Here is a 57,208-nt window from a genome sequence, read left to right as displayed (position 1 = left end):
GCAGAGCGAAGCTGTCGCGGGCCATCCGCCTGACCCGCTCCTCGTCGACCGTGTGGCCGAGCCCCGGCTGGGTGAGCGGGATGGCCACCACTCCCCCCGACGCGCCGACCGGCGGCTCGACGATCTGGGCGTTCCTCGGCGGTTCGGTCACGTCGCTCGGGAGGGTGCAGCCCGGCAGGGCGGCCACGGCGACGGTGGCCGCGCGGGCGAGGCCGGTGCCCCGGCCGTCGGCGCAGGTGATGTCCCAGCCGGCCCGGCGGGCGCGGTCGTGGGCGGTCTTCACGGCGGCCAGCGAGCCGAACAACGACGGCCGGAGCATGAGGGCCCGCCCGGCCCGCGCGGCGACGGCCTCGTCGAGCTCGGCCAGCGAGCGGGCCTCGACGACGACCGGGATGCTCAGCCGCGACTGGAGCTCGGCGCTCAGATCGAGGTCGTCGCAGGGCCGCTCGATGCCCGACAGGTCGTAGCCGGCCAGCGATTCGAGCTGGCCGATCTCCGTGTAGGCCCGCCGCGCGTCGACCGTGATCGCCAGCGCCGGGTAGGCGGCCCGGATCGCGCGCAGCGGCTCGACGTCCCACCCCGGGTGGATCTCCACGGTGACGTGGGCGTATCCGGCTCCGACGAACCGGTTGACGCCGTCGACCGCCGACTGCAGCGACCGTACGGCGGGCAGCCGGACGGTGGCCATGAGGGAGGTGCGGGTGCCGCCGAGCGCGTGGGCCAGCGGCACGCCCGTCATCCTGGTCGCCAGGTCCCAGCAGGCCATGTCGGCCGCGGTGCCCAGCTCGGGCAGGTCGTGGGGGGTCTCCCAGTCGACCCCGATGAGGATCTGGGCGAGGGTCTCCTCAAGAGTGCCCCACACCTTGGGATCGGGGTGGACGACCTCGCCCCACCCGGCCATCCCGCCATGGTCGGTGAGCTTGACCAGGATGCTCTCCGGTCGCCTGCCGTAGGGCAGGACCAGCCGGAACACATCGACCTCACGGACACGCGGCACGGACGGCTCCCCCTCCTGTTCTTGAGGCGTCTCGCTCTCAGACCTCCATGGTGACACGCCGGGACAGCAACGCCCCCGCCAACGCCATCGCCACGAGCAGGGCGAAGCAGACAGCATATGCCCCGGTCGAGGTGAGGATCGCCCCCGTGACGGCCACCGCGACCACGGTCACGCCCGACTCGCCGACGCTGAGCGAGGCGCTGTTCTTGCCCTCCTCGCCGGGCTTGGACAACTCCAGGACCAGCACCGACAGCGTCGGATAGATCATCCCGATGCCGAGCCCGCAGACCACCCAGCCGATGAACGCGACCCAGATCGGGACGGCGGGCAGGATCGCCAAGGCGGTCACCGAGATCCCGGCGACGACCAGCAGGTGGCCGCCCCAGAGCCGCAGCACGCGCCCGCCCGGGTACTTGCCCTGCAGCCACGAGCCGGCCGACCAGGCCAGCGCGCCGCCGGTGAGCGCGATGCCCGCCTCGGTCAGCGTCAGGCCGCGCTCCCTGACCAGCATCAGCGGCACGAGCACCTCGGCGGCGAAGAACGCGGCCATGCTCAGCCCGCGCAGCGCGACCACGGTCGGCAGGCCGCGGGCCGCCCGCAGGGTCCCGCCCGGGACCAGCATCGGCAGCGCGACCAGCAGCACCGCCAGGCCGGCCGCCATCAGCACGTAGTTGGACTCGCCCGACCCGTACTGGAGGACCGCCGCGCCCACGGCCGCACCGCCGCCCCAGGCGAGCCGCGCGGCGAAGGGGCCGGTGTCGGCCCGCTCCTCGTCGTCGGCGTAGGGCTCCCGGGAGGCCAGCCCGCGCCAGAAGATCGCCACGGCCGGGAGCGCGATCACCGCGACGCCCAGGAAGACGGCCCGCCAGGTCCACGTCTCGGTGACGGTGCCGGTGATGGCCGGCCCGACCACCGAGGGCAGCACCCAGGCGGCGGCCAGCAACGAGAAGACCTTCGGGTGCATCGCGCCCGGGTAGACCCGCGCCACCAGGACGTAGATCGCCACGTTGAACAAACCGCCGCCCAGGCCCTGGAGCAGCCGCCCCGCGATGAAGACCTCCATCGTGGGGGCCAGCCCGGCGATCACCAGGCCGGTCACGAACATGCCGAGGCCGGTCCAGAGCGGCTTGTCGGGACCGGAGACGTCGCCCCACCGGCCGCCGGCGACCGTGCCGACGAGGGCCGCGGCGACCGCGCCGCTGAAGGCGAGGCTGTAGAGGCCGAAGCCCTGCAGCTCCTTGCCGATCTCGGGCATGGCGGTCGCGACCGCCAGGTATTCGAACGCGACCAGGACCATGAGGGCGGTGATACCGGTGCTCAGGGCGCGGTAGCGCGACGAGAAGACCGCCGGCGGCGGTGAGGTGGATGTCATGAGGGAAGCCATGTTTCGGACATTACGAAAGGAGAGCGTAGCGGGCATCGGGCCATGGCCCGAGGAGGGCGTGGGACCTTGGTCCGATGCCCTGGGGCCCGTCGGTGGGCCCCTCACGTGGGCTTCGCATGTCGATCGTCCTCCGTGTCCGATGGTCCTAGGTCTTCGGGTCCGCCGTCGCGGCGCGAGGGCGGGAGCGGGTGGCCGGCGCCGGATGCGGCGGGATGCGGAGGCGGCGGGCGGGGCCGGGGTGGGCGGAGCCGTAACGGAAAGGGCGGGATCGGCCCGCGCCGACTTCAGCTGGTCTGTCTGCCCTCGCCGAGGTTGCGTTCGGCCCAGGCGGTGATGTCGCGGCGTTCGATCGCCGCCGCCATGAGGTCGGGGAAGGCGTCAGGGGTGCAGGCGAAGGCCGGGACGCCCATCGCCGCCAGGGCCGCGGCGTTCTCGTGGTCGTAGAACGGGGCGCCCTCGTCGGACAGGGCCAGCAGGACGATCACCTGGACGCCCGCCGCCGTCATCGCCGCCACGCGCTTCAGCATCTCGGCGCGGACGCCGCCCTCGTAGAGGTCGCTGATCAGGATGAAGATCGAGTTGGCGGGGCGGGTGATGAGGCCCTGGGAGTAGGCGATGGCGCGGTTGATGTCGGTGCCGCCGCCGAGCTGGGTGCCGAACAGCAGCTCGACCGGGTCGTGGAGCTGGTCGGTGAGGTCGACGACGGCGGTGTCGAAGACGACCAGGGACGTCTTCAGCGACCGCATCGAGGCCAGCACGGCCCCGAAGACGCTCGAATAGACCACCGAGGCGGCCATCGAGCCGCTCTGGTCGATGCAGAGCACGACCTCGCGCTGCACCGACTGCTGCTTGCGGGCGTAGCCGACCAGGCGCGACGGCACGACCGTGTTGCGCTCGGGGAGGTAGTTCTTGAGATTCGCCCGGATGGTCCGGTCCCAGTCGATGTCGGCCGGGCGTCTGGGGCGATTGGTGCGGGCGGCCCGGTTCAGCGCGCCGGTCACCGCCGCCCGGGTGCGGTGCTGGAGCTTCCGCTCCAGCTCGTGGACGACCTTCCGGACCACCACCCGGGCCGACTCGCGGGCCTGCTCGGGCATCACCCGGTTCAGCGACAGCAGGGTGCCGACCAGGTGGACGTCGGGCTCCACGGCCTCGAGCATCTCCGGCTCCAGCAGGAGACGGCTCAGGTCGAGGCGGTCGATGGCGTCCTTCTGCATGACCTGGACGACCGTCGACGGGAAGTAGGTGCGGATGTCGCCCAGCCAGCGGGACACCCGGGGCGCCGAACCGCCCAGCCCGGCCGAGCGGGAGGCCGGCCCGCCGTCGCCGTCGAGGTCGTAGAGGGCGGCCAGGGCGGCGTCCATGCCGGCGTCGGCGCCCGACAGGTCGCCCAGGCCGCCGCCGGGCGCGTTCGCGGCCTCGCCGCCCAGGACCAGCCGCCAGCGGCGGGCCCGCTCGTCGTCGTGCACGTCCATCAGCCGCTCCCCAGGATGCCCATGACGGTGCGCACGGCCGGGGCGGCGCGCTCGTCGTCGTATTCGATGTCGTTCTCGGTGGCCGAGCCCGAGCGGACGCGGCCCGCGATCGAGCGCCGCTCGGGCGGCGCGAAAGAGCCGAAGGTCCGCCGCAGCAGCGGCAGGACCTCCACGAACGCGTCGCCGCGCAGACCCACGAGCCAGTCGTCGACCATGGCCAGCAGGCGGGGGTCGTGGATGAGCAGGAGCCCGCCGCCGGACAGGAACCCCTCGATCCACGCCGCCGCCCGCGCGGGCGGATGGGCCGGCGACACGGCCCGCGACATGCGCGCGTCGGCGTCGCCCAGCCGGTCGGCGTCGAACAGGATCCGGACGATCCGGCCCTCGACGACGCCGGGCAGGCCGGTCCGGTCGGCGAGCGCCCGCAGCGCCCCCAGCCAGCGCTCGCGGCCCTCGTCGAGCAGCGCGGACGCGCTGGTCACGGCGTCGATGTGGGCCACCATACCGCGCGCGTTGTCGTCGTCGAGCCCCGACACGGCGGCCGACAACCCGGCGCAGATCCGGGCCAGCAGCGACGTGGCGATCACGGCCAGCCCCTCGGCCGGGGTGCCCCGGACGTCGCCGTAGCGCTGGGCCCTGACCAGGGCGGGCAGCGCGGCCATGAGGTGGCGGATGTCGGTGTCGACGGCGGCCCGGTCGCCGATCGCGGCCAGCACTGCCGGCAGCGACCCCGGCAGGTCGGCGAGCAGCGCCCGCTCGACCAGACCGGTGAGGTCGGCCAGCGCCGCGCCCTCACGGGCGGCCACTTCGGCGATCTTCGCGGTCGCGGCGGCCGGGACGGTCACCCCGAGCGGCGCGGCCTCGATGAGCGAGATGTCGAACTCGGGCCGCCACTGGAGCGCCCAGGCCTCTTTGAAGGTGCCCTTGCCACGCGTCTGGCGGGGCTCGCCCCATGGGACGTTGAGCAGCCGGAGCCGGTGCAGCAGGCGGCTGCGGTCGAGGTCGAGCGGCTTGCGCAGGTCGAGTTCGAGTTCGCGGTCGAGCGCCTCGGGCTTGAGCCGGAGCCGCCGCTGCTCCTCGCGCAGGTGGCGCTGCAGCGGGACCATCGGCGTCGAGTCGGGGACGTGGCCGAGCCGCTCCCCCACGACCATGCGCCGCTGGATCAGCTCGACGGGCAGCTCGTCGCCCTCGCACAACACGGCCCGCGCCGCCTCGGTGACCTCGGCCAGCCCGGCCAGGGGCCGGTTGCGGATGACCGCCAGGCTCTGCGCCAGCCGCACCGACTCGATGACGTGGGCGGACGAGACCGGCAGCCCCTCCTCGCGCAGCACTCCGGCGGCGGCGGCCAGCCACCGCTCGACCGGGCGGTCGGGGGTGGCGAACAGGTGGGCGTACCAGCCCGGCGAGGAGACGCCCGCGCCGTAGCCGCTCCAGTGGGCGAGCCGGCCGTGGGTCCACGGCACCCACGTCATCTCGGCCTTGACCTTCGGCAGGCCCTTGAGGATCCGGTCGTCGGCGGCGGCCGGGCCGATCACGGTCAGGGCGGGGACGTGCCACGCGCCGCACACGACCGCGATGTTCGTGAAGCCCTCTTTGACCGCGACCCGGACGGTCCGGCGCATGTAGGCCTCCCGCCGGGCCTCCCGCTCGTCGGGGGTGTAGCCCTCGCGGACGGCGGCCATGGCCTCGGCGATGACCTCGAAGGGGGTGTCGCCGCGGTGCTCGACGGCGTCCTCCCACCAGCGCTCGGGGTCGTCGTAACCGGCGGCGGCGGCGAGCGAGGCGATGGGGTCGACGCGGACGACCTGGGCCGGGGTCACGTCGTCGCCGTCTGGACCGGCCTCGTCCTTCTCCGCCGGCTTCTCCGCCAGCGAATGCGCCGCCGGGAGGTCGCAGAAGCGGGCCGGAATGCCGGTCTCCGCCGCGTACGTCAGCGCCTGCCACTCGGGTGAGAACGTCGCGAACGGCCAGAAGGCCGCCTTGGCCGGGTCGCCCGGCACGTGGGCCAGCAGCGCCACCGGCGGTTCCATGCCGGGATCGGCGGCCAGGCCGACGAGGCCGTCGGCCTCCGGCGGGCCCTCGATCAGCACGATGTCGGGTTTCAGGCGGGCCAGTTCGGCCACCACGGCGCGCGCGGAACCGGGGCCGTGGTGGCGGACGCCCAGCAGGGTGATGGTCATCGCTCAGCCGGCGTCCCGGCAGGCGCGGTAGAAGTCACGCCACTCCTCGCGTTCCCGGACGACCGTCTCCAGGTATTCGTGCCAGACCACCCGGTCGGACACCGGATCCTGGACGACCGCCCCGACGATCCCGGCCGCGACGTCGGAGGGCCGCAGCACTCCGTCGCCGAAGTGGGCGGCCAGGGCGATCCCGCTGGTCAGGACCGAGATCGCCTCGGCGGTCGACAGGGTGCCGCTGGGCGACTTGACCTTGGTGCGGCCGTCGGAGGTCACTCCCGAGCGCAGCTCGCGGAAGACCGTGACGACCCGCCGGATCTCCTCCAGGCCCGCCGGGGTCTCCGGCAGTTCGAGCGACCGGCCGAGCTGGGCGACCCGGCGGGAGACGATCTCCACCTCCTCCTCGGCCGAGGCCGGGACGGGCAGCACCACCGTGTTGAACCGGCGGCGCAGCGCGCTCGACAACTCGTTGACGCCGCGGTCGCGGTCGTTGGCGGTGGCGATCACGTTGAAGCCCTTGGCCGCCTGGACCTCCTCGTTGAGCTCGGGGATCGGCAGCGTCTTCTCCGACAGCACGGTGATCAGCGCGTCCTGCACGTCGGAGGGCATGCGGGTCAGCTCCTCGACCCGGGCCAGCCGGCCCTCGGACATGGCCCGCATCACGGGGCTCGGGGTCAGCGCCTCGCGTGAGGGACCCTCGGCGAGCAGGCGGGCGTAGTTCCAGCCGTAGCGGACGGCCTCTTCGGCGGTTCCGGCGGTGCCCTGGACCAGCAGGGTCGAGTCGCCGGAGACGGCGGCGGCCAGGTGTTCCGACAACCACGTCTTGGCGGTGCCGGGCACGCCGAGCAGCAGCAGCGCCCGGTCGGTGGCAAGGGTGGCGACGGCGACCTCGACGATGCGGCGCGGGCCGATGTACTTGGGGGTGATCAGCCCGCCGGGGTGGCTCGCGTCGCCCAGGATGTAGGTGGTCACCGCCCACGGCGACAACCGCCAGCCCGGCGGGCGGGGCCGGTCGTCGTGCTTGGCCAGGACGGCCAGTTCGTCGGCGTACTGGTCTTCCGCGTGGGGCCGCAGGACGGTGGGGGTCGTCACGAGAACTCCTTGATCATGTCGGAACGGAAGCGGAGCAGGGCGGCGGCGGTCCGCAGTTCGCCGATGTCGGGCAGCTGGTCGAGGTCGTAGGTGCCGGTCGGGTCGAGCCGTTCGCCCGCCAGCCGGGCCAGCTCGCCCGCGTTCCACGGCTGGCTGGAGGCGATGTCGGCGACCCGCTGGAGCACGGCCGCCGCGAGCGGGCCGCTCCACGGACCGGGCACCCCGCCGAGCATCATGATGAGCTGCCCGTCGACGTTGCCGGCCCGGACGATCTCGGCCGCCCGCCACGACCGTTCGTCGGGCGGCAGCACGGCCAGCAGGTCGGTCAGCGGTTCGACGTCGAACAGGGCGCGGGCCCAGACGGGGTCGTCCTGGAGGATCGCGGCCCGGATCCAGCCCATGTGGATCTCCCGGGCCCAGTCGCCGATCGTCATGCGGACGAGCTCGGCGGGTTCGGCGCCGAGGTGGCCGGGCCAGAACCGGAGCGGGGTGTGCGCGACGACCTGCTGCAGCCACCAGCTGCGCGGCCCGGTGCCCGCCGGCGGCCGGGACCGGACGCCGTCGCGCTCCATGACGGAGTCGCAGGCCGTCGGCGCGACCGCGGTGAGCCGGGCGCCGTCGCGGGTGAGCAGCGCCGCGGCCCGCACGGCCATGCGCTGCCCGAGCCGCGAGTCGGGCAGCTTGGTGAGCAGGTCGGCGGCGGCCTGCCGGACCTCGCGGCGGCGGTCGTCGAGCGCCTTCTCCAGGAAGGGCTCGTCGGCCATGGTCAGCCCGTCGGCCAGGACCGCCACGAAGACGGCCCGGTCGTCGGGGTTCTCCTTCGGCCAGGTGACCTCCAGGAGGTCTCTGGCCTCGTCGGGTGAGGCCGCGCGCAACGCGGCCAGGAACGCCTGCCGGTCGCCGCGGGTGCCGAACTCCCACGGGCCGTGGTCGAGACCCGCCTGGGCCGGGGCCCCGCCCGAGCTCTCTTGGAGGAGGTAGCCCCAGTCGGGGTTGAGCCCGGCGAGCCAGCGCCCCCGGGCCCCCGCCACGACGGCGAGGTCGGCCCGGATCGACCGGTCGCGCGCCCCCGCCGCGAGCAGCTGCGGCAGCAGCCGCGCCGGGACGCGCGACGACCGGCGGGCGGCCAGCCCCAGCCATTCGGGCAGCACCCGGGCGAACTCACCGCCCAGCAGCCGGGCCAGCCGGTCGGCGGCCTGGGCGGAGACCGGCGGCGCGTCGTCGGCGGGCGCCTCGGCCAGTGGGATCGCGCCGCCCGGCTGCTCCCCCGCCCGGCGGGCGACCACCTGCGCGGCGGCCTGCTCCAGCAGGTCGAAGGGGGTGCCGAGGCCCCGGCGTTCGGTCCCGACGAGGGCGGTGGAGACCAGCTCGTTCCACCCGGTGCGCCGATCGAGCCTCACAGGACCACCACCTCGTCGTTCTCGTCCCACGTGGTGAGGGGACGCAGGCCGTCAGGAGTCCATTCCACGGCGACCGTCACCGGACGGCCGCCCGAGACCGCGACCAGCTTCCACGGATCGCCCGCCGACGGGTGCAGCCGCAGCCCCTGGCCCGAGTCGCCCAGCAGACGCCACTCTCCGCCGTCGCGCCCGACCCGGGCGCCGGTGATCATTAGCGGCCACGACTCGGTCCACGGGTCGCGGGTCAGCACGTCGGCGATCACCCGCGGCACGCCCTCGACGGTCACCCCCGAGGCGGGCGCCCTGGCGGGCACGGCCGCGCCGTAGCGGTCGGCGATCAGGGCGCGCAGCGGCGCCGCACCCGGATAGTAGGAGACGTCGGCGTCGACCCGCGTGCCGAGCACCAGGGAGGCGTCGAGCGGCTGACCGGGCGGCGCGAACGACAACACCAGGGCCACCCGGCCGGTCGCCCGGCCGTGGAGCCAGACCCGCCGCGACAGCAGCCGGTCGCGTTCCTCGTCGCGCAGGGCGATGACCTGCCACTCGTCGCGGATCGGCGGCAGGGCGAGCACGGTCTCCTTGGCGACCTGGTAGCCGACCCGCTGGCGCACCGTCTCGCGCAGGTCGCCGGGCAGCTCGGCGGCCCGGCGGTGGGCCACGGCCAGCAGGTGGACCATGGCGTATTCGCCGAGCAGCCGGCCCGGCCAGTTCTCGTCGCGGAAGACGCGGGTGAGGCCCGAGAAGGTGCCGGCCAGGCCGGGCGCCTGGGCGTCGACGAGCCGCTTGGCCAGGTCGCTCCACTCGGCCAGCCCCGTCTGGCGCGCGTCGGACAGCCCGCTCGCGACCTGGTCGGACAACCAGCGCTCAAGCTCGGCCAGCCCGGCCGTGACCCGCTCTTCGCGCTGCCGGGCCCGCCCCTCGTCGGGCTTGGCCGCCGAGGGCTCGGCCTTCTTCTCCGCCGCCTTCTCGGCCCGCGCGGCCCGCTGGGCGAACCACTCGGCCGCCCAGGGGGCCATCTCGGCAGCGGGCGGCACCCCGTCGGCCGACCACAGCAGGAGCAGGCCCAAAGCGTGTTTGCAGGGGAACTTCCGGCTGGGGCAGCTGCACCGGTAGGCGGGCTCGGACAGGTCGACGCACGCCTGGTAGGGCTTCGACCCGGACCCGGCGCACTCGCCCCACAGCGCCGATCCGAGCACCCCCGTGGCGGACCACTTCCTGGGCGCGCTCACCCCTCCGGCCGCCTTCTGCGAGGCGGCGTCGGGCGCGAGCGCCAGCACCTGGTCACGACTCCAACGTTCGGTCACGCGCCGCACCCTAGCCGCGCCGGGCGACAAAACGCGCAAGATCGTGAAGAGGGCTCCGGGTTCTGTCGGGGTGACGTGCCATACTCGCAGCGTGGTGGGCCGAAAGACACAAACCGGGCTTGTCGGGCGGGGGTCCCAGCTCGACCGGTTGTCCCGTGTGCTCGACGCCGCGACCGGGCGGATGGCCGGGGTGGCGCTCGTCGGCGGCGACGCCGGCATCGGGAAGACGCGGATCGTGTGCGAGTTGTGCGAGATCGCGCGGGAGCGCGGTTTCACCGTCCTGGTCGGGCAGTGCGCCGAGCTGGGCAACGCGCTGCCCTATCTGCCGCTCGCCGACGCGCTGCGCAGCGCCGACCTCCGGTCGGCCCTGGAGTCGCGGCCCGTGCTCCGGCGGCTGCTGCCGGGGGCCGACCCCGACGGGTCCGACGCGCTCACCGGGGCGCTGGCGCAGCAGCGGCTCTTCGGGGCGACGTTGAGCCTGCTGGGCGAGCTGGCCGACGAGCGGCCGGTGCTCATGGTGTTCGAAGACCTCCACTGGGCCGATCACTCGACACGTGACCTGCTGGTCTTCCTCACGCGCATGCTCCAGCGCGAGCGGGTGGTCCTGGTCGGCACCTACCGGACCGACGACCTGCACCGCCGACATCCGCTGCGCCCGGTGCTCGCCGAGCTGCAGCGGCTGCCGCTGGTCGTGCCGGTCGAGCTGCCGCCGCTCGACGACGAGGCGATGGCGACCCACCTGACCGCCCTGGGCGGCGGGAACGCGGGCCTGATCGGCGGGGTCGTCGGGCGGGCCGGGGGCAATCCCTTCTTCGCCGAGGAGCTGCTCCAGGCGGCCGCGAGTGGCGAGCGGCTGCCCGCGACGCTGGCCGACCTGCTGATGGCCCGGGTCGAGGGGTTGTCCGACACGGCCCAGCAGGTGCTCCGGGTGGCGGCCGTGGCCGGGCGGCGGGTCGACCACGACATGCTGCGCGCGGCGGCCGGGCTGGCCGACCGGCCGCTCGAAGAGGCGCTGCGCGAGATCGTCTCGCGCGGGCTGCTGACCGTCGACCAGCACATCGGCTACGACTTCCGCCACGCCCTCCTCCAGGAGGCCGTCTACGACGACCTGCTGCCGGGCGAGCGCACCCGCCTGCACATGACGTTCGCGTCGCTGCTGGCCGAGTCGGGGGGCCGGGCGGCCGAGCTGGCCCACCACTATTCGGCCGCCCACGACGTGCGGGGCGCGCTGATCACGTCGCTGGAGGCGGGGGTGCGGGCCACCCAGATGGGCGCCCCGGCCGAGGCCAACCGGCATTTCGACCGGGCGCTGGAGGTGTGGGAGCAGGTTCCCGGCGCCGAGGCGATCACCGGCACGACCCGGGCGCGGCTGATCCTCGACAGCGCCGCGGCGGCGGCCGACAGCGGCGACAACCACCGGGCCATCGCCCATCTGCGGCGGCTGCGCCAGCTCGTCACCGAGCCGCAGCTGGTGGCCGAGACGAACGAGCGGCTGGCCTGGTACCAGGCCGACGGCGACGACTTCCACGGCATGGCCGAGGCGGCCGAGGCGGCGGTGAACGCCGTCGACGACGGTCCCGAGACGCCGATGCTGGCCCGCGCCCTGGCGACCCACGCCCGCACGTTGTGGATCGTCGAGCGGGTGACCGACGCGCAGGAGGCCGCCGCCCGCGCGCTGGAGGTGGCCCGGCGCACCGGTTCGATCGAGGCCGAGTCGGCGGCGCTGGTGTCGCTGGGCATCCAGCAGGAGTCGCTCGGCGATCCCGACATGGCCGAGGAGCTGCTGTCGATGGCGGCGGCCAAGACGTCGGGTTCGTTGTCGATGGACCTGCGGGCCCTGTTCAGCCTGGCCCGGCTGCAATACGAGCGGGGCGACCTCGACGCGGCGGCGGAGTCGGCCGAGACGGGGTTGCAGGTGGCCCGCGACAACGGCCTGATGTGGAGCACGTTCGGCACCGACCTGCGGTTCCTGCGCTACCTGATCTCCTACGCGGCCGGCGACTGGGACGCCGCGGAGAAGAGGGCCGCCATGTTCGGCGTCCGGGTCGGCACCCCTCCCGAGGCGCTGCTCTCGTCGTTCGCGCTGTTCGTCGAGGTCGGCCGGGGGCGCGCGGTGGCGGCCGAGCGGCTGCGCTGGCTGGAGCCGTTCTGGGGCGCCGACGACCTGGTGACCTACATGACCCGCGGCATGGCCGCCGAGCTCGCCCTGTGGCGCGGCGACCCGAAGGAGGCGCTCGGCCACGTCGACGCGGTCGTGGCGGTGCAGCAGCCCTACGACTCGGGCCTGATCCGCGTCTCCGCGATCGGCCTGGCCGCCCTCGCCGACCTGCCGCCCGGCGATCCCGACCGGGCGCGCGGCACCGAGTTCGTCGAGCGGGCCCGCTACGCCGCCACCCACGGTCCCACCGGCCCGTGGAACACCCTCGGCCCCGAAGGCCAGGGGTGGGCGGCCCGCGCCGAGGCCGAATGGCACCGCCTGTCGGGCACCGCCACCCCCGAGGTGTGGGAGCGGGCGCTGGCCGCGTTCGACGGCGGCTTCCCCTACGAACAGGCCCGCATCCGCTGGCGGCTGGCCGAGACCCTCCTTGAGAGCGGCGACCGCGACCGGGCCCGCGCCGAGTGGGAGCGGGCCGTCGAGGTGGCCGACCACCTGGGCGCCGCCCCCCTGCGCCACGCCCTCGACCTGCTCGGCCGCCGGGCCCGCTTCACCGTCCCGGGCTCGACCGAACCCGTCCGGGCGAGCGTGCTCGACAGCCTGACCGGCCGCGAACGCGAGGTCCTCGCCCAGGTGGCGGCGGGCCGCTCCAACCGCGAGATCGGCGAACGCCTGTTCATCAGCCAGAAGACGGCGAGCGTCCACGTCTCCAACATCCTGGCCAAACTGGGCGCCGCCACCCGCACCCAGGCCGCCGCCATCGCCCACCAGGAGGGCGTGACACCCCCCGACTGACCGCACCGCCGTCATGGGCGCGGGCGCCGCGCCACCGGCCACGGGGAAGATCGATACGCTCGGCAGGCAACTGCCACTGAGGGAGCCGACATGCAGAAGCCGCCGCTGGCCGAGGAACTCGGGCTGGAGCCCCACCCCGAAGGTGGCTGGTTCAGGGAGACCTGGCGGTCACCCGTGATGTTCTCCCCCGACGGCTATGACGGCCCGAGGCACAGCGCGACCGCCATCTACTTCCTCCTCGAACCCGGCGAGGAGTCGGCCTGGCACGTCGTCGCCTCCGCCGAGTTGTGGTTCTGGCACCGCGGCGGCCCGCTGGCCCTCACCTTCGGCGGCGACGGCGACCACCCCGAAGCGGGCGAAACCGTCATCCTGGGCCCCGACGTCGAGCAGGGCCACCGGCCCCAGGTGCTGATCCCGCCGGGCGTCTGGCAGGCGGCCCGGCCGGCGGGCGACGAGGGCGTGCTGGTCAGCTGCGTCGTCTCCCCCGGCTTCGAGTTCACCGACTTCAAGCTGGCCGAGTAGCACACCCGCCCCGGGCGGCACGCGCGATGGCCGCCCGGGGCGTAAGAACGTCGCCGAGCATGATCATCATGCGGGCGGGCTGATCGTCAGTCGACGACGCAGGTGCGGTAGCCGCGACTCACCGACGTGATGACGCCGTTGACGCCGACGACCTCCAGACGCCAATCGGCCGAGTCGCCCATGGTCGAACCGACCACCTTGTGCACAGGTGCGCGGCCGCCCGTCGGGGAGGTGATCATGACGGTCTTCCACGGCTCACGCACCCACACGGCGTCCTCGGTGAAGCGGGACCAGGCATAGGTGAGCAGTCCGGAGGTGTTGCTCTCGACGTAGCCCTCCAGCTGGTATTTGAACGGCGTCCAAGGGTTGCACGTGCCGGCGGTGCGGGTCAGGGAGGCGAAGTCGGCGCCGATGCGGTGGTCGCCCCCGCACCTCGTGGAGTACTCCTGCCAATACGCCAGGTCGGCGTGTGTCTCGGGGCCGACGATCCGCAACGAGATCAAGTCGTTCCACGATGGACTGGCGACCGGCAGCCGATGGAAGGGAGTGCTCACGGTCCTGGTGCCCGGTTCGGTGAAGACCACCTCGTGCACTCCCTCGGCGCCCCGCAGGTCCGCGCCGTCGAAGGTGATCCACCGGTAGCGCACGGTCTGCGCGATCGGTGAGGTGATCTGCGCGGTGGCCGTGTGCACGACACTGGCACCGCACGGGCCGAGGTGGTAGGCCGCCGGCTGGATCTCCGGCGTGTGCGGGATGGGCTCGTCGCAGGCCAGGGTGTACGCGATCGTCGCCGTCCTCCCGATGCCGAGCAGACGGACGGTCGCGGATTTCGGCCCGAACCCCCAGTAGTGCGTTTTCGTGGTGGTCACGGTCCTGGATCCGGCCTCGGTGAAGTCCACCCGCTCAATACGGCCGGTGCCCCACTGGTAGTAGACGGGGCGGGGGCCGTCGGCCGTGATCGTGGCGCTCAGGGTGATCTGCGCGGGCTCCGGGTAGCAGGAGCCGGTGTGCGAGGACGGCTGTGCTCCTACGGCCGCCACCGTGGCGTTCGGAAGCGGGGTTTCCGCGTGGGCGGGAGGCGCGCCGGCCGCCAGCACGGCCGTCAGCGACACCAGGACACTCCATAACCGCATGTCTCGTCCTTCCAGAAGGGATCGAGATCATCTTGAGGAGGCCGGCTTGCGGCCGAATGGTGGATGAGTTGGAGCAGTTCTCTAATTTGGGCCGCCGGCACTCGCCGGCGCGTCAGGACGGCCTGGTGGTGATCCGGGCGTGGAGGTGCATGTCGTGCCAGCCGTCCGCGTGGAGCAGTGAGCTGCGCAGGATGCCCTCCAGGGCGAATCCCGACCGTTCCGCCACCCGGCACGACGCCGGATTGGCGATGGCGTGGCGGAGTTCGAGGCGGTGGAGGCCCAGGTCGTCGAAGGCCCAGCGGGTCACCTCCGACACCGCCGCTGTGGTGCCGCCCCGGCCGCGGCCCTCGGGGAGGGTCCAGTAGGCGATCTCGCCCAGGCCCAGTTCCAGGTCGACGCTGCGGAGGGCCACCCGGCCCACGACGAGGCCGTCACGTTCGACCACCCACGACGCGCCGGTCTCCAGGGTCCAGCGGGCCCGCCACCGGGCGATGACGGTCGCGGCCCTGGCGGTGTCGGCCTCGTGTTCCAGGTTCCACAGGCGGATGTCGGGGTCGGCGAAGGCGGCCATGACGATCGGCTCGTCGCCGGACTCGCGGAAGGGGCGCAGCAGCAGGTCTCCGGTCGTCAGCGACGGCTGGGGGCGATCGCGCATGGAACCGGCGGGGACGACCTCGGGGATGACGTACACCCGCCCATCCTGCCGCCCGGAATAGGGTGAACAGCACGCGCACGACGAGGAGGTCGCACGATGACCCGGCAGATCGTTTCCGTCATCGGAGGGAAGGACGAGCCGTCCGGCACGCCCTATCTGTCCCGGAACCCGGCCCGGCTGAAGGAGGTCGTCGCCGAGGTCGCCCTGGCCGACGCGGCGACGTTCGCGGCGGCGTGCCGGAGCGCCGCCTCCGCGCAGCGCGACTGGGCGGCGGTGCCGGCGCCGGTGCGCGGACGGGTGATCGCCTCGATCGGGCGGCTCGTGGAGGCCAACGCCGAGGCGCTGGCGCGGCTGGTCAGCGAGGAGATCGGCAAACCCCACGCCGAGGCGCTGGGCGAGGTGCGGGAGATCGTCGACACCTGCGACTTCTTCATCGGCGAGGGGCGGCGCCTCTACGGGCAGACCGTGCCGTCGGAGATGCCGGACAAGAACCTGTTCACGTTCCGGACCCCGGTCGGGGTCGCGGCGGTGATCACGGCGGGGAACTTCCCGGTGGCGGTGCCGTCGTGGTATCTGGTGCCGGCCCTGCTGTGCGGGAACGCGGTGGTGTGGAAGCCGGCCGAGTACGCCGCCGCCTCCGCCGCCGCGCTGCACCGTATCTTCTCGGCCGCCGGGCTGCCCGACGGGGTGTTCAACGTCGTGTTCGCCGACGGGGAGCAGACGTTCGCCGGGCTGGAGAGCGCGCTCACCGAGGGGACCGTCCACAAGGTCGGCTTCACCGGCTCCTCCGAGGTCGGGCGCAGGATCGGCGAGTTGTGCGGGCGGCATCTTCAGTCGCCGTGCCTGGAGCTGGGCGGCAAGAACCCGATGGTGGTCATGCCCGACGCCGACCTGACCCTCGCCACCGAGGGCGCGCTGTTCGCCGGGTTCGGCACCGCCGGTCAGCGCTGCACCTCGCTGGGCACGGTGATCGTCCATGAGTCGATCCACAACGACTTCGTGGCCCGGTTCACCGCCGCCGCGCAGTCGGCCTACGTCGGCGACCCGGCCCGCAAGGTGCTGATGGGACCGATGCTCGACCAGAAGTTCGCCGACCGCTACGAGGAGTACCTGACCTGGATCGGCGACCACCACACGGTCACCGGCCCGGTCGGGCGCATCACCGAGTCGAACCCGTGCGGCCACTTCCTCGGCGACGACCCGAACGAGGGCCTCTTCTACCACCCGGTGATCGTCGACGGCGTGCGGCCGACCGACCGGCTGTTCCTGGAGGAGACGTTCGGCCCGATCGTCGGCGTGACGACCTTCTCCACCCTCGACGAGGCCATCGAACTGGCCAACCTGCCGGGCTACGGCCTGTCGTCGTCGATCTACACCCGCGACCCGCGGGCGGCGTTCCGCTTCCGGGCGGGGGTGTCGGCCGGAATGGTCAGCGTCAACAACTCGACCTCGGGCGCGGAGGCGCACCTGCCGTTCGGCGGGAACGGGAAGTCGGGCAACGGCAGCCGCCAGTCGGGCATGTGGGTGCTCGACCAGTTCACCCGCTGGCAGGCGATGAACTGGGACTATTCGGGCCATCTGCAGAAGGCCCAGATGGACGTCACAGAGATCATCCCCGACCTGGAATACCGAATCTGAAAGACTTCCATCCGTTACGGCTCCCGCCCACCCCGGCACCGCCCGCCGTCCGGCCCGGCGCCGCACCCGGCGGCGACCACCCGCTCCGGCACACCACCGCAACGACGAACGTCCGGCCGACGAATGAGCGCGCGACGACCCGATCCAGGGTCCGGAGGCCCGTCTCCGCCGTCAACCGGCGTGCCACATCCTGCGCAAAGACCCGGTGCCGACCGGCACGGGAGCGATGAAGAGGTCCGGCCCCCACGCCGGAGCCGGACCTTTTCACCTCAGGGGGTCACGCGCAGCGCGAGACCAGGTCCCAGTAGCCCGAACGGGTCTCCTGGAGGCTGCGCTGGGTGCTGCCGGTGAGGCCGAGGTAGTCGTTGGAGCCCTCGGCGTACACGAGGAAGAAGAACTCCACGTAGGCCCGGCCGGCCGAGACGTGCGCGTTGTTCGTCGCGGTCACGCACTTCTTCGCGGGCGCGGTCGGGGTCGGGGACGCCGACGGGCGCGGAGAGGTGGTGGGGCTCGGCGAAGGCGAGGCCGAGGCCGACGGAGAGGGCGACGACGTGGGCGTCGGGGTGGCGGAGGGCGACGGGGAGGGCGACGGGGACGGGGAGGTCGTTCCGCCCGAGGTGTTCAGCAGGACGTTCGGGGAGCCGCTGCCCGGGTTGGTCACCACGCCGGTCACGCCGTTCTTCACGAGGGTGTCCCTGATCCGCGCGGGCGTCGCGGTCGGCGTACCGGAGAGGATCAGCGCGGCCGCCCCCACGACGTGGGGCGTCGCCATGCTCGTGCCGCTGATCGTGTTCTTGGCGGTCGGGGAGGTGTGCCAGGCCGAGGTGATGTCGGTGCCGGGGGCGAAGACGTCGAGGCAGTCGCCGTAGTTGGAGTAGGACGCGCGGGCGTCGTTCTTGGCCGTGGCGCCGACGGTGATGCCCTCGGGCACCCGCGACGGCGACGACGAGCAGGCGTTCACGCTGCTGTTGCCGGCCGCCAGGCCGTAGGTCACGCCCGACTTGATGGAGTTCTTCACGGCCGTGTCGACGGCGGTGGAGGCCGAGCCGCCCAGTGACATGTTGGCGACGGCGGGCTTGGCCGCGTTGGCGGTCACCCAGTCGATGCCGGCGATGACGCCGGAGTTGCTGCCGCGCCCGGCGCAGTCGAGCACCCGCACGCCGACCAGTTTGACCTGCTTGGCGACGCCGTAGGCGGTGCCGCCGACGGTGCCGGCGACGTGGGTGCCGTGGCCGTTGCAGTCGGTCGCGTCGTTGTCGTTCGAGACGAAGTCCTTGCCGGAGACGGCCCGGCCGCCGAAGTCCTGGTGCGTGGTGAGGATGCCGGTGTCGATGATGTACGCCGTCACCCCCGCCCCCGTCCCGGTGTAGGTGTAGCGGGAGTTCAGCGGGAGAGCACGCTGGTCGATGCGGTCCAGACCCCACGACGGCGGGTTGGCCTGCTCGGCGTCGACGGTCACCACGGCGTCCTGCTCGACGTAGGCGACGTCGGGGTCGGCGGCCAGGGCGCGGGCCTCTTTCGCGGTGGCGTTGATGGAGAAGCCCTTGATGGCCCGGTTGTACACGTTCTTCACCTGGCCGCCGTTCTCGGCGGCGAGGTCGCGGGACTGGGCGCGGACGTCCGCCGTCGGCTTCAGCACGACGATGTAGCTGCCGGGGATCGCGCCGGGGTTGTCCGTCCCCACGACCATGGCCGTGCGGGCCTGGGCGGGGGCGGCGAGCGACGCGCCCGCGAGCGCGGTGGCCGCAAGCAGCGCCGCGACCCGGGGGATTCGGTGCATCGGGGGTCCTTTCCTGGGTGGCGCACGCATACGAAAGGCCCGAATGAGGGCATGACGAAACGCCAGGTCAGATAGGGCGGAATCAATCGCCTGTGCTGAGCTTCCAGGAAATTTCCGGTCAAAACCGGCGGTATATCATTTCCGGTCTGATGCCCTGAGGGCACGCACGACTGCGAGTACAGTCGGCAGTTCGTCGTCGCCGAGCGACTCGACGAGGTCGCGCAGCTGCTGCCGGATCGCGCCCGGATCGTGCGCCAGCCATCTCCCCCGGGGCCGCCGCGGCCCGAGCAGCGCGACGAGCGAGTCGGCGGGCAGGCCGAGGATCGACTCCAGTTCCCGCACCGCCGCCAGCGACCGCGACCGCTCCGGACGGGAGCGGCCGCGCTGCCAGTTGCTGAGGCTGGCCAGGCTGACGTGGGCGCCCCGCTCGGCGAGGCGGACGTGCAGGCGCTCCAGCGACAGGCCCCGGGCCGCGATGGCGGCCCGGAGCGCGCGTTCGAACGGTCCGGTGCGGAGCAGGACGGCGAGCTCCCGTTCGGGGCCCCGCGACCGGTCGTTAATCACACATGCCACGTTTACACCGGTAAGGGTAGGTAGTCCATTACTGCTGAGTGATCTTCACATCATCCACGGCGGCCTCGACCAGTGAGGCGGTGCCGGTGTCGGCGGCGCTGACCGTGATCTGCACGTTCTGGCCCGCGAACGCCGACAGGTTCACCGACGCCGTCGCCCACGCGCCGTTGCGGTTGCTGGCCGCGCCGAGCTGCTGGAACACCTGGGTGCCGTTGACCGAGACGCGCAGGTAGTCGGTGTTGGAGGAGTTGCTGCCGTGGGCTAAGTACCACGAGAACGACAACGTCAGGGTGCCGGTGGCCGGCAGCGTGATCTGCGGGGAGCGGATCGAGGTGACGCCGCCGTCGACGTCGTGGTCACCCGCGGCGGCTCCCGCGAGCGGGCCGGTGACCAGGTCGAAGGAGCCGCTGACGGTGGTGCCGAGCTGCTTGGCGCCGCTGGAGGTGGTGTCCTCGGGGTTGGCCCGGGTGAACTGGCCGAGGGTGGCGGTGTCGGTGCCGAGCGGGTTGGCGGTCCAGCCGGTGGCGGTCTCGAAGTCGTCGTTGTAGACGGTGACGGCCGGCGGGCCGCCGCCGCAGTACTGCGCCTGCTTGCCGATCACCTTGTAGACGCAGTCGGCCGCCTCCAGGAACTGCAGCGTGGCCTCGCGGTTGCGGGTGGTCTGCGGCACGATCGCCTCGTCGGGCGGGTAGAAGCCGGGGTTGGACGCCACCGGGTACATCTCGAAGGTGTAGGAGAAGATCTTGTACGCCCCCCACATCCAGTCGTCGATCGAGCCGTCGGTGATGTAGAGGTCGCTGGCCTGCTCGGGCGTGTAGCCGTTGGTGGCGGCCATCTGCTGGCCGAGCACGGCGTGCGCGTCGCGGTCGTCCTGGGTCAGGCCCGGGGCGGTGTTCGCGGTGGTGTAGCCGTAGGGCCACAGGATCAGCTCGCCGTAGGAGTGCCAGTCGATGTGCGCCTTGATCTGCTGCACGCCGCCCACGACCCGGCCGCGGACGAAGTCGGCCACGGCCTTGACCTCGGGCGCCGACTCGGCCGACGGGCCCCGGTAGGTGTCCGACGACGTGGTGCCGGACGACCCGCCGCAGCAGCCCCAGTTGTAGGCCCAGTTGCGGTTCAGGTCGGTGCCGATCGCGCTCGACCCGCTGTTGGGCTGCCGGTTCTTGCGCCAGCTCCGGTAGGAGCCGGTGGCGATGTCGTACTCGCTGCCGTCGGGGTTCATGTTGGGGACGATCCAGATCTCCCGCGAGTTCACGATGTCGGTGATGCGGGAGTCGGAGCCGTAGGAGTCGGTGAGCAGGTTCAGCAGGTAGACCGCCATCTCGACGGTCAGGTGCTCACGGGCGTGCTGGCTGTGGGTGAACAGCACCTCGGGCTCGTTCTCGTCGGTCGCGACGTTGTCGCTGATCTTGAGCGCGAACAGCTCCCGGCCCTGGTACGACGTGCCGATCGAGACCTTGCGGATGATCGACGGGTGGGCCGACAGGGCGGCGTTCACCACCGTGTTCAGCTCGGCGAAGTTGTGGTAGGCGCTGTCGGCGGGCGGGAAGTCGAGCGGCTGGGGCACGGCCGGGGCGAGCCGGTTCGGCGCGGCCTTGACGGTGTGGCCGAGGGCCCGGATCGCCGCGAGCTCCTCGCTCGTCGCGGTGACGACGATCCGGTCGGCGGCGACCTCGTCGATGGCGGCACCCGTCTGGGCGACGGCGGTGCGCTGCTCCTGGGTGCTCACACCCTCGACGGTGTACTGGCGGTTGGGCGGGGGTTCGGCCCCGGCTCCGGCGCTCGTCAGTCCCGTGGTCAGGACCAGGACGATCAGTGTGAGAACAACTGTCAGGCGCTGCTTCATTCGACAAAAGTGAATCGGCCCCGCCACGGAGGCAAGGCCGACTCACGATCTTCCGTCAAGTCCGTCGTCCGGAGTGCTCAGGACGGCGCACGCTTGGTTCAATTCTGTGTTTTCTACTTCTCCCGGCCGTCGTACCCGAGCAGCCTCATGGCGACTTCGGGGTCCATCGCGGCGGCGAGGAGCTGGGCGCGCTCGTTCGCCCGGTCCCTGGCCTCCTCGGCCCGCCGCCGGTTGGCCTGCTGGGCGCGGATCACCCCGACCACGATGGCCAGGACGGCGACGATCCCGAGCAGGATCAGGAAGAACACGATGACCGTGCCCGTCGGCAGCCCCGGCACCACCTCGGTCGCGCCGGTCATGGTCCCGCCGGAGGCGGCGATCACCACGAGCACCAGCGCGGCCAGCGCGAGCGCCGCCCCGAACAGGCCCCAGAGCAGACCGCGCGAGCGCGAGCCCTCTGACTTGACCGCCGTCGCCTCGGGCGGCGGCGGGGGCGGCAGCGGGGAGCCGTTGCCCTTCGTGTTCGCCCACGGGACGAAGTCGACCGACCCGTTCCCATTGGCAGGGATGATCTCACCGGTGATCGTCCCGGCCGGGGCGAAGGCGGGCACCACGCCGTTGCCGCCGGCGACGCCGGCCGGCTGCAGCGACAGCTGACGCACACGCGGCATCGGCATCGGAGCCGTCACCTTCGTGTGCCCGCGGTGCGCCTCGACGGCCGCCTCGTGATAGTCCTCGAGTTCCCGCTGGAAGTCCTCGTCGGCGTAGACGCTGCCGTCGACGAGCGGACCGCTGGTGCGCTCGATGACGGCCATGACGTCTTCGCCGTTGAGGGTCTTGTGCGTCTCCAGCGCGTGGGCGACGGCCAGGACCTCGGCGCGGTTCTCCTTGAGCAGTTCCTCGGTCTTCTCCAGCATCCGGGTGAGCAGGAACTCGATCCGGGTCGAGGCGCCGCCGGGCTCGATCTCGTTCTGCCGGTCGGACAGGTTGGGCGCGAGGAACCCGATCGTCCCGCCCGGCGACTTGCGCCGCTGGTCGGGGCTGCCCATGCCCAGGCCGAGTTCCTGGAGCGCGGGCAGCGCGGAGACGCCGGCGCCCATGCCCCAGTGGGTCTCCATGAGGCCCGCGACGTAGGTCGCGCTCATGAGGTCGCCCGAGACGCCCGAGGAGTTGTCGTCGCCGAAGAACATGCGCTCACCGGCCAGCGAGGCGACCGACACCATGATGTCGGACTCGTGCTCCGACCTCCACCGGGTGAACTGGTCCTCCGGCTTGATGCTGGAGACCATGCCCAGGTAGTCGGCGCCCTTCTCGATCGTCGCGATGTCGATCTCGAGGTGCTGGCGGGTGCGGTAGGCGACCACCGCGTGGCAGGCCTCGTGGACGGCCACCGCGTGGCGCTCGCGCTCGATGTACTCGACGTCCTCGGGCGGGCCGAGCTGCTTGAGCCGCTTGGCCTTGGTGACGTCGGCCCAGGTGATCACCTCGCGCCCGTCGCGGATCGCGGTGATGAGGGACTCGTTCACCAGGTCCTTGATCGTCGCGCCGGTGGCGTAGGGGGTGATCGTGGCGAGCTTGTCGATCTGCTCGTCGGTCAGCTCGTGCCGCACCTTGCCGAAGTAGCCCTGGTAGGTGCGGATGCGTCCGGGCTTGGACGGATAGCCCACCTTGTAGATCCGGTCGATACGGCCGGGCCGCAGGAGCGCCTCGTCGAGCGCGTTGGGCATGTTTGTCGCCATCATGACGAGGATGCGGTACTTGGGCGGCGGCTTGGGGCGCATGCCCAGCAGTCGCCGGACGTGGCGGTTGACGATGCCGCGTGGCTTCTTCAGGCCCGACAGCTCGGTGAGCAGGGCCTGGAGGGTGCCCATGTCACCGCCGCCGCCCATCATGTTGCCGCCCATCATGAAGCGGCTGCGGCGGCCCGTGTCGGGCGCCTCGACCGCGCGGGAGGCGGCGAACGACTGGTGGAACAGCGTGCTCTGCGCGCCTTCGGACAGGTAGGAGAAGCCGTGGCAGGCGTCGCCGAAGGCGGGGCTGAAGCCGCGGCCGGTCTGCGGGCCCTGCTGGGCCAGTGAACCTCGCCGCCCGAGTGAGTCGGCCTCGTCGAAGAAGACGATGACGCCGCCGTACCGCAGCGCCAGCTTGCGCAGCTTGCGGAACAGCGACTTCACCTTCAGGATGCCGATGCCCATGAACATGTTCGTGAAGGCGCCGGGGTCGACGAACACGTACGGCTTGCCGGTCTCGCCCGCGACGGCCTCGGCCATCAGGGTCTTGCCGGTGCCGGGCGGGCCCCACAGCAGGAGGCCGCTGGGCACGTAGCCGCCGCGCTGCTCGATCTCGTCGGGCCGCTCCAGGAAGACGATGTTCTCCTTGACCCGCTCGACCACGTGGTCCTGGCCCCAGACGTCGTCGAAGCGCGTCTTGATGTCGTCGGGGAAGTAGGTCTCGACGCCGCCCCGGGAGAGGAACCAGAACAGGCCGATGAACTGGAACACGATGAAGAAGAACGCGAAGGCGAGCTGCGCGATCATCGGCATCGCCTGCCACAGCAGCGCCGGGGCCTGGAACAGCGCCATGACGGGCGACACGTCCCCGGGCAGGACCTCGGCGAGGATGAAGGCGATGAGCGTGATCCAGAAAACGACCTTGATCGCGCGGGACAACCGGTAGCGGGTCCAGTCGCTGAACCTGCGGTGCACCCAGCGGTCGAAGCCGCCGAAGATGCCCTTGGTCCACAGGCGGTGGTAGCCGGCGGAGCGTTCGGAGATCAGGAAGTGGATCTGGCGGATCAGGTCGATGCCGATCAGCCAGAGGATCCAGCCGGTCGCCTCGGCCTGGTAGACCACCGCGTCCCAGAAGGTCATGACACCTTCGAACTCACCCATCGTCTTGACGGTGAGGATGAGGAACGCCGCGACGAGGAAAATGATGATCTTGGAGCGATCCCAGAACGCCATCTTCTTGCGGGTGCGCGGATCCCTGTCGTCGGGACCCGAACCGGGTGGCCGGAGTCCCTCGTATTGCGGCGGGGAAGCCGTCTTCATATGGGCTCCTTACCCGAGGTTGTTCTTCACCTTGAACGACTGCGCGATGGAGTCGAGCTCGGCCTGGCGCTGCTGGAAGCAGGTCGCGGAGCAGCGGATCAGGAACGTCGACATGGTGCCGCCGTCGGCCGACAGGTAGCCCGTCTGCTGGAACGTCTGCAGCGGGCCGCCCATGTAACGGAGGCTGAACTGCACCCGCACGCCCTTCGCGCCGTTGTCGCCCTCGAGCACCTCGTCACGGGTGAGCTCGAAGTTCTTGAACGGATATTCCTTGTTCTCTTCGTTCTTGGCGCGTTCTTCGGCGGTGGCCGCGACGGGGAAGCCCATCACGTTGCGCAGGGCGTTCAGCGAGACGTCCTGCTGCTGCTCCTCGGAGAGGGTGTTCACCATCGCGAACGCGAACGGTTCGTCGGCGCCGCCCGGCCCGGCGGTCATGATGTGGTCGATCGACGGCTGGGTGTGGCCGTCGTAGGCGGCGGTCCAGATCTTCTGTTTCAGCACCTGGGCGGTCGCCGAGGACGGATCCCCGAGGAGCGCGGCGTCCACCGCGTCCTGGTCGACCTTGTGCCAGGTGGCGGGGACTTTGAAGTAGGTGCTGCCGCCCGAGTCACGGACGAATGTGTATTGCGAGCCGCCGCATCCGGCCAATCCGGCGATCATCGCGGCGACCCCGAAGGCCGCCGCCGCGCCGGACCCCGCCCGCCATCTCTTCACAGGGCCATACCTCCGCTTTGCGGGTCTACGAGGTAGTAGTGCCCGTTTTCCAAGTATCCCCTTACCGGGACTGTTGTTACATCTTGGAAAACTTGACCAAATCTTGCCCGAAGCTTAGCTGCACTTGTGACGTGATCAAAGGGCGGCGGGGGACCGCTGGTTCCAAACGTCAACTTTGCGCGGCAGCGTAGGCCGCATGGCATAAGCCAGGCGTAAGCGGCACTTTCCCCCAGATCGACCATTGATACACGAACTGGCGAAGCTTATGTGACCTGAGCCGTGGGGACGAATCGGGACGGCCCTGACCTGCGACATCGCCGCTTATGTATTCCGGGAAAGGCGATATCGGTCCCATCGAAAGGGATGAATCATGGCGTACCGGATTCTCGGCATGGCCGTGCGCCCGGCGAGCCGGGGCGGGCCGATCGGCAGGGGGCTAGGCTGCGGGCCATGCCCACCGCACTCGTCACCGGCGCGACCGCCGGGATCGGCGCGGCGTTCACCCGCCGCCTGGCCGCCGACGGCTTCTCTCTCGTGCTGGTCGCCCGCGACCGTGACCGGCTGGCTGAGCAGGCCGCGTTCCTCGGCCGCCGCTACGGCGTGCACGCCGAGGTGCTGCCCGCCGACCTGTCGTCCGACGACGGCCTGAAGATCGTCGAGGAGCGGCTGCGCGAGGGGGTCGACCTGCTGGTCAACAACGCCGGCTTCGGCAACCGGGCGATGTTCCTCAGCGCGCCGGTCGACGACGAGCTCACCATGATGAAGGTGCACTGCGAGGCGGTGCTGCGGCTCACCTACGCCGCCCTGCCCCACATGCGGGCGAAGGGCCGGGGCGGGGTGATCAACGTGGCCTCGGTGGCGGCGTTCTTCACGCGGGGCACCTACGGCGCGTCCAAGGCGTGGGTGGTCAACTTCAGCGGCGCCGTCGCCGCCGAGACCTCCGACGACGGCGTGCGGGTGATGGCGTTGTGCCCCGGCTTCGTGCACACCGAGTTCCACCAGCGGGCCGGGATGGACACCACCAGCATCCCCGAGTTCCTCTGGCTGGAGGCCGACCCCGTCGTGAAGGCGGCGATGCGCGACCTGGCCCTCGGCAAGGTCGTCAGCGTGCCCGACCTGCGCTACAAGCTGGTCGTCGGCGTGGGGCGGCTGCTGCCGCAGAACCTGACCGCCCGCATCTCCACCCGGATCGGCCGCCGGTTCAAATAGCGCGGTCTCAGGCCCGGCCCTCCTCGTGCAGCCGCACGTAGAGGGCCGAGACCTCGTCGACGAACCGCGACTGCCCGAAGTAGAGCCCGGCCCGCTGGGCGGCGGCGTCGCCCAGGCGGCCCGCGTAGCCCGGGTCGCGCAGGATGCGCACGACCGAGGCGGCCAGCAGCCCCGGGTCGGGGTCGGTGAGCAGACCGGTCACCCGGTCCTCGACGACCTCCGGCACCCCGCCGACCCGCGTGGCGACCGCCGGGACCCCTGACGCGGCCGCCTTGAGGAGGTCCAGCGGGATGCCCTCGTAGTCGCTCGTCAGCAGCATGACGTCGGCGGCGGCGTGGATGATCTCCAGGTCGGTGCGGCGGCTGAGCCAGGCGACGGCGTCGCCGAACCTGACCGCCTTGGCCCGCAGGTCGGCGGCCAGATCGCCGCCGCCGCAGACGAGGACCTTGGTCATCGGCAGGCCGCGCAGCACCAGCGCGACGGTGTCCAGGAACCGGTCGGGCCTGCGGTTCCTGGTGACCTTCCCGACGAACGCCACGACGGGGACGTCGGCCGGCAGCCCCAGCCGGGCCCGCGCGACCTCCCGGTCCGGCCGGGGGGCCATCCGCACGCCGGGCCGGACGACGGCGTACTGACGCGGGGTGCCGATCCCGGCGGCGAGCAGGTCGTCGCGGACCAGGGCGCAGTCGGCGACCAGCCGTTCGCTGATCCGGGCCAGCCGCCGCTCGATCACGGTCCGGCGCGGGTGGACGTCGAAGGTGTGCACCCGCGCCGGGACCCGGGCCATCGTGGCGGCCGTCCGGCCGAGCGCGCCCGCCCTGCCGGTGTGGGTGTGCACGATGTCCGGCCGGAACCTGCGCATCTCGGCCACCAGCCGGGCCAGCGCGCGCGGGCCGTCGTCGGGGATGGTGCGCGCGCGTTCGTGCATCGTGGTGGTGTAGAGACGCTGCTCGAACCGGCCGGGATCGAGGTGGTCGAGCAGCGTGACGGCCTGGAGCGCGGGCCACCCCGTGTCCAGTCCCGTGATCACCCGCATGACCCTGATGCGCTCGCCCATCACTGGCCCCCGTTTCGACCTGTTGCGGTATGTCTGCCCGGCGGGCAGTCTCGCCCAGCGCGGGGCGTTGATGGGGCTTTTACCGGCTGGCCTGTCATGCGCTTGCGAAGGATTAGCGGCTCGTTTGCCATGGTGGGCCGGTTTGCCCCGTTATGGGGAGGGCGCTCGACCCGGCGGCGTCTCCATCGAGTACGTGCGCGGGTCGCCAATAATCCGCAAAAGGCGGCGCAAGCCCGCGCGTGGCTGTGCCGGCCCGCGCCGACGGCGTCTCTACCGTCTCTCTCGCCCACTGACAGCGAGGAGCACCGTGGCGCACCATCTGATCACCGGGGGCGGCGGCTTCGTCGGCTCGCACCTGACCGGGGCCCTGCTGGCCCGGGGCGACACGGTCACCGTGCTGGACGATCTGTCCACCGGCTCCCCCGCCAACCTCCGGCACCTGCGCGGGCATCCGTCGTTGCGGTTCGTCCAGGGTTCGGCGCTGGACGCCCCGCTGGTCGGCGACCTGGTCGGCGGGTGCGACGCGGTCGTGCACCTGGCCGGCGGCGAGACGGTGCTCGACGCGGCCCGGCGGCACGGCCGCAAGGTGCTGGTGGGCACCGACGACCACGCCGCGGCCTTCTCCGCCGGGGAGACGCCGCGCGGGGAGACGTACCGGACGGAGAAGGACCTGCTCGTCGTGGTGGCCCGGCTGTTCGACGTGGCCGGGCCGAGGCAGCGCGACGAGCACCTGGTGCCCCGGCTGATCCGGCAGGCGCTGGCCGGGGCGGACCTGGTGCTGCCCGGCGACGGGTCGCAGACGCGGTGCCTGACCCACGTCCGCGACGTCGTCGAGGCCCTGACGCTGCTGCTCGACGAGCCGTTCGCCCTCGGGGGCATCTTCGACGTGGGCGCCGACGACGGGGTCAGCGTGCTGGAGCTGGCCAAGGCGATCGTCGAACTGGCCGGGAGCCCGTCGGGCATCACCTTCCACGGCGGCGCCCCCGAACCCGGCTTCCGGGTGGCCGACGCGTCGCGGCTGCGCGCGCTGACCGGATGGCGGCCCCGGCGGGACCTCGACGAGATCCTGCTCGACACGATCAGCGAGGCCCGCGTCCGGTGAACCCCGCGATCGTGCCGACCCGCGCGTGCCCGCCCCGGTCCATCGGATGGCGGTGACGGTATGACGGAACATCTCCGGCTGGTCCGCCGGGGCTGGTGGATCCTCCTGCTGGCCGCCGTCGGCGGCGCGGCGTGCGCGCTGCTGGTGACCGGGCAGATGCCGGTCAGGTACGCGGCGGCCGTGTCCCTTATGGTCGACCAGCGGGGCTCGGCCGACCCGCTGTCGCAGCAGCGGGTGAAGTCGTACGCCCGCCTGGTCACCAGCCGCCGCGTGCTCCAGGAGGTCGCCACGGCCGAGCGGCTCGACCCGGCCACGCTCGACGTGCGGTCGGAGGTCGTGCCCGGCACGGTGCTGCTGCGCGCCATCGTCACCGACGGCGACCCCGACCGGGCGGCCCGTGTCGCCAACCGCATCGGCGGCGAGCTCAGCGGCCTGATCCACACCCTGGAGAGGCGCACCGCGATCAGCGTCACCGTGATCGACCGGGCCACCCCGCCGGCGAACCCGGTCTCGCCGCGTCCCCCGCTCAACGTGGCGGCCGGGATCCTGCTGGGCCTGGTCTTCGCCTACGGCCTGCTGATGCTGCGCTCCCGCCTCGACACCACGATCGCCGACAGCGACGACCTCGCCGCGGCGACCGGGGCGCCCACGCTGGGGGTCGTCGGGCGGGACCGGCGACGCCCCCTGATCGTCGCGGGCGGCCAGGCCGAGGCCTTCCGCGCCCTGCGGACCAACCTGCGGTTCGTGGGCGAGGACGGCGGGCCGCGCTCGCTGCTCGTCACGAGCTGCGGTCCCGGTGAGGGCAAGTCGACCCTGGCGATCAACCTGGCCCTCGCCGTCGCCGGGACGGGCCGGCGGGTCGCGCTCGTGGACGCCGACCTGCGGCGTCCGTCGGTCGCGCGGCAGCTGGGGCTGGAGACCCGCTCGATGGGCCTGACCGACGTGCTGGCCGGCTCTGCCCGCCTCGCGGAGGCCCTCCAGCGCCGGCCGGACCTCGACGTGCTGCCCGGCGGCCCGATCCCGGCCGACCCGGGCGAGCTCGCGGGTTCGCCCGGGATGCGGCGGGTGATCGCGGACCTGGCCGCCGACCACGACCTGGTCGTCGTCGACGCGCCCCCGCTGCTCCCGGTCAGCGACGCGGTGGTGCTGGCGACGGCGTGCGACGGGGTGCTGCTGGTGGCCCGCGCGGGCCGCACCCGCCGGGAGTCGCTCGCCCAGGCGGTGGCCCGGCTCACGCGGGTCGACGCGCGGCTGGTCGGCGGCGTGCTGAACTTCGCTCCGGTACGGCCCCGCTCGCCCTACCCCGAGGAGCGGGCCCGGACAGGCGGCTTCCGCTGACCGTCCACGGACGACGACGCGGAGCCGGCGGGTAAAACGGCGCGGTGCCCGCACGCCGCCGGGCCGACAGTGCGGGAAGGGGGGCGCCCCTCTCCGGTCGTCGGAGAACCGGTGTCGGCTCCCCGCAAGGAGAGACCGTTGAACACCCGATTCAGAACCGTCTTACTCACCCTCGCCCTGGCCGCCGGGTTCGTCACGGCCTCGGCCGGTCCGTCGTCGGCCGACGTCCCGGGGCACGTCATCGTCGCCGAGGTCAGCGAGAGCAACTCCGACGACAAGGGCGCCGAGGTACGCTGCCCCGACGGCACCCGCGTGCTCGGCACCGGCGCCGAGATCACCCGTGGCGGCGGCTCGGTCGTCATCGACGAGGTCATCCCGACCGCCTTCACGGTCAGCGCCTACGGCGTCGAGACGCCGACCGGCACGACCGCGGCGTGGACGATCCGGGTGTGGGCGGTGTGCGGCACCCCCCGCACGAGCACCTACATCCGCTACCAGACGACCGCGTCGCACCCCAATCCGAAGACGCTCGGGCTCGCCTGCCACGAAGGCGACTGGCTGCTCGGCTCGGGCTACCAGCTGGAGGGTGCCCGGGGCAACGTGAGCGTCACCGCGCTCATCCCCACCCTCGACGACGTCTTCGTGGAGACCAAGGAGAACCACCGGGGCTATGCCGGCAACTACTACCTGAGGGTGTTCGCGATCTGCGCCGAGGACGCCCCGGCGGGGCTGCGGGTCCTGTCGGAGGAGAGCGAGGAGGACTCGGACGACAAGGGCGCCATCAGGGAGTGCCCCGCCGGGACGCGGACGCTGAGCGCGGGCTTCTCGATCCCCGGAGCCGCCGGTGAGACCGTGCTCACCTACTTCATCCCGACCGACGGGACGGTCATCACGTACGCGAACGAGCTGAGCGGCACCAGCCGGGACTGGAGCGTCCGGTCGTACGCGACCTGCGCGGACGAGTGAAAGGACAGAGCCCGCCCGGCCGAACGGAGGGGGGAAGCCGGCGGGGCGGGCTCTGCCGTGAAGGGGATGCCGTCAGCGGCCGACGTTGGCCGGGTGGCCGATGGACAGGCCGCTGTCGACGTCGAAGAAGTGCAGGTTGTGCGTGTCCACGACCAGCTCGATGTTCTGGCCGGGGCGGACGTGGCTGCGGGCGTTCACGCGGGCGGTCCACAACGACTTGTCGCCCGTGAGCGGCAGGGCGGCGGCCTCTTCCTCGTCACCGTCGTTGGCGGCGGCGACGGTGTCCTTGTGCTCGACCGGCGGGGCGTCGATCGTGAAAAGGACGTTGATCTCGGAGCCGAGCTCCTCGGTCACGTTGGCCTTGACCGGGACGCGGGCCCAGCCGGCGGAGGCGCCGTTGGCGGCGACCGCGTCCTCGAAGTCGGAGGGGCGGATGCCCAGGATGATGCGCTTGCCGATGTAGCGCTCGAGGCCGGCCTTCTCGGCGAACGCGGTGTCGGGGACCGGGAGGCGGTAGCCGGCGAAGGCCACGGCCGCGCCGGCGCCGTCGCGGACCAGCTCGGCGTAGGTGAAGTTCATCGACGGCGAGCCCATGAAGCCCGCGACGAAGAGGTTGACCGGCTTGTCGAACAGGTTCTGCGGGGTGTCGACCTGCTGGAGGATGCCGTCGCGGAGCACGCAGACGCGGTCGCCGAGGGTCATGGCCTCGACCTGGTCGTGGGTGACGTAGACGGTGGTGACGCCGAGGCGCTCGTGGAGCTGGTTCAGCGAGGCGCGCATCGAGACGCGGAGCTTGGCGTCGAGGTTGGACAGCGGCTCGTCCATGAGGAAGGCCTGCGGCTCGCGCACGATGGCGCGGCCCATCGCGACACGCTGGCGCTGACCACCGGAGAGGGCGGCCGGCTTGCGCTTGAGGTACTGCTCCAGGCCGAGCATCTTGGCGGCCTCGTTCACGCGCTTGGCGATCTCGGGCTTGCTCATCTTGCGGAGCTTGAGGCCGAAGGCGAGGTTCTCCTCGACCGTCATGTGGGGGTACAGGGCGTAGTTCTGGAACACCATGGCGATGTCGCGGTCCTTCGGCGGGAGGTGGTTGACCACCCGGTCGCCGATGACGATCTCGCCGCCGCTGATGTCCTCAAGCCCGGCGATCATGCGCAGGGCGGTCGACTTGCCGCAGCCCGAGGGGCCGACGAGAACCATGAACTCGCCGTCCTTGATCTCCAGGTTGAGGCCGTTCACGGCCTTGACCCCGCCCGCGTAGATCTTGTCGACGTTGTTCAGAACGATAGATGCCATGCCAGTCCTTCGCGCTCCGGAAGGCACGCGCGGACCCCGGCGCCGCCTTCCCATTGAGGGAAAAGTGGATACGTTTTCATGCATCTCACCCGAACCGGACATGCGTGTCAAGCGACTCGCCCGGTTTGGGCTTGTCATCGTATGTCGCGTTATCGTGCCGAGACTGGCGGTGATGATGGAATGATGATGGAATCGTTTCCATGAGCACTCCTGGACCACGCCGCACCACCATCAAAGACGTCGCCGAACTGGCCGGAGTCGGGGTGGCCACGGTGTCGCGGGTGTTGTCGGGCGGCTCGGCGAGCGCGGAGACCCGGGAGCGGGTGCTCGACGCGGCGACCAAGCTCGACTACCGGCCGAGCGCCCTCGGTCGCAATCTACGTCAGCAGCGCAGCGGCGGGGTCGCCCTGCTCGTGCCCGACATCACCGACGGGTTCTACGCGCGGCTCTGCGACGGGGTGTTGTCGTGCGCCCGGTCCTACCGCGAGCCGGTCACCATCGGCGTGACCGGCGACGACGCCGAGCAGGAGGCCGACCTGGTCGGCGGGCTGCTGGAGCAGAGCATGGACCGCATCATCGCGGTGCCGAGCGGCGACGGCGAGATGTGGGCGAGCGCGGTGCGGGCCGGGCTGAACGTCGTGTTCGCCGACCGGCGCGTGTGGTCGCCCGGCCAGCACGCCCGCGCGCTCGACGAGGTGCCGGCCGTGCTGACCGACGACCGGTCGGGGCTGCGTACCGCGATCGAATACCTGACCGGGCTCGGCCACCGCAAGATCGGCTTCCTGGCCCGCCAGGGCATGTCCCACCGGGTCGCCGCGTTCCGCGAGGCCATGGGCGACCTGCTCGACGAGGATCTCGTGGTGTTCGCGCGGGCCAGCCGCGACTCCGCCTACGCCGCCGCGGCCGGGCTGTTCCAGCGGCGGGCCGACCTGACGGCCGTCATCGCCGGGGGCAACATGCTCGGCGAGGCGGCCGTGCTGGCCGCCCGCGAGCTCTATGTGCGCATCCCGCGCGACCTGTCGCTCATCATGTTCGACGACGTGCCGTGGGCCGAACTGTGCTCGCCCCCGCTGACGGTGATCGCGCAGCCCGCCTCCGACGTGGGTTACCGCGCGGCCGAACTGGTCCTGCGCCACGGGCGGCGGCCGCGGACGGTGTCGCTGCCGACCGAGCTGATCGTCAGGAGCAGCTGCGCTCCCCGGCGGTGACCACGGTCCGCTGCGGCTTGGCCATGGGCTGCTCCGGCACGACCGGCGCGGCCGAGGACGGGGGCTCCACCAGTCGCAGCTCCAGGGTCCGGGTCTCCCCCGCGGGCAGGTCGAGCGTCGTGGAGAACACCGGGTGGCCGTGCTCGGTCTCCTGCTTCAGCTCGGCCACCTTCCCGTCGAGGTAGGCCTTCTCCAGCCGCGACCCGACGGCGGTGAACACCGACACCCACACCCTCCCGTCGCGGTCGCCGTTGCGCAGCGTCGCCGACACCGTGCTGCCGCACTCCGGGGACAGGCGGTATTCGACCGTACGGTCGAGGTTGCGCCCGATCCCGTCCCCGCCCGCGTCGTTGACGACCACGTGCGCGAACGGCCCCGGCGCGGGCGTCAGCACACCCGCCAGCGGGGTGCGCTCCAGCAGCCGCTGCTCCTCCGGGTCGGCCGACCAGATCCGGATGTGCCCCTGGTCGATGACCTTCATCAGGCCGGGCAGCCCGGCCAGGCCCGACAACCGCGCCAGCGTGGCCGCCTCGGCGCCGATCACCCCGTCGACCGGCTGCCCGTGGAGGGCGGCCCAGACGCGGGCGGCGTACGGGAAGTGCGGCGAGCGGTTCGACGCCGACAGGGTGCGGGTGGCGTCGGCGCCGTAGCGGGCGGCGTAGCCGGGGCCGAGGTCGAGGACGGGGCCCGGCGCGTCGGGCACCCGGCGGACCGGTTCGACGGTCCAGCCGGTCGGCGCGATCGTCACCACCCCGAACCCGCGCACCACTCCCCCGGTCGCCCGTGCCCGGTCGGGACTCTGCACGGCGACCAGGAACCGGCCGCGCAATCCCGCCAGCGCGGCCAGCGTGTCGAGCCGCCGCAGCGCCTCGACCTGGGGCAGCACCGCCCGCGCGGCCTGCAGATGGCCGACCGCCCGCGGGATCTCGGCCGGGTTCTGGCGCAGCAGCAGTTCCAGACCGGTGGCCAGGTCGAGCGCGGCCCGCGCGTAGTCGCGGACCGTCCTGGCCCGTGCACCGGCGAACGGGAGACGGGCCAGCAGCGCCCAGTCGCGGCCCGAGGTGTAGCGCATGGCGGCCTCGGCGCCGGCGCGGGCCTCGCCGATACGCGCCGCGATCTCCGGGCCGGGCGGGATCAGCCGGGTCGACCCGGCCAGCTCCTTGAGCGCGTCTCGCGCGTCGGACAGATGCCGCGCGGCCGAGACGCCCAGGTAGACGGGCCACGCCACGCCCAGCGTGGTCGCCGTCAGCGCGGAGGCCGCGACGACGGTCCGCAACCAGCCCTTGCGCTTCCAGGCGACGCGCGCCCAGCCGACCCGCGCCCACCGCACCCTCACGTCAGGCGCCTGACGCCGGCCCGTCTGCGCCGCCGGGCCCCGACGGCCAGCAGCACCCCGGTGAGCGCCAGCCCCGACGCGGCCACGGCCAGCGCCTCGAGCGGAGCCCCGGTGAACGGCAGGTCCTCGGTGACCGGACGGCGCGGATCGACGGCGGGCGAATCCCACCCGTCGAAGAACCCGACGGTGGCCTGCTCCCCGGTGACGAAGGCGTCGGCCACGTCGTGGGAGCCCGACCTTGCGATGGGCCCCGCGATCGGGCCTGCGATGGGCACGGCGGCGGCCAGGCAGGTCCACATCAGCCCCACGCAGGCGAGGGCACGCACTGCGAGCATGGCCTCCCCCGGAGAGCAGCGGACCCCGGCCGGAATCGGGCCGGTGCTCCCTTCCTACGAGGGCGGTCGCGCGGGCCCGCCCAGCGACGCGCCCGCATGACCGAAACTTGCCGCCGGCGCTACAGGTTCTTCTCGATCGCCGCCACGACCTCGGCCGACTCGGGCTCGATCTGCGGGGCGAAGCGGGCGGTCACCTCGCCGGCGGCGTTGACGGTGAACTTCTCGAAGTTCCACTTGATGTCCTCGCCGTCGCCGACCAGCGCGCGGTAGAGGGGGTGGCGGCCGTCGCCGTTCACGTCGGCCTTCTCCAGCAGCGGGAAGTCGACGCCGTAGGTGACCGAGCAGAACTCCTGGATCTCGTCGGCGGTGCCGGGCTCCTGGCCCATGAACTGGTTGCACGGCACGCCGATGACGGTGAAGCCACGCGGCGCGAAGGTGTCCTGGAGGCGGACCAGGCCGGTGTACTGCGGAGTCAGGCCGCACTTGGAGGCCACGTTCACGACCAGTGCCGAACGCCCCTGGAGGAGGTCGCCGAGCGTCGTCTCCCGGCCGTCGAGGGTGGTCACGGGGATGTCGAGATTCGTCATGGGGCCGACTCTACCCAGCGTCACTTTCGTCCCGCTCACCCCGTTGGGACGAGCTGAAACCCCAGGCTGGGGGCATTTCCCCGCCATCGGGACCTCTGCTGTGAGGACCGCCAGGCCAGCGCCGGGCCGTGTGATCACCCCGGCTTGGCACGGGGTCGGCAAACAACCGTTCTCGGGGGGCCGAAGACGCGGCGGCGTGGTCGCCCGGCGTACTTCAATCCGCGCTAGAGAGCGAGACGCGGACGGCCGCAGGCCGGTCGTGGCTCGTGTCTTGAATCTGCCGTGAACAAACGTCGCGGTGCCTCCGGGGAGTTGGTCTGTTGTCCCGGTTCGGCCGCGCGGACCGGTGCGCGCGAGCCATGGGCGTGCCGGACACAGGGGTTCGGCCCCTGACGACCGCACGCGACCCGACGACAAGGACCGATTTGGACAGCATCAGCGCACGTCGCGGCACCGTCGCGGCCATGCTCGCGTTCGCCGCGCTCGCCGGGGCCACCCCCGCCTCCGCCTGCGTGACCGAGCATGACGGCCACACCTGGAAACGGCGGGCCGCGCCCACGATCAAGGCGAGCAGCAAGATGTACGCCCACCGCCTGATCATCCGCCGCGACTGGGCACGCCGGGAGTTCCGCTGCCTCGACAGCCTGTGGACGCGCGAGAGCAACTGGAACCACAAGGCGCGCAACCGCTGGTCGGGCGCCTACGGGATCCCGCAGGCCTACCCCGGCGACAAGATGGCCCGGGCCGGCTGGGACTGGCGGGTGAACCCCCGGACGCAGATCCGCTGGGGCATCGGCTACATCAGGGGCCGGTACGGCTCGCCGTGCGGGGCGTGGGGACACTTCCTGGCCCACAACTGGTACTGAGGTACCGGGGGGAAGCCCCCTGGCAGCGCGGCGCGGTGACGGCGCAGACTGCCGGGCATGGACGGGATCGTCGCGGCGTGGCTGCGCCTGGAGGCACGGCGGCGCGGCCGGTCGCTCCTCGTCCTGGCCCTCCTCGTGGCGTTCGGGACCGCCACCGTGCTGACCGCGGTGGCCGGGGCCCGGCGGGGCGGCGGGGCGGTCGACCGCCTGCTGGCCGTCACGGCCCCGGCGACCGCCGTCGTGCTGCCCAACCAGGCCGGGTTCGACTGGGCCGCCCTGCGCGCGTTGCCGCAGGTCGAGGCGGTGACGACGTTTCCCGGCTACATCTCGACGGTGGTCGCGGAGGACCCGGGCGACGACACACCGTCGCCGTTCGTCGCCGCCGACACCGAAGCCATGACCACCGTCGAGCGCCCGGTCGTGCTGGCCGGGCGGCTGCCCGACCCGGCGAGCGCCCACGAGGCGGTGGTGACCCCGGCCTACGCGGCGCGGGGCTTCGGCGTGGGCCGGCGGGTCACCGTGCTGCTGCCGACGCCGGACGACGCGGCGGCCGGCATCGGCGGGGGGCGCACCGGCCCGCCGCGCGGGCCCAGGGTGCCCGTCACGATCGTCGGGGTGGTGCGCTCGGCCTGGTACGCCGACGAACCCGACGGGCGCGGCCACTTCATCCCCTCTCCGGGCCTGGTGGCGGCCTATCCCGACGAGATTTTGGGACCTGACCGCCAGGCGCCCCTGAACGGGCTGGTCAGGGTGGCCGAGGGCGGGCTGCCCGCGCTCCGCGCCTGGCTGGCCGGGCGCGGCGACGTCGAGGTCGCCGACCGCGCCGACGAACTGGCCCACGTGCGCCAGGTGATCGGGTTCGAGACCGGCTGCCTGCTGGTCTTCGCCGTCGCGGCGTTCCTCACCGCAGTGGTGCTGGTCGGCCAGGCCGTCTTCCGGTACGCAACCGCGTCGGCCGCCGACCTGCGCCCGCTGACCCTGGTGGGGATGACCCGGCGGCAGGCCGCCACGGCGACGGCGGCGGCGGTGCTCCCGTCCGCGGTCCTCGGCGGCGGCGTGGGCGTGCTGGGCGCGGTGCTCGCCTCGGCGTGGTTGCCCTACGGCACCGCCGCCCTCTACGAGCCCTCACCCGGCGTCGACGCCGACCTGCCGGTGCTGCTGCTGGGCTGGCCGGCGGCCGTCGTGCTGGTCGCGGCGGGTGCGGCGGTCACGGCGCTGCTGCCCCGGGCACGTCCGGCGCCCCGGCGGTCGGCGGTGACCCGGCTGGCCCTGCCGGTGCCGGTGACGACCGGCCTGCGGTTCGCGCTCGAACCGGGCAACGGGGTCGCCCTCTCCGGCGCGGTGACGGGCGTGCTCGGCGTGGTGGCGGCGGCCGTCTTCGCCGCCGGGGTGGCCGACGCCGCGGCGCGGCCCGAGCGGTTCGGCCAGCACTACGCCCTGATGGCGGTGTTCGGCTTCGACGGCCGCGTGTCCACGCCGGCGCGGCCCGCGCTGGAGTCGATCGCGGCGTTGCCGGGGGTCGCCGGGGTGCTCGACCTGCGGATCGCGTCCGGCCGGTCGGGGCAGGTCAGCGTGGTGGCCCACACCTACGACCCCGTGGAGGCGCCGGTGCCGCTGGTGCTGACCGAGGGGGCCGAGCCCGCCTCCGGCCACGACGTGGTGCTCGCCCTGACGACGGCCCGCGAACTCGGCGTCGGCGTCGGCGACCGGATCCCGCTGACCGGCGAGGCGGGCACCCGGGAGATGCGCGTCAGCGGCCTCGGCTTCGCGGTCGAGAGCACCACGACCGGATACGACACCGGCGCGTGGATCACCCCGGCGGCCTACGACGCGATCTTCACCGGGTTCAAGGAACACGGCGGCCTGGTCGTGCTCGACCCGGGTGGCGACCCCTCGGCGGTGGCCCGCCGCATCACCGGCGGCCCGGGCGGCCGGTTGCTGGTCTTCCCGCCGTTCACGCCGCCGCAGCGGGCCGAGATCCGCAACGTCGCGGTGCTGCCGGTCGCGCTCGGCGTGTTCCTGACGGCGCTGGCGCTGGGCGCGACGGCCCACGCCCTGTCCACGGCCGTCCGCCGCCGGGGCCGGGACCTGGCGGTGCTGCGGGCGCTGGGCCTGACGCCGGGGCAGACGCGCGGCGTCGTGGTCGTCCAGGCGGTGGTCACCGCGGTGATCGGCCTGGTCACGGGGGTGCCGCTGGGGCTGGCGCTGGGCCGGGTGCTCTGGCGGGCGGCGGCCGGCATCATGCCGCTGCAGTACGTCCCGCCGTCGGCGCCGCTGGTGTGGCTCGGGCCGGCGGCGCTGCTGGCGGTGGTCGTGCTGGCGCTCTCACCGGGCCGCCGCGCCGCCCGGATCGGGCTCGGCGCGGCGCTGCGAGCCGAATGATCAGGTGGTGCGCTGGGCCAGCCGCCCGGCGATGGCCTCGATGAGGAGGTCGAGGCCGAAGTCGAACTCGGCCTCGTGGTCGCACTCCGACAGGTGCGGGGCCAGCGCGCCGATCTGGGGGAACAGCTCCGCGTCGACGTCGTCGGCCCGGATGGCGCCGTGGACGGGGGCGAACGTCGGGGTGACCCCGACCTCGCGCAGGAGCGAGCCGATGACGTACGCGATGAAGACCCGGAAGATCTGCACGGCCTCGCGCTCGCCGAACCCCGCCTCGCGCAGCGTCGACAACGCGCGCTCCACCGGCAGCATGCCCGCCGCCGACTTGAGCTGGCGGCTCACCACGACCATGGTCGAGCGGGGGTGGCTGTGCGCGATCTGCCGGAACGCGCGGGCCTGCATGCGGACCCGGTCGGTCCAGGGCGCGGCGGGGTCGTCGGTGAACTCGACCTCCGACAGAATCGTCTCGGACACCGCGTCGAGCAGGGCCGACTTGTTCGGCACGTGGTTGTAGAGCGACATCACGCCGACCTCCAGATCGGCAGCGATGCGCCGCATGGAGACGGCGTCGGCGCCCTCGCGCTCGATCAGGTCGATGGCGGCGGCGACGATCCGGGTGCGGTTCAACGGTGGCACGCGACCAGTATTGACCGGCGGTAAGCTGCGTGTCACTGTCGAGACGTACAGCGTACGTACGGGAGGCCCACACGTGTCCACGCACGAGCTCTACACCATCCCCGCGGACATGCGGACCTGGGACGTCCAGATGGCCGGATCGGCCCGGTTCACCTGGGAGTACGACGACGGCCGCGACCGCATGCTGGCCCTTTACCAGAAGGGCAAGGACAAGCAGTGGGACTCGGTGAAGCGTGTCGACTGGGGCCTGGAGGTCGACCCCTACGACGTGCTCGGCATCCCCGACGAGACCATCGCGATCTACGACTCGCCGCTGTGGCACCGCATGGACGACCAGACCCGCAAGGAGGTCCGCCGCCACGGGGCCGCCTGGCAGTTCTCCCAGTTCCTCCACGGCGAGCAGGGCGCGATGATCTGCTCGGCGCGCATCGTGGAGTCGGTGCCCGACCTCGACTCGAAGTTCTACGCGGCCACCCAGACCATGGACGAGGCCCGCCACGCCGAGACCTACGCCCGTTTCCTCCAGGAGAAGGTGGGCCTGGCCTACCCGATCAACCCCTACCTGAAGTCGCTGCTCGACTCGACCCTGAGCGACTCCCGCTGGGACATGCCCTACCTGGGCATGCAGGTCCTCATCGAGGGCCTGGCCCTGGCCGCCTTCGGCGTCATGCGCGACATCACCACCAAGCCCCTGCCCAAGCAGATCCTCGCCTACGTCATGCAGGACGAGGCCCGCCACGTCGCCTTCGGCCGCATGGCGCTGCGCGACTACTACGCCGGCCTGTCCGAGGCCGAGCGCCGCGAGCGCGAGGACTTCGTGATCGAGGGCTGCTGGCTGATGCGCGACCGGCTGCGCGGCCGGGAGCAGTGGGAGGCCCTGGGCCTGTCGAAGACCGAGGTCGAAGAGGCCCACCAGCTGGTCGACCAGTCGCGCTACCTGCAACTGTTCCGCTCGTTGCTGTTCAGCCGCATCGTGCCGTGCGTGAAGGACATCGGATTGTGGAGCCCCCGGCTCCAGCAGGCCTACGTCGACATGGGCGTGCTCGACATGGCGGGCCAGAACCTCGACGACCTCATGCGCCAGGACGAGGAGATCGCCGAGAGGCTCGACGCCGAGCGCTTCGCCAAGGAGGAGGCCGAACGCGCCGTCGAGGTCGCTGAGACCATCGCCGCCGCCACGGCCGAGTGACACGGGCCGGCTAACGCCGCACGACCACCTTGCCGATCGACGACCCGGCGCCGACGAGTTCGTGCGCCCGGCGCAGCCCGGCCGCGGTGAAGTCGTCGATCTCGGTGGTCAGCGTCGAGCGCAGGCGGCCCGCGTCGAAGTGGGCGGCGGCCTCGTCGAGGAGACGTCCCTGGGAGCCCATGTCGGGGGTCTCGTACATGGCGTGGGTGAACATGAACTCCCAGTGCCAGGCGATGCTCTTCGACTTGAGCGGGTAGAGGTCGGGGTGGTGGTCGTCGATGGCCACGACGTGCCCGAACGGCTTGACGAGCTCGGCGTAGGCCTCGATGTTGCCCTCGGAGAACGGCGAGAACACCGCCTCGACCCCGTCGGGCGCCAGAGCCTTGACCGACTCGACGAGCGTGTGGCGGTCGACGGTCGCGTCGGCGCCCAGCCGGGTCACCCAGTCGTGGGTCTCGCCGCGCGCGGCCGTGCCGATCACCCGCAGTGACGTCAGCTGCTTGGCGAGCTGCACGAGCATCGAGCCGACCCCGCCGGGCGCCCCGACGACGAGCAGCGTGCCCGTGGTCTCCTTGTGCGCCCCGAGGTGGGTGAAGAGCGACTCCCAGGCCGTGATCGTGGTCAGCGGCACGGCGGCCGACTGCGCCACCGACAGGGTCCTGGGCCGGTGGCCGACGATCCGCGCGTCGACGGCGTGCAACGCGGCGTTGGCGCCCTGGCGGGTGACGTCGCCGGCGTAGTAGACCTCGTCGCCGGGCTCGAACCCGGTGGCTTCCGGGCCGGTCCTGACGACGGTCCCGGCGGCGTCGAACCCCAGGATGCGCCGCTCGTCCCCCGCGCCCGCGGCGATCTTCACGTCGGCCGGGTTGACCGAGACGGCCTCGACCCGGACGAGCAGGTCATGCGGGCGGAGTGTGGGCTCGGGCACCTCGACGTCGACGAGGCCCCCGCCGCTGGTGGCGATGGCACGCATACCCAGCAGGCTATGGAGCCGACGGTCACCACCCGGCAAAAGGGGTCAGAAGACCACGAAAACCAAGCCTCCCACCACCGCCGCCAGCACCCCGAACCACAGGGTCAGCGCGTCGCCGCCGTGCTCGAACGGGCGCTCCTGGTGCAGCGCCTCCTGCACCTGCCGGAACCGCCGTCCCGTACGGAGCAGCGTGACCGCCCCCAGCAGCGCCGCGACCCCGAAGAACACGATCGCCACGGGATGGCCCGAGGACCGGGCCGTCACGCCCGCCCCGCCGAGCCCCAGGGTCGCCAGCGCGGTGGCGGTGCGGACCCACGCCAGGCGGGTGCGTTCACTCTGCAGGCCGGGATCCCAGCTCTCAGCCGACAAGGATCAGCACCAGCGCCAGCACGGCGACACCCGCCACGCCGTACCCGAAGAGGGGCGCCAGCCTCGGCGGCGGGAGGGGTTCGGCGCGGCGCAGGGCCGTCTGCACCTTGCGCCAGCGCGGATAGGCGAACGCCGCCGCCAGGGCCGAGAGCAGCACGAGGACGACGGCGAGCGCGGTGCGGACCCAGGGGACGAAGAGGTCGGGCGGCACGGCGGCCATGGCGACTCCCCCGGCGCACAGCGCGAGGGAGGTGCTCAACCACGTCAGATAGGTGCGTTCGTTCGCCAGGGTGAACCGGGGGTCCGGTTCTTTACCGTCCATACCGAAAAGGATATTTCACCGCAATTCCGGCATGGCTTGCCGGAATTCGTCATTCCCCGGCGCAGGCGGAGGTGAGCGTCTCGGCCCACTGGACGGAGTCGGCGGCGAGTTTCTGGAGGGCGTCGACGGCGTCGTTGGCATCCTGGATGTCGAAGGAGTTGAGCTTGGCGGCGACGTCGTTGGCCGCGTCGGCGAGGGTCGTGTTGGCCGCGTCGTTGGCCAGGTTCTCCAGCTTGTTCGCGCCGTCGGCGAGGGCCGTCTCGACGGCCTGCGGGTCGCTCGCGAGGCCGGTCACCTTCTGCACGGTCTCGGTCACGATTCCGGCGGCCTGGATACACTGCTGCGTCTTGTCGATCGCCCCGGTGATCTCGTTGAGCTCGCCGCAACCGGTGAGCAGCACGAGCGTAAGCGGGACCGCGGCAAGAGGGAGGAGTCGCATGGCCTGGAGCCTAATGCACGCGAACCTGCCCCAAGCGCCCCATCACAAAGGGGCAGGTCGGATTGTGCCGGACGCGGCGTCGTACGATCAAAAGCATGGGAATGTGCGAACATCTGCAGGTCGCCGGGGACCCGAAGCCGACCTCCCCGCAGGGGTGCGAGGAGTGCCTGCGCGAGGGCACCCGGTGGGTCCACCTGCGTAAGTGTCTTGACTGCGGGCATATCGGCTGCTGCGACTCCTCGCCCCGCCGGCATGCCACCGCCCACTACAAGAACTCCGATCACCCGGTCATGCAGTCGTTCGAACCGGGTGAGGCGTGGAAGTGGTGCTTCATCGACAACGTGATGGGTTAGTCGCGCTCCAGGGTGGCCTCTTCGAAGTCGAGTTCCGACATGATCCGGCGCAGCACCTCGTCGTCGATCCTGCGCTGGTCGCGGAGCCTGATGAAGACCGCCCGCTCGGCGGCGAGCATCTCCCGGCGCAACCGCCGGTAGACGGTCGCGGGCGTCTCCTCGCCCTCGGGCCCGGTGCCGCCGCCGAGCCGCTCCCAGGCCATCCGCGCCACCCGCTCCGAACGGTCGCGGAGCCCCTGCACGACCTCCTCGTGGATGTCGAGCACCCCTTCGGCCACCAGCTCGTCGAGCCGTTTCGTGGCCGCCGCCGCCGCGGCCTGCTGCGCGGCCGCCTCCGACAGGTCGTCTTCGAACCGCTCGCGCTCGTTGGAGATCCCCAGCTTGCGGATCAGCCACGGGAACGACAGCCCCTGGACGACCAGGGTGCCGATCACCACGGCGAAGGTCAGGAACAGCAGCAGATCGCGCTGCGGCACGTCGGCGGGCAGCGCGAACGCCGCCGCCAGTGACACCACGCCGCGCATTCCCGCCCAGCTCAGCGTCGCCACGTTCTGCCAGGGCACCTTGGGCTCCCTGGCCCGGACCTTCTTGGACAGGATCCTCGGCAGGTAGGCGCTGGGCACCATCCAGACCACCCGGCTCAGCACCGTCACCAGGAACAGCACCAGGGCGTACATGCCGACCGTGGCGGGCTCGTAACCCTGCAGCCCGGCGATCAGCGGGAGCAGCTGCAGCCCGATCAGGGCGAAGACGATGCCCTCAAGCAGGAAGTCCATCACCTGCCACACGGCGGCCGACAACAAGCGGGTGCCGTAGGAGGTGCGGCTCATCTGGTGGCCGAGGTAGATGCCCACCACGACCACGGAGATCACGCCCGAGGCGTGCACGACCTCCGCCGCCAGGTAGGCGCCCCAGGGCACCAGCAGCGAGATCGAGTTGGCCACCAGGGCGTCGGAGATCCGGGTCAGGATGCGGCCCACGACCCAGGCGATGGCCAGCCCGATGGCCAGCCCGACCCCCGCCGCGAACAGGAACTCCCCGCCCGCCGCCAGGAAGCTCACGCTGCCGCCCGCGATGGCCCCGACCGCGACCCGGTAGGCGGTCAGCGCGGTCGCGTCGTTGAACAGGCTCTCACCGATCAAGACGGTCATGACCCGGCGCGGCAGGCCCAGCTTGCGTCCGACGGCCACGGCCGCGACGGCGTCGGGCGGCGCCACGATCGCGCCGAAGGCGATCGCCGCCGGGATGGTGAGCTCGGGCACCAGCAGGTAGGTCACCGTGGCGACCACGGCGGTGCTGAACAGCACCAGCCCGATCGACAGCAGCATGACCGGCCGCTTCACGTCGCGCAGCCGCAGGTAGGAGCTGTCGAGGGCGGCCGAGTAGAGCAGCGGCGGCAGGAACACGAAGAGCACGATCTCCGAGCTCAGTTCGTATTCCGGCACGAACGGGAGGATCGACGCGATCAACCCGGTGAGTACGAGAAGCAGAGGGACATTCCAGTCCATCCGCCGGGCCAGCGCGGAGACCGCGAGCGCACCGGCGGGGAGGGCCAGCAACTGGAGAATTGTGATCGCTTCCATCAAGCGGTCATCGTATGTCCCTCAACGACTAGCTCCAGTCACGCCTCTCGTCGGCGCCCTCGGGACGGACCCGCTCACCCGTGGAGTACATGGGCGGCTGCCCCTCGACATAGGGCCGCGAGACCGGGCCGAGACCCAGCGGGTCGTTGGGGTCGACGCCCTGCTGCGGCGGCTGCTGCTGGTAGCGGGGGTCGGCGTACTGCTGCGGCGGATACTGCTGCTGCCCCGGCGGGACCTGGAACGACGGGTCGGTGGAGTAGACCGCCCCCTGGGCGTAGCCCGGCGGGTAGGCCTGGGGGTCGGGGGCGTACGGCTCCGGCGGGAACGGCGGGGCCGCCTGCACCAGGTGGGGGCGCTGCTCCGGCGGGAACTGCTGGTAGGGCTGCTGGGGCGGCATCTGCTGCGGGGGCATCTGCGGCGGCATCGGCGGCTGCTGGACCTGCGGGGGCTGGTAGCTGCCGGTCTGGTAGACCGTTGCGTCGGCCTGGTAGACGTCGCCGGGGAAGGGCTGCTGCTGGTGCTGGGCCGCCTCGGCGTCGGGCTCGGCGTCGAACTGGTAGGCCGGGCGTCCCGGGATGGGCGAGGGGAACTGGTAGACCGGCTCGGCCGGGACCTGTCCGTCGAACGGCGGGAAGTCGGGCTGCGGGGCCTGGCGGCGCGGCCGCTCACGCGGCGGGGCCTGCTGGTCGACGGCGACGAGGCGGTCGCGCGTGGGGGCGCCCCGGGCGACCAGCACGTCGTTGGGGCCGAGCGCGGCCGGGGCCGGGGCGGGCTGGCCGTAGGCGGGGGTGGCCTCGGGGTAGGGGTTCGGGTCGTAGCCGACCGGCATGGGCTGCTGTTCCTGCGGGAAGGGCGGGAACGGCGGCTGCTGCGGCGCCATGGGCTGCTGGGGCTGCTGCTCGGGGGCCGGCGGGCGCGAGTATTGCCCCGTGCCGGGATATTCACCCGGGTAGTCGGCCAGGTCGGGCGCCGGGAAGGGACCCGTGCCGGGCTGGTCGGGGCCCGGCGTCGTCTGCCCCGTGGCCTCGGCGTAGCCGATCTGGAGGGTCTCCAGGAGGCGGCCGACGTCGTCCATGGGCATGCGGAAACTGGCGGTGCACATCTCGCCCCGCCACAGACTGAGAACGAGGGTCCCCTCGTGCCAGGTCACCCGCAGAACGCGGTCCTGACCTCGGGCGTCAAAGAAAACCTCGCCGAAGGATGGCAGCGGGACGACTTCCGACATGACAGACATAGTGCCTTTACCTGCCCTTATCCGTCCACTCGACCTCATGAAACCCTACAGAAACGCCCGTCTCGGATTGGTCGGGTCACCCCGTTTCCGCCCGAGGTAGATCGTCTTTGACCCAGCGCCCCGTGTGGCCAGTGTGCCACGGGAACTCCCCTTCGCACCCCCGAACTCCGGGATGTGGTCCGGCGGTCACGGTCCGATAACAGCACGCCGTTGTCGGTGGCGGGCGCTAGCCTTTCGGGGTGCCGAAATCCGACCTGCCAACTGTAGAAGAGCTGCTCACGATCGCCGTCAGGGAGCTCGGCGGCGCCGAGAGACCCGGGCAGGTCACCATGGCCGCGGCGGTCCAGAAGTCGCTCGACAAGGGCGACCATCTCGCAGTTCAGGCGGGCACCGGCACCGGCAAGTCGCTGGCCTATCTGGTGCCGGCGATCCGGCACGCGGCGATCTCCGACAGCGCCGTCGTCGTCTCCACGGCGACCATCGCCCTGCAGCGCCAGCTCGTCGACCGCGATCTTCCCAGGCTCGCCGACGCCCTAGAAAAAGAACTCCCACATCGACCGGAATTCGCCATTCTTAAGGGCCGTCGCAACTATCTGTGCCGATACAAGTCAACCGTCGGCATGCCCGAAGACGAACAGGATCAGCTTTTCGACCCCCGCGAAGTGAGCGCCACGGGCCGCATGGTCCAGCGCATCCAGGAATGGGCCGAGGAGACCGAGACCGGCGACCGCGACGAACTCGTCCCGGGCGTGAGCGAGATCGCCTGGCGCCAGTTCTCGGTGTCGGCGCGCGAGTGCCTGGGCGCCCAGCGCTGCCCCAGCGGGTCCGAGTGCTTCGCCGAGCTGGCCCGCGAACGGGCCGGGATGTCCGACGTGGTGGTGACCAACCACGCGCTTCTGGCCATCGACGCGATGGAGGACTTCCAGGTCCTCCCCGAACACCAGGTCGTGGTCGTCGACGAGGCCCACGAGCTGGTCGACCGGGTCACATCCGTGGTCACCGACGAGTTGTCCGAATCCACGGTGGGGCTGGCGGCCCGCCGCGCCGGCCGGCTGATCGAGCAGGGCCTCGCCGACCGCCTCCAGGAGGCGGCCGAAGACCTCGGCTCCCTCCTCGCAGCCGCTCCCGCCGGCCGCGTCGACGACCTGCCCCAGTCGCTCGGGCTGACCCTGGCGCTCGTGCGCGACGCGGCCTTCGCCTGCATCACCGCCCTCGGCTCCCGCACCGCCGACAAGGACGACCCCGAGGGCGCCGGGGCGAAGAAGGCGGCGTTCACGGCGCTCGACGAGGTCCACGACACCGCGCAGCGCATGCTCGACGCGTTCGGCGGCGACTCCGAGGTCGACCGGGCCGAGGTGGTGTGGCTGGAGGAGGGTTCCGGCCGGGTCCCCCCGACGCTGCGGGTCGCGCCCCTGTCGGTGGGCGGCATGCTCCGCGACAAGCTGTTCGGCGACCGGACCGTCGTGCTGACCTCCGCCACCCTGGCGCTCGGCGGCACCTTCGACGGCATGGCAGCCCAGTGGGGCCTGGGCAAGAACGACGACTGGAGCGGCCTCGACGTCGGCTCCCCGTTCGACCACGGGCGCTCCGGCATCCTCTACGTCGCCAAGCACCTCCCCCAGCCGGGCCGCGACGGCCTGCCCGAGGCCTACATCCAGGAGATGGTCGAGCTGGTCGAGGCGGCCGGCGGCCGGACCCTCGGGTTGTTCTCCTCGATGCGCGCCGCCAAGGCGGCGACCGAGGCGCTGCGCGACCGGCTGTCGGTGCCGCTGCTGTGCCAGGGCGACGACTCGACGTCGCTCCTGGTGAAGCAGTTCGCCGCCGACCCCGAGACCTGCCTGTTCGGCACCCTGTCGCTCTGGCAGGGCGTCGACGTCCCCGGCCCGTCGCTGACCTGCGTCATCATCGACCGCATCCCGTTCCCCCGCCCCGACGACCCGCTGACCTCCGCGCGGCAGCGCCACGTGGCCGCCAAGGGCGGCAACGGCTTCATGTCGGTCGCGGCCACCCACGCCGCGCTGCTGCTGGCGCAGGGCGCCGGCCGCCTGCTGCGGTCGATGGACGACCGGGGCGTGATCGCCGTCCTCGACCCCCGCCTGGCGACGGCCCGTTACAGCGGCTTCCTGCTGAACTCGCTGCCGCCCTACTGGCGCACGACCGACCCCGCGGTGGTCCGGGCGGCGCTGAAGCGGCTCACGTCCTGACGACCGGCACCACCGGGTCGCCGACCCTGAGTTCGCCCAGGTTCTTCGGGACCAGCCGGATGCCGAACCAGGTCTTGCCGTCCCATCTGCGGTGTTTGGCCAGCGTGCGGAGGGGTTCCTTGCCGCGCTCCCGCGTCTGCGGGTCCCAGAGGGTGACCAAGCAGCGGTCGCAGAGCTCGGAGACGCGGAAGTCGACCTCGCCGATGCGCACCGACGTCCAGGTGTCCTCCTCGAACGGCGCGAACCCCTCGACGACCACACTCGGCCGGAAACGGGCGACGTCGAGCGGCCGGGGCGTGGCCTCCTGCCGCTCGATGGCGCCCTCGGCGATCCAGTCGTCGAGACGCGCCAGGGAGTCGCGGGTGACGAGCAGCAGCGGGGCGTCCCAGGCGAAGCTGACCACCTCGCCGGGGAGCCCGCCGTGGTAGTCGACGATGTGCCGGCGGTTGGGATCGTCGAGGTAGACAAGTCTGGCCGGTTTGCCCAGGAGCCGGGTGAACCATTCATGGGCGTCGTCGTGCGCGAGCATGGCCTCGTCGAGCCCGTGGAAGTAGACGGGCACCAGCGGCCCGTCGGCGGGCGGGACCGTGAGCTCCTCGAGCCCCGGCGCATTGAGGACCAGCCCGCCCTCCGGGGCGTTGACGGCCCGGACGGAGAGATACTCCGGGTTCTCACCTGACCAGTAGCCGTCTCCCTTGTCGTCGACGACGGCCCACCGGCGGTCGCCTTCGAGGCCCCACGGAAGGACCTTGGCGTGGTCGAGCCGGATCCCCGTCACCGACTTGACGGGGTAGATCCGGATGTCGGAGAGCTTCATCAGTCGACTGTACGAGAAAGCGCTCTCTCAATCACGCGGGATTCAGTCGGGCTCGGCGTGGCCGGCCGCGCGGGCCTCCAGCGCGTAGCTGATACGGACGGAACGATATCGCTGACCCTCCGTGACGCTTTCGGGGAGATTCTCCCGGTTGGTGCCAGACGCGGCTTGGTCGTGGCCGTGGAACTCGACCTTGTGATCGGGCGCGACCCTGACCTCCAGGTCGTCGGCCGCGACGTCGGCGGCGATGACGATGTCGGCCCGCGCGATGTCCTCATCGGTGGGCCGGCCGCTCACGGGGGCCTCCCCAGCTTGCCGAGCCTGCGCAGGCCGGCCAGCACGGCGGCGTGCCGCAATTCCTTCAACGCCCCACCGAGCGTCTGACCGGCCCGATCCGGTCGCTCCCGCCGCCAGTGGTCGGCTTTCTGGTCGGCGTGCTCCTTGCCCTCGGGGCGAGTTTGGCCACCTTCCCGTTTCTGGGCTTGTCCCGCACCTTCTGGTGTCGGAGCTCGGCCACCGGCTTGTGGCTTCTCCGTCTGGCGCTCGCCATCCGGCTGGCCGGTTTGGCCTGCAGCTTCCGGGGTCGGAGTTCGGCCACCGACTTGCGGCTTCTCCGTCTGGCGCTCACTATCCGGTGCCCGAGCGTGGCCTGCTCCTTCTGTTGCGGGAGAGCCGCCCTCAGCTTGAGGTTTCTCCGTCTGGCGCTCGACTTCCGGTTGCCCGGCCTGGCCCTTGGCCTGCGGTGTTCCGCCCTCCGGCTTCCCTTCTTGACCTTCCGACTTCGGAGTCTGACCCTGCTCGCGCGGCTTTCCGGCCTCTCCCGCAGCTCTCGCATCGCCGGTGTCGCCCTCAGCCTCCGACTTCGGGGCTGGCGCCTCACCCTGCGGCGTCTCGGCTTGGCCTGATACTTCGGGCTCGCCGGCTTCGCTGGTGCCCTCCGACTCTGCGACTCGCGCTTCGCGCAGGGGGCTCCCGCCTTGCTCGTCACCCTCCGGTCTTGGAGATCGGCCGTCACCTGACGGCCTCCCCGCCTGGCCCTCAGCCCACGGCTCCCCGGCCGCGCCCTTGCCCTGTGGCCCCTCGGCCTCACCATCGCCTTGCGGTTGCCCGCCCTCGCGCGCGGCTTCCGGTCGCCCGGATCGGCCGTTGCCCTCCGGTGTGCTGGCTGTGCCCTCAGCTCTCAGTCTTTCGGCCTGGCCTTCATCTGGCGTCTTCGCAACCTGGCCTCCTGGTCGTGGCGTCTCATCCACGCCTTGTGCTGTTGGCTCACCCGCCGGGCCTCCGCCTTGCCGCCCCTCGGCTCCGCCTGCTCCTTCTGCCGTCGCAGGTCGGCCTTCTGCGCCTGGATCCTCTGTCTGGCCGCGGCTTTTGGAATCTTGAGCGCTGACCTCTTCTCCTGAGGCCTCCCGCGCACCTGCCGCACTTGGCTTCTCGACTTGGCCCTCGCTTGTCGACTCCTCGGCGGGGCTTCGCTCCTCTAGCTGAGCGTCGGAACTCTTCGTCTGGCCGCCGTCCTCGACGCGGCCGTCCTCTGCAGACCCGTGGACTTCAGCGCTTGGCCCATCGGCTTCACCACGGCCTTCCGGCTCTGCGGCCGACCTCGCTCCTGCCGACTCCTCAGACCGTTCACCGCCCAGGCTCTCGGCACCGTCACCGGTTTCCGGCTGCTCAACTTCGGTCGTTTGGCCGGACTGATCCTCGCCCTCTCTTGCCTGGTCCGCTTCGGCCTGGGAGTCGGTTCGTCGAGTTTCTCCACCCGCGCCGTCATCACGGTCGTGATCCGCGCTGCTCGCGCGCCTCACTGGCGGGCGGGAAACGCTCTCTTCGCCAGTGCCTTTTTCTTGATCGGCCCGGGCGCCGGCAGGCCGCTGCTGCTCCTCGACCACCGTGCCAGTGAGCACGTCCTCGCCGTCGCCGGAGGTCTGGTCGGGCCGACCTGTTCGATCGGCACCCTCTCCAACCCTCTGGCCACGTTGCCCAGATGCTTCTTCGTCGCGTCGGCGTTCGGCCTCGTCGGCCACACCAGGAGCCGGGCCACCATCCGAATCCCCATGTTCGGCAGCCCGACCGGCACTTCCCTCCGCCTTACCGGCCACCTCGCCGACCTCTCCCGCTTCGGCGCCCAAGGTCCCGGCGGCCTTCCCGGCACCCTCGCCTGCGGCCTGACCTGCCTCTCCGGCGGCCCTTCCGGCACCTTCACCGACCTGGCCTGCAGCCTGGCCTGCTCCCCGGCCCACGTTTTCGGCGGCCTTCCCGGCCCCCTCGCCGACCTCGCCGACCGCCTGGCCAGCGCCTTCGCCTACGTCGCTGACAGTCTCGCCAGCGCCCTCGCCGACCTCGCCCACCGCGTGACCGGCGCCTTCACCGACCTCACCGACCGCGTGACCGGCGCCTTCGCCGACCTCGCCCACCGCGTGGCCCGCGCCCGCGCCCACGTCGCTGACCGCTTCGCCCGCGCCTGAACCCACGTCACGGACCGCCTCGCCCGCGCCTGCGCCCACGTCGCTGACGGCGCTGCTGGCGCCCCTGCCGATCTCGCCGACGGCCTGGCCTGCGCCGCCGCCGATGGCCTCGGTGGCGTTGCCCAGGCCTCTGGTCAGGTTTTCGAGGATCTGCGGGTTGTGGTCGAGGGTCTGCAGGACGTCGCCGACGATTCTCGCCACGTTGTCGAGTCGCACCTTGAGCAGGGCCTGGGCCTGCACGCCCTTGATGCCCAGGTCGACCTCGCCCAGGGACACGTCGGCGCCGACGTTGAGTTTCAGCAGGTCCAGCACCTCGGCGCTGACGCTGACGCGGGCCTTGAGGTCGGCGACGCGGAGGGTGATCTCGTCGACGCTGAGGTTCGGTACGTCGAGGTAGACGTCGGGGTCCTCGTCAGCCACGTGCGCTCACCTGGCCCTCGGGGACTCTCTCCTCTTCCTCCTGGCCCTCGGTCTCCTCCTCTGGTTCCGCTGTCTCTTCTCCCTCCTTCGGCGCCTCGGGTTCCTCCCCCGAACCGGGCGGGGGCGCCTCGGGGGCCTCCGTCGCCTGCTCCTCCGAACTGGTGGTCTGCTCCTCGTCGGGCTGGGAGGTGACCTCGCCGTCGTGGATCTCGCCGCGCCAGCCCGGGACGTCGTCGGCGCGCAGCAGCGTCTGGGTCATCACCTGGCGGCGGAAGTGCTTGAGTTCCAGCCGTGCCCGGCGGCCCTGGGCGCGCCAGATGTTGCCCGTCTTCTCGAACAGGCCCTGCGGGTGATACTCCAGCACGACCAGGACCCGGGTCAGGTTCGGCGCCAGCTCGCTGAAGGTGACCGTGCCGTCGACGTGGCCCTTCGCCCCATGGGAGCGCCAGATGATGTGCCTGTCGGGGACCTGTTCGACGATGTCGGCCTGCCACGTGCGGTGCGACCAGAAGACCTGGGCCTTCCACGTCAGCTTGGTGTCCTCGTCCTGGCTGACGCGTTCGACCTTCTTCATGAAGGACGGGAACTCCTCGAACTGCGTCCACTGGTTGTAGACGACCTGGAGGGGCGCGCCGATGTCGATCGACTCGACGATGTTGACGACCTTCCGGTTGCCCTTGCCCTTGCCGCCCTTGCCGGTGAAGGCCTTGAACAGTTCGGTGACACCCTTCACCCCGTGGCCGAGGCGCTTGAAGAAGCCCTCCTTCTTCTCCTCGCCGCCCTGCTCCTTGCCCTGGTCCTTGCGCTGTTCCCCGAAGCCCAGGTCGCTGAGGCCGCTCTTCTCTCCGGTGGCGTACTCGGTGAGGCGGTCGGTGAGGTCGCCGACCTTGCCCTTGATCTTGCCGGTCACCTTGCCGGTCAGCTTGGTGGCGCCGCGTTTGCCGGCCGCGCCGATGATGCCGCCGACCTCCCTGCCGAGTCTGCCGAGCGGGGACGGCGTCTTGGTTTCCGTCATGAGTCCTCCCCGGTGGAGGTCGTGTCGGAGGTCTGCTCGGACGTCTTCTCGGCGGTCTTGGTGCCGAGCGGGCTGCGCAGCCGCTCCGCCTTGTCGTGGATGCGGTCGCTGAGCTGGTTGATCGGGCCGGTGGTCGCCGCGGTGGCGGCGGCGCGGCCGGCCTCCATGAGGTCGGTCTGCAGCTTCCCGGCGAGCTCTTCCAGTTCGGGCGAGCCGAGGCTCTTGAGGCCCTTGCCCAGCAGGCTCTTGGGCCGGAGCGCTCCGGCGAGGCCTCCGACGGCGACGGCGGTCGCCATCGCGAGCTTGTGGTTGCGGCCGAAGTAGTAGCCGAGGGCGATGCCCACCGCGAGTTTGGCCTGACTTGGCTTCATCACTGTCCCCCTTCCGGAATCCCCCTCCCCGGAAAGCGGACAGTGCACCTCAAGAGCGGATCAAATTAGTCGAAAGGCGACAAATCTGGACGTTTGGGGGTGACGTTGTCTCCGGACGACGTCCCGCGCAGCCGCCGCAGCACCCACGGGCCCAGGTGTTCGCGCAGCCACTCCACGTCTTCCCGGCGCTTGGCCCGGGGGTCGACCTTGTCGCGGGGCGGCCAGGTGAACCGCCACTCCTGCCCCGGTACGCCCAGCACGTCGAGCACCCTGGCCGCGACCAGACGGTGGCCGTGCTCGTTCATGTGAAGGCGGTCGTCGCTCCACGCGCGCCAGTCGCGCAGGCCCTGCATCGACCACTGGTCGACCAGGCGGCAACCGTAGAGGTCGGCGATCGAGCGGACGTGCAGGTAGTAGGTCGCGAACGTGCCGCGGGCGCGGCGCATGATCGGGGTGTCGCGCGGGTCGACGCCGGTGAAGACGAGCACGTCGGCGCCGGTCTCCCGCAACGCCCTGACCGCGCCGGCGAAGGTCTTGGCCATCTTGTCGGGGTCGCTGCCGGGGCGCAGCAGGTCGTTGCCGCCGGCGCAGAAGCTGACCAGGTCGGGGCGCATCTCGATCGCCCTCGGCACCTGCTCGGCCACCACCTGGTCGAGCAGGCGGCCGCGGACCGCGAGGTTGGCGTACACGAAGGAGGGGTTCTGGGCGGCCAGGGTCTCGGCGACCCGGTCGGCCCAGCCGCGATAGGAACCGTTCACGCCCGGGTCGTTGAGGCCCTCGGTGAAACTGTCGCCGAGGGCGACGAACGACCCGTACATCTCACATCTCCGCGATGGCTCGCAAGGCCAGGACATAGGACTGCACGCCGAAACCGGCGATCGTGCCGTTGGCGACGGCCGCCACGACCGAGGTGTGGCGGAACTCCTCCCGGGCGGCCGGGTTGGAGATGTGCACCTCGATCAGCGGCGCGGTGCGCTGGGCGAGCGCGTCGCGCAGCGCGTAGCTGTAGTGGGTGAACGCCGCCGGGTTGAGGATCACGGGGGTGCGGGAGTCGGCCGCGCCGTGGATCCAGCGCACCATCTCGGCCTCGTCGTCGGTCTGCCGGACCTCGACCGAAAGGCCCAGTTCGCGACCGGCGCTCTCGCAGATCAGCACCAGGTCCTTGAACGTGGTGGCGCCGTAGACGTCGGGTTCGCGGGTGCCCAGCCGGCCCAGGTTGGGGCCGTTCAGCACCAGGACGTCACGCATGGGGGCCTCCGCTCACCGCCTGGTAGGCGGCCTCCAGCAACTCCTCGGACGGGTCTTCGAGCCGGGACGGCTCGGCCAGCGCGTCGAGCACGACGAACCGGAGCTTGGCCCCCCGGGCCTTCTTGTCGATCTTCATGTGCTCACGCAACCGGGGCCAGGCGTCTTCACGGTAAACCGTGGGCAGACCGACCGAGGTCAGAATCGAACGGGTGCGCGCCACCAGGTCGGCCCGGCCCGAGAGACGGCCGAGTTCGGCGGCGTAGACGAGGCCGATCGCGACCGCCTCGCCGTGGCGGATGGTGTAGTTCTCCACCCGCTCGATGGCGTGGGCCAGGGTGTGGCCGTAGTTGAGGATCTCGCGCAGCCCGCTCTCCTTCAGGTCGGCGCCGACGACGTCGGCCTTGACCTGGATCTTGCGTTCGATCAGCTCGCGGGTGTGGGCGCCCTCGGGGTGGCGGGCGGCCTCGGGGTCGTCTTCGATCAGCCGGAGGATCTCGGGGTCGGCGATGAACCCGCCCTTGATCGTCTCGGCCAGCCCGGCGACGTAGTCGTCGCGCGGCACGCCCACCAGGGTCGCGAGGTCGCACAGGACGCCCGCCGGGGGGTGGAAGGAGCCGACGAGGTTCTTGCCCTCGGGTGTGTTGATGCCGGTCTTGCCGCCGACGGCGGCGTCGACCATGGCCAGCAGCGTGGTCGGGACCTGGACGACCCGCACGCCGCGCAGCCACGTGGCGGCCGCGAACCCGGCCAGGTCGGTGGTGGCCCCGCCGCCGACGCCCACGACGACGTCGGTCCGGGTCATGCCGTGACGCCCGAACGCCGACCAGAGCGAGGCGAGCACGTGGACGTCTTTGGCCGCCTCGGCGTCGGGCACCGGGAGGGCCAGCACGTCGTATCCGGCCTTCTCCAGCACGCCCGTCACCGGGCCCGCCAGCTCGGGCAGGGTGACCGGGTGGACGACGGCGACCGTGCGGGCCTTCTCGCCGACCAGGCCGGGCAGCTCGCCCAGGACGCCGGCGCCGACGACGACGTCGTAGGGGCTGTCGCCGAAGACGGGGATGCGGGTGACGGTCACTCGCTCTCCAGCTTGAGCTCGGCCCGGATCTGGTCGGCCACCTCGCCGGGCTCCAGGTCGTCGGTGGGGACGGTGAGGACCGCGAGGCCTTCGTACAGGGGCCTGCGCTCCTCCATCAGCTTGCGGAGCTGGCTGCGGGGGTTGAGCACCAGCAGCGGGCGCGCGGAGGCGAGGCCGACGCGCTTGACCGCCTGGTCGAGGCCGACCTTCAGGTAGACCACGGTGTGGCCGGCCAGCAGTTCGCGGGTCGCGGCGTCGAGGATCGAGCCGCCGCCGAGCGACAGCACCCCCTCGTGTTCGGCCAGCGCCTTCCCGACCGCCGCCGCCTCGAGGGCGCGGAAGGCCTCTTCGCCGTCGTCGAAGAAGATCTCGCCGATGGGCTTGCCCGCGACCTGCTCGACGTCGGCGTCGGTGTCGCGGAAGGCGACGCCGAGGCGCTCGGCCAGCAGTTCGCCGGTGGTCGACTTGCCGGATCCCGGCGGGCCGATCAACACCACGACAGGCATGGACGCTCCCCTACTTGATGATCAGCGAGGACAGGTAGCCGGAGACGTTGCGGGCCACCTCCTCGACGGAGTCGCCGCCGAACTTCTCGACGGCGGCGTCGGCCAGCACCAGCGCGACCATGGCCTCGGCGACGATCGCGGCGGCCGGCACGGCGCACACGTCGGAGCGCTCGTGGTGGGCCTTGGCGGCCTCGCCGGTCACGACGTCGATGGTGGCCAGCGCCCGCGGCACGGTCGAGATCGGCTTCATGGCGGCGCTGACCCGCAGCGGCTCGCCGTTGGTCATGCCGCCCTCGACGCCGCCGGCCCGGTTGGTGATGCGCCGGACGCCGTTCTCGGTGTTCTCGATCTCGTCGTGGGCCCGTGAGCCGGGACGGCGGGCGGTCTCGAAGCCGTCGCCGACGCCGACGCCCTTGATCGCCTGGATGCCCATGAGGGCGGCGGCGAGGCGCGCGTCGAGGCGGCGGTCCCAGTGGGTGTAGCTGCCGAGGCCCGGCGGCAGGCCGTAGACGACGACCTCGACGACGCCGCCGAGGGTGTCGCCCTCCTTGTGGGCCTTGTCGATCTCGGCGACCATCGCCGCGCTGCCCTCGGGGTCGAAGCAGCGGACCGGGTCGTCGTCGATGCGGGCCAGGTCGGCGGGGGTGGGCAGCTCGATCGACGGGGTCGCGGCCGACCCGATCGACAGGACGTGGCTGACGATCTCGACGCCGAGGGCCTGCTTGAGGAAGTTCTTGGCGACCTGGCCGAGCGCCACCCGGGCGGCCGTCTCACGGGCGCTGGCCCGGTCGAGGACGGGCCGGGCGTCGTCGAAGCCGTATTTCTGCATGCCGGCCAGGTCGGCGTGGCCGGGGCGGGGGCGCGACCGGGGGGCGTTGCGGGCGAGCCCTTCGAGGACGGCGGGGTCGACCGGGTCGGCCGCCATCACCTGCTCCCACTTGGGCCACTCGGTGTTGCCGACGCGGATGGCGACCGGCGACCCGAGCGTGCGGCCGTGGCGGACGCCGCCCGAGATGGTCAGTTCGTCTTGCTCGAACTTCATGCGGGCGCCGCGCCCGTAGCCGAGACGCCGGCGGCGCAGCGCCTCTTCGAGCTCGGATGTGGTGATCTCGACCCCGGCGGGCAGGCCCTCGAGGATCGCGATGAGTTCGGGGCCGTGGGACTCCCCGGCGGTCAACCAGCGCAGCATGGGACCAAGTCTTTCAGATGTGCGGTTAAGCTCCCGCCAGCAGAGCCGCCAGCGCGCCCGCGATCATAGCGGGACCGAAGGGGAACTCGCTGGTCCGGGTGCCTTTCCGGGTGATAAGCAGCCCTAATGCCCAGAGCCCGCCGAGCAGTTGCCCGCCCACTCCGGCGACGATGGCGGCGTCGACGCTGACCGCTCCGGAGACGAGCCCGACCAGCCCCGCGAGCTTCACGTCGCCGAACCCGATCCCCGAGGGCCGCCCGAACCACAGGACGAGATAGATCCCGGCCATCGCCAGCCCGCAGGCCGTGGCGACCATCAGCCGCCCGGTGGGGGCGAGGGCGGCCAGCAGGACCGGATAGGCGGGCAGCGTAACGACGTCGGGCAGCCGCCATGTGCGCAGGTCGGTGACCGTGAGCACCACTCCGGCCCAGGCCGCCAGC

General features: G+C 72.0%; 50 protein-coding genes (2 of these 50 cut by a window edge). 14 read left to right on the top strand and 36 right to left on the bottom strand.

Annotation, left to right across the window (positions count from 1 at the left end; genetic code table 11):
• From GT755_RS08805 to GT755_RS08775, 7 genes are all read right to left on the bottom strand, one after another.
• Positions 1–997 carry the 5' portion of an enolase C-terminal domain-like protein gene (locus GT755_RS08805; protein ID WP_161479188.1) on the bottom strand. Its footprint begins 5 nt before the window's first position, so 997 of the gene's 1,002 nt are visible here — the first part of the coding sequence; it begins with the start codon at positions 995–997; its stop codon lies off the left edge, out of view.
• A gap of 37 nt (positions 998–1,034) precedes the next feature.
• Positions 1,035–2,381: an MFS transporter gene (locus tag GT755_RS08800; protein WP_161479187.1), complete on the bottom strand. Its 1,347-nt coding sequence runs from the start codon at positions 2,379–2,381 to the stop codon at positions 1,035–1,037.
• 284 nt (positions 2,382–2,665) lie between these two features.
• On the bottom strand, positions 2,666–3,853 hold the full coding sequence (locus tag GT755_RS08795) for a VWA domain-containing protein (RefSeq protein ID WP_161479186.1): 1,188 nt from the start codon (positions 3,851–3,853) through the stop codon (positions 2,666–2,668).
• A complete protein-coding gene (locus GT755_RS08790) occupies positions 3,853–6,033 on the bottom strand; it encodes a DUF5682 family protein (RefSeq protein WP_161479185.1) in 2,181 nt (726 codons plus the stop codon). Before GT755_RS08790 ends, GT755_RS08795 begins: the two co-directional genes overlap by 1 nt.
• Before the next feature lie 3 nt (positions 6,034–6,036).
• Positions 6,037–7,122, bottom strand: a complete 1,086-nt coding sequence (locus tag GT755_RS08785; RefSeq protein ID WP_161479184.1) for an ATP-binding protein — start codon at positions 7,120–7,122, stop codon at positions 6,037–6,039.
• Positions 7,119–8,522 carry a DUF5691 domain-containing protein gene (locus GT755_RS08780; RefSeq protein ID WP_328794252.1) on the bottom strand — a complete coding sequence of 468 codons (1,404 nt, stop codon included), beginning with the start codon at positions 8,520–8,522 and terminating at the stop codon, positions 7,119–7,121. The genes GT755_RS08785 and GT755_RS08780 overlap by 4 nt, the downstream gene beginning before the upstream one ends.
• Positions 8,519–9,826 (bottom strand): SWIM zinc finger family protein, encoded by a 1,308-nt coding sequence (locus GT755_RS08775; protein ID WP_328794251.1) that lies wholly within the window; start codon positions 9,824–9,826, stop codon positions 8,519–8,521. The genes GT755_RS08780 and GT755_RS08775 overlap by 4 nt, the downstream gene beginning before the upstream one ends.
• Before the next feature lie 91 nt (positions 9,827–9,917).
• Between GT755_RS08775 and GT755_RS41030 the strand changes: the two genes are divergently transcribed.
• Positions 9,918–12,776, top strand: a complete 2,859-nt coding sequence (locus GT755_RS41030) for a helix-turn-helix transcriptional regulator (RefSeq protein WP_328794250.1) — start codon at positions 9,918–9,920, stop codon at positions 12,774–12,776.
• A gap of 90 nt (positions 12,777–12,866) precedes the next feature.
• A complete protein-coding gene (locus GT755_RS08765; protein WP_161479181.1) occupies positions 12,867–13,298 on the top strand; it encodes a cupin domain-containing protein in 432 nt (143 codons plus the stop codon).
• 86 nt (positions 13,299–13,384) lie between these two features.
• Here GT755_RS08765 and GT755_RS08760 read toward each other — a convergent pair whose 3' ends face one another.
• The gene (locus GT755_RS08760) at positions 13,385–14,431 is read right to left on the bottom strand and encodes a hypothetical protein (protein WP_161479180.1); all 1,047 of its coding nucleotides are present in this window, start codon (positions 14,429–14,431) and stop codon (positions 13,385–13,387) included.
• Positions 14,432–14,543: 112 nt separating this feature from the next.
• Complete coding sequence (locus tag GT755_RS08755) at positions 14,544–15,122, bottom strand: GNAT family N-acetyltransferase (RefSeq protein ID WP_202609768.1); 579 nt, start codon at positions 15,120–15,122, stop codon at positions 14,544–14,546.
• A 60-nt stretch (positions 15,123–15,182) separates the two neighbouring features.
• Here GT755_RS08755 and GT755_RS08750 point away from each other — a divergent pair, with 60 nt between their 5' ends.
• Positions 15,183–16,724 (top strand): aldehyde dehydrogenase family protein, encoded by a 1,542-nt coding sequence (locus tag GT755_RS08750; protein ID WP_161479179.1) that lies wholly within the window; start codon positions 15,183–15,185, stop codon positions 16,722–16,724.
• A 277-nt stretch (positions 16,725–17,001) separates the two neighbouring features.
• Here GT755_RS08750 and GT755_RS08745 read toward each other — a convergent pair whose 3' ends face one another.
• The 5 genes from GT755_RS08745 to GT755_RS08725 form a co-directional block, all read right to left on the bottom strand.
• On the bottom strand, positions 17,002–18,504 hold the full coding sequence (locus GT755_RS08745; protein WP_202609767.1) for a S8 family peptidase: 1,503 nt from the start codon (positions 18,502–18,504) through the stop codon (positions 17,002–17,004).
• Positions 18,505–18,639: 135 nt separating this feature from the next.
• A complete protein-coding gene (locus GT755_RS08740; protein WP_202609766.1) occupies positions 18,640–19,068 on the bottom strand; it encodes a transcriptional regulator in 429 nt (142 codons plus the stop codon).
• A 37-nt stretch (positions 19,069–19,105) separates the two neighbouring features.
• A complete protein-coding gene (locus GT755_RS08735) occupies positions 19,106–20,923 on the bottom strand; it encodes a M14 family metallopeptidase (RefSeq protein ID WP_161479177.1) in 1,818 nt (605 codons plus the stop codon).
• Positions 20,924–21,036: 113 nt separating this feature from the next.
• A complete protein-coding gene (locus GT755_RS08730) occupies positions 21,037–23,973 on the bottom strand; it encodes an AAA family ATPase (RefSeq protein WP_161479176.1) in 2,937 nt (978 codons plus the stop codon).
• Positions 23,974–23,982: 9 nt separating this feature from the next.
• Positions 23,983–24,687, bottom strand: coding sequence for a hypothetical protein (locus GT755_RS08725; protein WP_161479175.1), 705 nt, complete (start codon positions 24,685–24,687; stop codon positions 23,983–23,985).
• Positions 24,688–25,137: 450 nt separating this feature from the next.
• On the opposite strand from GT755_RS08725, the gene GT755_RS08720 reads away from it, so the two are divergent.
• The gene (locus GT755_RS08720) at positions 25,138–25,896 is read left to right on the top strand and encodes an SDR family NAD(P)-dependent oxidoreductase (RefSeq protein WP_161479174.1); all 759 of its coding nucleotides are present in this window, start codon (positions 25,138–25,140) and stop codon (positions 25,894–25,896) included.
• Positions 25,897–25,903: 7 nt separating this feature from the next.
• On the opposite strand, the gene GT755_RS08715 is transcribed toward GT755_RS08720, so the two are convergent.
• The gene (locus GT755_RS08715; protein ID WP_235966203.1) at positions 25,904–26,953 is read right to left on the bottom strand and encodes a glycosyltransferase; all 1,050 of its coding nucleotides are present in this window, start codon (positions 26,951–26,953) and stop codon (positions 25,904–25,906) included.
• Positions 26,954–27,260: 307 nt separating this feature from the next.
• On the opposite strand from GT755_RS08715, the gene GT755_RS08710 reads away from it, so the two are divergent.
• From GT755_RS08710 to GT755_RS08700, 3 genes are all read left to right on the top strand, one after another.
• Complete coding sequence (locus GT755_RS08710; protein WP_328794249.1) at positions 27,261–28,055, top strand: NAD-dependent epimerase/dehydratase family protein; 795 nt, start codon at positions 27,261–27,263, stop codon at positions 28,053–28,055.
• Positions 28,056–28,115: 60 nt separating this feature from the next.
• Positions 28,116–29,393, top strand: a complete 1,278-nt coding sequence (locus GT755_RS08705) for a polysaccharide biosynthesis tyrosine autokinase (protein WP_161479172.1) — start codon at positions 28,116–28,118, stop codon at positions 29,391–29,393.
• A gap of 138 nt (positions 29,394–29,531) precedes the next feature.
• The gene (locus tag GT755_RS08700; RefSeq protein ID WP_161479171.1) at positions 29,532–30,359 is read left to right on the top strand and encodes a hypothetical protein; all 828 of its coding nucleotides are present in this window, start codon (positions 29,532–29,534) and stop codon (positions 30,357–30,359) included.
• A gap of 72 nt (positions 30,360–30,431) precedes the next feature.
• Here the strand turns inward: GT755_RS08700 and GT755_RS08695 are convergent, their stop codons facing one another.
• Positions 30,432–31,655, bottom strand: coding sequence for an ABC transporter ATP-binding protein (locus GT755_RS08695; RefSeq protein ID WP_030454235.1), 1,224 nt, complete (start codon positions 31,653–31,655; stop codon positions 30,432–30,434).
• 200 nt (positions 31,656–31,855) lie between these two features.
• Here GT755_RS08695 and GT755_RS08690 point away from each other — a divergent pair, with 200 nt between their 5' ends.
• Entirely contained in the window at positions 31,856–32,863 is a 1,008-nt protein-coding gene (locus tag GT755_RS08690; RefSeq protein ID WP_161479170.1) for a LacI family DNA-binding transcriptional regulator, read from the top strand.
• Here GT755_RS08690 and GT755_RS08685 read toward each other — a convergent pair.
• The 3 genes from GT755_RS08685 to GT755_RS08675 form a co-directional block, all read right to left on the bottom strand.
• Positions 32,835–34,199 (bottom strand): DUF4012 domain-containing protein, encoded by a 1,365-nt coding sequence (locus GT755_RS08685; protein WP_161479169.1) that lies wholly within the window; start codon positions 34,197–34,199, stop codon positions 32,835–32,837. The genes GT755_RS08690 and GT755_RS08685 overlap by 29 nt on opposite strands.
• Positions 34,196–34,534: a hypothetical protein gene (locus tag GT755_RS08680; protein ID WP_161479168.1), complete on the bottom strand. Its 339-nt coding sequence runs from the start codon at positions 34,532–34,534 to the stop codon at positions 34,196–34,198. The genes GT755_RS08685 and GT755_RS08680 overlap by 4 nt, the downstream gene beginning before the upstream one ends.
• 119 nt (positions 34,535–34,653) lie before the next feature.
• Positions 34,654–35,121, bottom strand: coding sequence for a glutathione peroxidase (locus GT755_RS08675; RefSeq protein ID WP_161479167.1), 468 nt, complete (start codon positions 35,119–35,121; stop codon positions 34,654–34,656).
• A gap of 425 nt (positions 35,122–35,546) precedes the next feature.
• Between GT755_RS08675 and GT755_RS41025 the strand changes: the two genes are divergently transcribed.
• Together GT755_RS41025 and GT755_RS08665 are read left to right on the top strand one after the other, a co-directional pair.
• The gene (locus GT755_RS41025; RefSeq protein WP_328794248.1) at positions 35,547–35,987 is read left to right on the top strand and encodes an aggregation-promoting factor C-terminal-like domain-containing protein; all 441 of its coding nucleotides are present in this window, start codon (positions 35,547–35,549) and stop codon (positions 35,985–35,987) included.
• 57 nt (positions 35,988–36,044) lie between these two features.
• Positions 36,045–38,369, top strand: coding sequence for an ABC transporter permease (locus GT755_RS08665; RefSeq protein WP_161479166.1), 2,325 nt, complete (start codon positions 36,045–36,047; stop codon positions 38,367–38,369).
• Here the strand turns inward: GT755_RS08665 and GT755_RS08660 are convergent, their stop codons facing one another.
• A complete protein-coding gene (locus GT755_RS08660; RefSeq protein ID WP_161479165.1) occupies positions 38,370–39,002 on the bottom strand; it encodes a TetR/AcrR family transcriptional regulator C-terminal domain-containing protein in 633 nt (210 codons plus the stop codon). It lies immediately after the preceding gene.
• 73 nt (positions 39,003–39,075) lie between these two features.
• On the opposite strand from GT755_RS08660, the gene GT755_RS08655 reads away from it, so the two are divergent.
• Complete coding sequence (locus GT755_RS08655; protein WP_161479164.1) at positions 39,076–40,191, top strand: ferritin-like domain-containing protein; 1,116 nt, start codon at positions 39,076–39,078, stop codon at positions 40,189–40,191.
• A 10-nt stretch (positions 40,192–40,201) separates the two neighbouring features.
• Here GT755_RS08655 and GT755_RS08650 read toward each other — a convergent pair whose 3' ends face one another.
• From GT755_RS08650 to GT755_RS08635, 4 genes are read right to left on the bottom strand one after another with little or no spacing between them, the layout of a single operon-like run.
• Positions 40,202–41,164 (bottom strand): zinc-binding alcohol dehydrogenase family protein, encoded by a 963-nt coding sequence (locus GT755_RS08650; protein ID WP_161479163.1) that lies wholly within the window; start codon positions 41,162–41,164, stop codon positions 40,202–40,204.
• Positions 41,165–41,209: 45 nt separating this feature from the next.
• Positions 41,210–41,533: a DUF202 domain-containing protein gene (locus tag GT755_RS08645; RefSeq protein WP_161479162.1), complete on the bottom strand. Its 324-nt coding sequence runs from the start codon at positions 41,531–41,533 to the stop codon at positions 41,210–41,212.
• Entirely contained in the window at positions 41,523–41,855 is a 333-nt protein-coding gene (locus GT755_RS08640; RefSeq protein ID WP_161479161.1) for a YidH family protein, read from the bottom strand. Before GT755_RS08640 ends, GT755_RS08645 begins: the two co-directional genes overlap by 11 nt.
• Before the next feature lie 49 nt (positions 41,856–41,904).
• On the bottom strand, positions 41,905–42,294 hold the full coding sequence (locus GT755_RS08635) for a hypothetical protein (RefSeq protein ID WP_161479160.1): 390 nt from the start codon (positions 42,292–42,294) through the stop codon (positions 41,905–41,907).
• A 95-nt stretch (positions 42,295–42,389) separates the two neighbouring features.
• Between GT755_RS08635 and GT755_RS08630 the strand changes: the two genes are divergently transcribed.
• Positions 42,390–42,647, top strand: a complete 258-nt coding sequence (locus tag GT755_RS08630; protein WP_062333808.1) for a ubiquitin carboxyl-terminal hydrolase 14 — start codon at positions 42,390–42,392, stop codon at positions 42,645–42,647.
• On the opposite strand, the gene GT755_RS08625 is transcribed toward GT755_RS08630, so the two are convergent.
• Positions 42,644–44,230 carry a Na+/H+ antiporter gene (locus tag GT755_RS08625; protein WP_161479159.1) on the bottom strand — a complete coding sequence of 529 codons (1,587 nt, stop codon included), beginning with the start codon at positions 44,228–44,230 and terminating at the stop codon, positions 42,644–42,646. The genes GT755_RS08630 and GT755_RS08625 overlap by 4 nt on opposite strands.
• A gap of 28 nt (positions 44,231–44,258) precedes the next feature.
• Complete coding sequence (locus GT755_RS08620) at positions 44,259–45,311, bottom strand: hypothetical protein (protein ID WP_161479158.1); 1,053 nt, start codon at positions 45,309–45,311, stop codon at positions 44,259–44,261.
• Between the two features lie 392 nt (positions 45,312–45,703).
• On the opposite strand from GT755_RS08620, the gene GT755_RS08615 reads away from it, so the two are divergent.
• Complete coding sequence (locus tag GT755_RS08615; RefSeq protein ID WP_161479157.1) at positions 45,704–47,668, top strand: ATP-dependent DNA helicase; 1,965 nt, start codon at positions 45,704–45,706, stop codon at positions 47,666–47,668.
• Here the strand turns inward: GT755_RS08615 and GT755_RS08610 are convergent.
• Complete coding sequence (locus GT755_RS08610; protein WP_161479156.1) at positions 47,658–48,485, bottom strand: MOSC domain-containing protein; 828 nt, start codon at positions 48,483–48,485, stop codon at positions 47,658–47,660. The two genes, GT755_RS08615 and GT755_RS08610, sit on opposite strands and share 11 nt — an antisense overlap.
• Positions 48,486–48,527: 42 nt before the next feature.
• Positions 48,528–48,779, bottom strand: coding sequence for a hypothetical protein (locus tag GT755_RS08605; protein ID WP_161479155.1), 252 nt, complete (start codon positions 48,777–48,779; stop codon positions 48,528–48,530).
• A 1,244-nt stretch (positions 48,780–50,023) separates the two neighbouring features.
• Here GT755_RS08605 and GT755_RS40465 point away from each other — a divergent pair.
• Positions 50,024–50,944: a hypothetical protein gene (locus tag GT755_RS40465; RefSeq protein ID WP_161479154.1), complete on the top strand. Its 921-nt coding sequence runs from the start codon at positions 50,024–50,026 to the stop codon at positions 50,942–50,944.
• A gap of 412 nt (positions 50,945–51,356) precedes the next feature.
• On the opposite strand, the gene GT755_RS08595 is transcribed toward GT755_RS40465, so the two are convergent.
• The 8 genes from GT755_RS08595 to GT755_RS41020 all read right to left on the bottom strand — a co-directional run.
• Positions 51,357–52,379, bottom strand: coding sequence for an SRPBCC family protein (locus GT755_RS08595; protein WP_161479153.1), 1,023 nt, complete (start codon positions 52,377–52,379; stop codon positions 51,357–51,359).
• Positions 52,376–52,750 carry a hypothetical protein gene (locus GT755_RS08590; protein ID WP_161479152.1) on the bottom strand — a complete coding sequence of 125 codons (375 nt, stop codon included), beginning with the start codon at positions 52,748–52,750 and terminating at the stop codon, positions 52,376–52,378. The genes GT755_RS08595 and GT755_RS08590 overlap by 4 nt, the downstream gene beginning before the upstream one ends.
• 65 nt (positions 52,751–52,815) lie before the next feature.
• Positions 52,816–53,568 carry an SGNH/GDSL hydrolase family protein gene (locus tag GT755_RS08585; protein ID WP_161479151.1) on the bottom strand — a complete coding sequence of 251 codons (753 nt, stop codon included), beginning with the start codon at positions 53,566–53,568 and terminating at the stop codon, positions 52,816–52,818.
• 1 nt (position 53,569) lies between these two features.
• The gene (gene aroQ, locus GT755_RS08580) at positions 53,570–53,998 is read right to left on the bottom strand and encodes a type II 3-dehydroquinate dehydratase (protein ID WP_161479150.1); all 429 of its coding nucleotides are present in this window, start codon (positions 53,996–53,998) and stop codon (positions 53,570–53,572) included.
• Positions 53,991–55,073 carry a 3-dehydroquinate synthase gene (aroB, locus tag GT755_RS08575; protein WP_161479149.1) on the bottom strand — a complete coding sequence of 361 codons (1,083 nt, stop codon included), beginning with the start codon at positions 55,071–55,073 and terminating at the stop codon, positions 53,991–53,993. Before aroB ends, aroQ begins: the two co-directional genes overlap by 8 nt.
• Positions 55,070–55,579 carry a shikimate kinase gene (locus GT755_RS08570; protein ID WP_161479148.1) on the bottom strand — a complete coding sequence of 170 codons (510 nt, stop codon included), beginning with the start codon at positions 55,577–55,579 and terminating at the stop codon, positions 55,070–55,072. The genes aroB and GT755_RS08570 overlap by 4 nt, the downstream gene beginning before the upstream one ends.
• A gap of 10 nt (positions 55,580–55,589) precedes the next feature.
• The gene (gene aroC, locus GT755_RS08565; protein WP_030454264.1) at positions 55,590–56,768 is read right to left on the bottom strand and encodes a chorismate synthase; all 1,179 of its coding nucleotides are present in this window, start codon (positions 56,766–56,768) and stop codon (positions 55,590–55,592) included.
• Between the two features lie 25 nt (positions 56,769–56,793).
• Positions 56,794–57,208 carry the 3' portion of a prepilin peptidase gene (locus tag GT755_RS41020; RefSeq protein ID WP_161479147.1) on the bottom strand. It continues 245 nt past the right edge of the window, so the window shows 415 of its 660 coding nt (coding positions 246–660); its start codon lies off the right edge, out of view — the gene reads right to left on this strand; it ends in the stop codon at positions 56,794–56,796.

The sequence above is a fragment of the Herbidospora solisilvae genome, assembly GCF_009901565.1.
In the GTDB taxonomy this organism is placed as follows: Bacteria; Actinomycetota; Actinomycetes; order Streptosporangiales; family Streptosporangiaceae; genus Herbidospora; species Herbidospora solisilvae.
This window is presented reverse-complemented; position numbering and strand designations above follow the sequence as displayed.

Excerpts from the sequence above, each read along its gene's own strand:
- GT755_RS08585 (WP_161479151.1), bottom strand. The coding sequence starts at position 53,568 with ATGTACGGGTCGTTCGTCGCCCTCGGCGACAGTTTCACCGAGGGCCTC.
- GT755_RS08625 (WP_161479159.1), bottom strand. The coding sequence starts at position 44,230 with ATGGAAGCGATCACAATTCTCCAGTTGCTGGCCCTCCCCGCCGGTGCG.
- GT755_RS08765 (WP_161479181.1), top strand. The coding sequence starts at position 12,867 with ATGCAGAAGCCGCCGCTGGCCGAGGAACTCGGGCTGGAGCCCCACCCC.
- GT755_RS08620 (WP_161479158.1), bottom strand. The coding sequence starts at position 45,311 with ATGCCCATGGACGACGTCGGCCGCCTCCTGGAGACCCTCCAGATCGGC.
- GT755_RS08730 (WP_161479176.1), bottom strand. The coding sequence starts at position 23,973 with ATGAAGACGGCTTCCCCGCCGCAATACGAGGGACTCCGGCCACCCGGT.
- GT755_RS08790 (WP_161479185.1), bottom strand. The coding sequence starts at position 6,033 with ATGACCATCACCCTGCTGGGCGTCCGCCACCACGGCCCCGGTTCCGCG.
- GT755_RS08690 (WP_161479170.1), top strand. The coding sequence starts at position 31,856 with ATGAGCACTCCTGGACCACGCCGCACCACCATCAAAGACGTCGCCGAA.
- GT755_RS08720 (WP_161479174.1), top strand. The coding sequence starts at position 25,138 with ATGCCCACCGCACTCGTCACCGGCGCGACCGCCGGGATCGGCGCGGCG.
- aroQ (WP_161479150.1), bottom strand. The coding sequence starts at position 53,998 with ATGCGTGACGTCCTGGTGCTGAACGGCCCCAACCTGGGCCGGCTGGGC.
- GT755_RS08665 (WP_161479166.1), top strand. The coding sequence starts at position 36,045 with ATGGACGGGATCGTCGCGGCGTGGCTGCGCCTGGAGGCACGGCGGCGC.
- GT755_RS08750 (WP_161479179.1), top strand. The coding sequence starts at position 15,183 with ATGACCCGGCAGATCGTTTCCGTCATCGGAGGGAAGGACGAGCCGTCC.
- aroC (WP_030454264.1), bottom strand. The coding sequence starts at position 56,768 with ATGCTGCGCTGGTTGACCGCCGGGGAGTCCCACGGCCCCGAACTCATC.
- GT755_RS08705 (WP_161479172.1), top strand. The coding sequence starts at position 28,116 with ATGACGGAACATCTCCGGCTGGTCCGCCGGGGCTGGTGGATCCTCCTG.
- GT755_RS08795 (WP_161479186.1), bottom strand. The coding sequence starts at position 3,853 with ATGGACGTGCACGACGACGAGCGGGCCCGCCGCTGGCGGCTGGTCCTG.
- GT755_RS08745 (WP_202609767.1), bottom strand. The coding sequence starts at position 18,504 with ATGCACCGAATCCCCCGGGTCGCGGCGCTGCTTGCGGCCACCGCGCTC.
- GT755_RS08595 (WP_161479153.1), bottom strand. The coding sequence starts at position 52,379 with ATGACGGAAACCAAGACGCCGTCCCCGCTCGGCAGACTCGGCAGGGAG.
- GT755_RS08680 (WP_161479168.1), bottom strand. The coding sequence starts at position 34,534 with ATGCTCGCAGTGCGTGCCCTCGCCTGCGTGGGGCTGATGTGGACCTGC.
- GT755_RS08570 (WP_161479148.1), bottom strand. The coding sequence starts at position 55,579 with ATGCCTGTCGTGGTGTTGATCGGCCCGCCGGGATCCGGCAAGTCGACC.
- GT755_RS08640 (WP_161479161.1), bottom strand. The coding sequence starts at position 41,855 with ATGGACGGTAAAGAACCGGACCCCCGGTTCACCCTGGCGAACGAACGC.
- GT755_RS08800 (WP_161479187.1), bottom strand. The coding sequence starts at position 2,381 with ATGGCTTCCCTCATGACATCCACCTCACCGCCGCCGGCGGTCTTCTCG.
- GT755_RS08675 (WP_161479167.1), bottom strand. The coding sequence starts at position 35,121 with ATGACGAATCTCGACATCCCCGTGACCACCCTCGACGGCCGGGAGACG.
- GT755_RS08695 (WP_030454235.1), bottom strand. The coding sequence starts at position 31,655 with ATGGCATCTATCGTTCTGAACAACGTCGACAAGATCTACGCGGGCGGG.
- GT755_RS08760 (WP_161479180.1), bottom strand. The coding sequence starts at position 14,431 with ATGCGGTTATGGAGTGTCCTGGTGTCGCTGACGGCCGTGCTGGCGGCC.
- GT755_RS08715 (WP_235966203.1), bottom strand. The coding sequence starts at position 26,953 with ATGGGCGAGCGCATCAGGGTCATGCGGGTGATCACGGGACTGGACACG.
- GT755_RS08635 (WP_161479160.1), bottom strand. The coding sequence starts at position 42,294 with ATGCGACTCCTCCCTCTTGCCGCGGTCCCGCTTACGCTCGTGCTGCTC.
- GT755_RS08610 (WP_161479156.1), bottom strand. The coding sequence starts at position 48,485 with ATGAAGCTCTCCGACATCCGGATCTACCCCGTCAAGTCGGTGACGGGG.
- GT755_RS08630 (WP_062333808.1), top strand. The coding sequence starts at position 42,390 with ATGGGAATGTGCGAACATCTGCAGGTCGCCGGGGACCCGAAGCCGACC.
- GT755_RS08590 (WP_161479152.1), bottom strand. The coding sequence starts at position 52,750 with ATGAAGCCAAGTCAGGCCAAACTCGCGGTGGGCATCGCCCTCGGCTAC.
- GT755_RS08650 (WP_161479163.1), bottom strand. The coding sequence starts at position 41,164 with ATGCGTGCCATCGCCACCAGCGGCGGGGGCCTCGTCGACGTCGAGGTG.
- GT755_RS08735 (WP_161479177.1), bottom strand. The coding sequence starts at position 20,923 with ATGAAGCAGCGCCTGACAGTTGTTCTCACACTGATCGTCCTGGTCCTG.